This is a genomic window from Nitratidesulfovibrio sp. 1201_IL3209, assembly GCF_036763125.1.
Classification (GTDB): domain Bacteria; phylum Desulfobacterota; class Desulfovibrionia; order Desulfovibrionales; family Desulfovibrionaceae; genus Cupidesulfovibrio.
The window spans coordinates 1-47,963 of the sequence record NZ_JBAIYT010000032.1; the positions used below are offsets into that span (position 1 = coordinate 1).

Consider the following 47,963-nt stretch of genomic DNA (forward strand, 5'->3'; position numbering starts at 1 on the left):
CAAGGGGTAGCCAAAGAGACAAAGGTACTGGCTTGAACGCAGTGAAAGCAGCGTCCTTTAGGCGCAGGCCGGTAAGATGCCCTTATAGGGCAGAGCAAACCACCCGCTATGCGGGTGGTTTTGATTTTGCCAGAGACATGGAAAGCTGCCCCGCGCGGGCGGGGCGCGTTTCAGCGTTTCGCCGCGTCCCGCGATACGGCGGGGATTGGTCTCTTGCGCAGGAGGGGGCGTCGGCGCCTGTCCAGTTCGTCGGTCAGCGCCTGGGTGGGAAAGCAGCGCAGGATGTCCTGCAGGATGGTTCCGGGGGGCGCTTCGACGACCGCCTGTTCCCCGGAGCCAGGGCCGGATGGCGTGTAGCGGGGGCCGATGCCGGTGACGATCCAGTCGGAATTGATGCCCAGCCGCGTCAGCCGGACCAGCCAGTCCGCGGGGATCACCTCGCTTTTCCTGGCCCTGGCCATTGCCGCCAGCGAGATGCCCAGCAGTTCGGCCAGTTCGGTCCGGGAACGGCACCCGGTGGCCTCAAGGATGCGGGCCAACTGTACCTTGGCGTCTGGCCCGTAGGGTGCGGGGTGTTCCGACATGACAAGCCCTCCGGCGTTGCGGGTAGGCAACTGCCCGGAGGGAGACACCGGCCGCGCAGATTGCCGGGAGCTCACAACCGCCACAGGACGGCGGGATTATTCCCCCTTGCGGGGTATTGTATTCTCCGCACTCCCGACACGTACGCGCGAGAAGACGGTCGTGCCTGCAACGCAAGCACAACCCCGCTGTGTCGGCGGCGGTCCGCCTGTGGAAAAGGTGTTGTGAGCACCTGGGGGCACTATGCCGTAACCGCTTGGAATGCGTCAAGGTGAAGGAAGGGGGCGCGAAAGGAGTCCGCCCGTCCGGAGCAGGGTGGGGTGGGGGTGGGGGTAGGCGGGAAAGCGCATCCGGGGCGGGAACGGGCATGGGAAACGCCCCGGCGCTTTCGGGCAGCCGGGGCGTGGAGCATCAACGGGAATTCTCTGGTTGTTTGTCCGTGTCCCCGGCTACGCCGGATCGCGGGGTCGCCGGACTGGCGGATCGGCGGATAGGCGGATAGGGGAGCAGGCTGCGCGTCAGCGCAGCACCAGCCGCACGCCGCCGGGAAGAGCTTCGAGCACTTCTCCCACGGGATAGGCCGGGTCGCCGGATTCGGCCAGCAGGGCCACGGCCCGGTCCACCAGTTCCGGCTGCACGGCCAGCACCATGCCGCCCGAGGTCTGGGCGTCGAAGGCCACGTCGGCCAGCACGGGGCTGACGCCGGGCTCGGTGCGCACGTGCTTGTGGCAGTAGGCGCGGTTGGCGTGGCTGCCTTCCGGAACCAGGCCCATGCCCGCCAGTTCCGCCACGCCGGGCAGCACGGGCAGGGCGGCGGTGTCCAGGGCCACGGTGACCTCGGAGGCGTTGGCCATCTCCAGGCAGTGCCCGCCAAGGCCGAAGCCGGTCACGTCGGTGGCGGCCTTCAGGCCCAGTTCGCGGATGACCCGGCCTGCGCCCTTGTTCAGGCGCGAGGCCCAGCGGAACAGTTCTTCCTCGTACTCCTCCCACCCCGGCCAACTGGCCTTGACCGCCGTGGCCAGGATGCCGGTGCCCAGCGGCTTGGTGAGCAGCAGCCGGTCGCCGGGGCGCAGGCCCGCGTTGGAGGCCACCTTGTCCGGGTCGATGAGCCCGGTGACGGACAGGCCGTACTTGATTTCGTCGTCCTCCACGCTGTGGCCGCCCACCAGCGCCGCGCCCGCCTCGCGCAGGGCGTCGGACCCGCCGCGCAGGATGTCGGCCAGGATGGTTTCCGGCAGCCGCTTTACCGGAAAGCAGACGATGTTCATGGCGCACCACGGCTCGCCGCCCATGGCGTAGACGTCGGACAGGGCGTTGGCCGCGGCGATGCGCCCGAAGCGGTACGGGTCGTTGACGATGGGCGTGAAGAAGTCCAGCGTCTGCACGATGGCGCGTCCATCGGGCAGGCGCACCACGGCCGCGTCCTCGTTGTGGCGCGTGCCCACGATGACCCTGTCCTCAACGGCGGGGTCGCGCGGAAGGCCCGCCAGGATGCGCTCCAGGTCCCCCGGAGCCACCTTGGCGGCTCAACCGGCGGCCTTGACCGAATCGACAAGCCGAATGCGGCTCATGCCTTGTCCTTGTCGCGGCCCTTGCCGCCGTTCGCCGCGTCCGCGTCCCTGCCGTTGCGCAGGTGGCGGGTGTGCTCGCCGAGGTAGGCGGCAAAGGCCGCCGCCGCCGGAAAACGGTGCCGCCGGGCATGGCGCACCGAGTGGAACTGGCGCGCGGGGCGGCAGTCGTCAAGCTGCAACTCCACCAGTTCGCCCCGGGCGATGCTTTCGGCCACGGCCAGGCGCGAGGTGGCGCTGACCCCAAGGCCCGCGCGCACGTACTGCACCACGGCCTGGGTGCTGTCCACCACCAGGGCCACCGGCAACCGCCGCACGTCCATGCCCGCCGAGGCCAGCGCTTCGGCAAAGGTGCGCCGCGTGCCGGACCCGGCCTCGCGCATGATCCACGGCCATTGGGCCAATTCCTCGACCTGCACGTGGCGCCTGCCGCCCGCCAGTTCCGGCGTGGCCACCACCACCAGCTCGTCGTCCACCAACGGCTCGAACACCAGGTCGGGGTGCGGCTCCACCGCGCCCACCAGGCCCAGCATCAGTTCGCCGTCGCTGACGCGCTGCACGATGTCCGCCGTGTCGCCCACGCGCAGGTGCACGCGCACCGCAGGATAGGTGCGCACGAACCCGGCGATGACCTCCGGCAGGACATGATGCGCGGGTATGGTGCTGCCGCCCACCACCAGGTCGCCGCTGACCTCGTCGCGCAACTGGCCGATTTCGGCCTCTGCGGCGGCAAGGCTGGCGAACGCCTCTGACGCGCGCCGGTAGAGCACCTCTCCGGCGGGCGTGGGCAGCACCTGCCGGCCCATGCGGTCCAGCAGGCGGACGCCCAGTTCCTTTTCCAGTGCAAGGACGTGCGCGCTGATGGTGGGCTGGGAGAGGAACAGGTCCGCCCCGGCCCGCGAAAAACTGCGCAGTTCGTAGACCTTGCAGAACGCTTCGAGTCTTCTGAAATCCAGCATTTCGATTGTGTATATTGATGGAAATGATACGTCAAGAAAGCTGGCGGGTTGGAGGCCATCTTTCTCATGCGCGCATATTGCGCGTATTGGCGCGTACCGGCGTGCGCAGGGCGGCCGCCGGGGCCGGGCGGGCAGGGCGGGGGAAGGACGGGGAGCGCCATGATGCCGCGAACCATCCGGTAAGGCTGGCGGGGCAGGGGGGGAGGACCGCCGTGCCGCATGCCGCGCGCACCCCGCCGGGGCGCGGCTTCCGCCATGACGCGGGCTTGCGCTCCGCTGTCACAAATGGTAAAGGAGCGGGCTTTCCGAAGCGTCGCCGAACCGTCGCCGGAGCGTCCCGAGCCTTGCGGCGCCTGCCGCACGGGGCACCGCCGGGCTGGCGGCACGGGAACGCGCCGTCGCACTGCCGGGGTGGCGGAACTGGTATACGCGCTGGTCTTAGAAGCCAGTGGTTCACACCATGCGGGTTCAATCCCCGCCCCCGGCACCAGCGCACCGCGCCCCGCCAGCCATGGCGCGGCAGGGGCGCCGGGCACGAACAGACTTTCACAAGGAGCGTTGCACCATGGAATATACCGTCGAAGATCTTTCCCCGGTCAAGAAAAAGGTCAACATCACGGTGCCGGTCGAAGAGGTGGAGGCCGCCCTGTCCGCCGCCATCGCCATGTACCGCACCAACATGACCCTTGACGGGTTCCGCAAGGGCAAGGTGCCCGCGAACCTGGTCGAAAGCCGCTTCCGCAAGGAAATCTACAACGAGGCCACCCAGGACCTCGTCAACGTGCATATCAACGAAGTGATGACCGCGCTGGACGCCAACCCCATCTCGCGCATCGACTTCGACGGCGGGCAGCTGGAGCGCGGCACCCCCTTCGAGTACAGCATTTCCTTTGAAGTGCTGCCCGAATTCGACCTGCCCGACTACGACGGCTTTGCCGTGGAGCAGGAAAAGGCCGTGGTGGACGAGAAGGAAGTGGACGAGGTCATCACCCGCATCCGCACCAACATGGCCGAACTGGTTCCCGTGGCCGAGTCGCGCCCCGGCCGTGACGGCGACGTGGTGGTGCTGGACTTCGCCGCGTTCGAGAACGGCGAGCCGGTGGAAGGCATCAGCGCCGAGAACTTCCAGATGAACCTTGGCGACCGCCAGGCCCTGGAAGACTTCGAAAACCTGGTGAAGACCCTGGCCCCCGGCGAAGAGGGCGAAGGCCCCCTGAACTTCCCGGCCGACTTCATCAACCCCGATTTCGCGGGCAAGAGCCTGACCGTGAAGGTCAAGGTGCACGCCGTGAAGGAACGCCGCCTGCCCGAGGCCAACGACGACCTGGCCCAGAAAGCCGGGGGCTTCGAGTCCATGGACAAGATGCGCGAGGCGGTCACCTCTTCCTACATGCAGAGCCGCACCCAGCTTGTGAAGGCCACCGCCCAGAAGACCATGCTGGACAAGCTGCTGAAGATGGTGGACTTCCCCCTGCCCGAGTCCATGGTGGACATGTACGTGGGCCATCTGCTGGACGACATGCGCTCCAAGCTGGAACGCCAGGGCAAGAGCATGGAATCCCTGGGCAAGAAGCCCGAGGAATTGCGCGCCGAAGTGCGCCCCGAAGCCGAGCAGGTGACCCGCACCCAGATCTTCCTGCTGCGCGCCGCCCGCAAGGAAAGCGTGGAAGTGACCGAGCAGGAGATCGACACCCAGATCCAGCAGATCGCCATGCGTTCCGGCCAGGACTACAACGCCCTGAAGGACTACTACATCAAGAACAACCAGATATTCTCGCTGCGCGACCGCATGCTGGCCGACAAGGCCATGGACGCCATCTACGAGAAGGCCACGGTGACCGAAGTGGAGCCCGCCGCGAAATAGCGGCCGCTTCGCCCGCGCGACCTGCGCACTCGAACCGGCCCGCCCGGTTCCTGGATGCATGTTCGGGGCAGGGGGGTGCACCCGCACCTTCCTGCCCCTTGTTTTCGTCGGGGGATTCGTAAAGGAACGCCGTTTCCGGCCGACAAGACGGATGGGCGGCTCGCCGCGCCGGGCGCTCCGGCCGGCGGCAGGAGGGGGTGTCCCTCCGCCGGATGTGGCTGCTCGCGCCCGGCGGCACCGGCCCCGATTCAGCCCGGCCCAGCCCCGCCTGCCGCCGGTGGCGCGGGCAGCCGGAGCGCCACGCGCGCCTTGTGGTGCGGGGCGGTCTTCTGCTATCCTTGAGGCAACGAGTCAGTTTCGCACCGGCCCCGTGACCGCGCATTCCGCATGCGCAGGGTGCGGGCGCCCGCCCGGTAGACGGCCTTCATGGCCGGGGCCGGACACGTCCCCTTCACCGGCCGGATCATCCGGCGCCGCGTGCGCCGTCGCCCTGATCATACAGGACCGCACAGGACCGCGCAGACCGCACGCGACCGCACACGGGTTCCATACGGGCCGCATACGGCCGACACACGCAGGAGAGGCACATGCCAGTTCCCATAGTCATCGAGACCACGGGCCGTTCCGAACGCGCCTACGACATCTATTCGCGCCTGCTGAAGGACCGCATCATCCTGCTGGGCACCCCCATCGACGACCAGATCGCCGCGCTCATCTGCGCGCAGCTGCTGTTCCTCGAATCGGAAAACCCCGAGAAGGAAATCTACCTGTACATCAACTCGCCGGGCGGCTCGGTGACGGCGGGCATGGCCATCTACGACACCATGCAGTACATCACCTCGCCCGTGGCCACCCTGTGCCTGGGCCAGGCCGCCAGCATGGGCGCGCTGCTGCTGGCCTCCGGCGCTCCCGGCATGCGCCACGCGCTGCCCAACAGCCGCATCATGATCCACCAGCCCTCGGGCGGCTTCCACGGCCAGGCCAGCGACATCGACATCCACGCCCGCGAAGTGCTGCGCATGAAGGCCAACCTGAACGAAATCATGGCCCGCCACACCGGCCAGCCCGTGGAGCGGGTTGCCGACGACACCGAGCGTGATTACTTCATGGGACCCGCCGAGGCCAAGGAATACGGCATCATCGACAGCATCCTCACCTCGCGGCGGGATGCCACGCAGAACCAAGCGAAGTAGGTACATCATGGCCAATACCAAGGGCGGCTCGGACCGCGAGCTGCGTTGTTCCTTCTGCGGCAAGGGGCAGGACGCCGTGCAGCGCCTCATTGCCGGGCCCGGCGTCTACATCTGCGACGAATGCGTCTCGCTGTGCAACGAGATCATCGCGCAGGAGCACATCACCGAGACGGTGGAGGAGGGCAAGCTGCTCACCCCCGCCGAGATCAAGGCCAAGCTCGACGAATACGTGATCGGCCAGCACCAGGCCAAGAAGATCCTGTCCGTGGCGGTGCACAACCACTACAAGCGGGTCTTCTTCGCCGGCGCACTGGGCGGCGAGGTGGAACTGGAGAAGAGCAACATCCTGCTCATCGGGCCTTCCGGCAGCGGCAAGACCCTGCTGGCCAAGACCCTGGCCCGCGTGCTCAAGGTGCCCTTCGCCATCGCCGACGCCACCACCCTGACCGAGGCGGGCTACGTGGGCGAGGACGTGGAGAACATCCTGGTCCAGCTGCTCCAGAACGCCGACTACGACATCGAGGCGGCGTCCAAGGGCATCATCTACATCGACGAGATCGACAAGATCTCCCGCAAGGGCGACGGCCCCTCCATCACCCGCGACGTGTCGGGCGAAGGGGTGCAGCAGGCCCTGCTGAAGATCATCGAAGGCACCGAGGCCAACATCCCGCCCAAGGGCGGGCGCAAGCACCCGCAGCAGGAATTCATCAGGATGGACACCTCGAACATCCTGTTCATCCTCGGCGGGGCGTTCATCGGGCTGGACAAGCTCATCGAGCAGCGCATCGGCGGCGGGGCCATGGGCTTCGGCGCCAAGGTGGCCAGCCGCAAGGACGTCCCCTTCGGCGAACTGCTGGGCCAGGTGCACCCCAACGACCTCGTGAGGTTCGGCCTGATCCCCGAATTCGTGGGCCGCATCCCCGTGGTCACCCACGTGGAGGAATTGAGCGAGGACGACCTGGTGCGCATCCTCACCGAGCCCAAGAACGCGCTGGTGCGCCAGTATCAGAAGCTGTTCGAACTGGACAAGGTGAACCTGCGTTTCACCTCCAACGCGCTGAAGAGCATCGCCACCCAGGCCATCGAGCGCAAGACCGGCGCGCGCGGCCTGCGCAACGTCATGGAATCGGTGATGCTGGACATCATGTACAACCTGCCCTCGCAGCAGGACATCAAGGAGTGCGTCATCAACCGCGCCGTGGTGGAGAAAAGCCGCGAGCCGGTGATGATCTACCACACCGAGGCCAAGACCGGCTCCTAGCCACTGCAACGGCGCGGTCCGCAAGGGCCGCGCCGTATGGTTTCGTCCCGCGCGCCGTGCGGGCGCGGCCCCGCCGGAGCCTCCGTCGGCCTTCCCGCAAGCGCCCGCATGCGTTCCCCGTACCCCACGGGGCGCCCCATGCCCGGCGTTGACAACGGGAATCGGGTCACTAGTTTGTGTGCATTGTGCCCCGTCTCGCACGCGGGGCTCCCGCGCCCCCTTCCGGCGCGCGGGCACCCGGCGGCCCCTGCCGCCGTTCTGGAGGAATGAATGAGCGATTTCGACGTTGATGGCGAAAAGGCCCGTCCAGTCCTGGACCTGCCGCTGATGTCGCTGCGCGAGGTGGTGATGTTCCCGCGCTCCATCGTGCCCCTGTTCGTGGGGCGCGAGGCGTCCATCCGGGCCATCGAGAACGCCATCTCCGATTACGGCAAGAAGATATTCCTGGTGGCCCAGCGTGAGCCCGAAGTGGAAAAGCCCGGCGCCGAGGACCTCTTCGAGGTCGGCACCGTCAGCAAGATCCTGCAACTGCTGCGCCTGCCCGACGGCACCATCAAGGTGCTGTTCGAAGGGCTGTACCGCGCCCGGTGGGAAGCGCTGGGCGAAGAAGGCGGCGAGGGCGACTTTCCCCGCGCCTCCATCCTGCCCCTGCGCGAATCCGACGCCCTGACCGCCGAGTCCGAGGCCCTGGTGCGCGCCACGCAGGAAGCCCTGGAGGAATACAGCAAGATCAACAAGAAGCTGGCGCAGGAAACCCTGTTGGCCATCACCGCCATCAATACGGCGGGGCGTCTCGCCGACGCCGTGATGCCCCATTTGAAGGTGGACTACCGCAAGAAGCAGGAAGCGCTGGAACTGGAAGACCCGGTGGTGCGCCTGGAAAAGGTGTACGAGCTGCTCCAGGGCGAGATCGCCATCTCGTCCATGGAAAAGCGCATCAAGAACCGCGTCAAGAACCAGATGGAGCGCAACCAGCGCGAGTACTACCTGAACGAGCAGATCAAGGCCATCCACAAGGAGATGGGCCGCGAGGAAGACCCGCAGGCAGAGGTCAACGAACTGGAACAGCGCCTGGCGGAAAAGAACATGCCCGACGAGGCGCGCGAGAAGGCCCTGCGCGAGATGAAGAAGCTGCGCCAGATGCCGCCCTCGTCCGCCGAGTACACCGTGGTGCGCAACTACGTGGACTGGATTCTCGACCTGCCGTGGAACACCCTGAAGGAAACCGAGATCGACATCGAGAAGGCTCGCGCCGTGCTCGACGCCGACCACTACGGCCTGGAAAAGCCCAAGGAGCGCATCCTTGAATATCTGGCCGTCCAGAAGCTGGTGAACCGCCTGAAGGGTCCCATCCTGTGCCTCGTCGGTCCCCCCGGCGTGGGCAAGACCTCGCTGGCGAAATCGGTGGCCAGGGCCACCGGGCGCGAGTTCGTGCGCCTTTCGCTTGGCGGCGTGCGCGACGAGGCCGAAATCCGCGGCCACCGGCGCACCTACGTGGGCGCGCTGCCCGGCAAGATCATCCAGTCGCTGAAGCGGGTGAAGTTCAACAACCCCCTGTTCTGCCTGGACGAAATCGACAAGATGAGCATGGACTTCCGGGGCGACCCCTCGGCCGCCCTGCTGGAAGTGCTGGATCCCGAGCAGAACAACACCTTCAACGACCACTACCTGGACATGGACTACGACCTGTCGCAGGTGTTCTTCATCACCACGGCCAACAGCCTGCACTCCATCCCCCTGCCGTTGCAGGACCGCATGGAGATCATCCGGCTGCCCGGCTACCTGGAGACGGAAAAGCGCCGCATCGCGCGCGAATTCCTGCTGCCCAAGCAGATCGAGGCGCACGGCATCAAGCCCGAGAACGTGAGGATGTCGGACAACGCCGTGCTGGAGATGATCCGCACCTACACCCGCGAGGCGGGCGTGCGCAATCTGGAGCGCGAACTGGCGGGCGTGTGCCGCAAGGCGGCCATGCAGATCGTGGAGGCCGACGACCTGGACAAGGTGGTCACCGTCACCCGGCAGAACCTGCCCCAGTTCCTGGGCGTGAAGAAGTTCCGCTACGGCGAGCGCGAGGCCAACCCGCAGGTGGGCGTGACCACCGGCCTTGCCTGGACCGAGCTTGGCGGCGAACTGCTGATGGTGGAAACCGCCCTCATGCCCGGCACCGGCAAGGTGGTCATCACCGGCAAGCTCGGCGAGGTCATGACCGAATCGGCCAAGGCCGCGTTGTCCTACGTGCGCTCGCGGTCCAACATGTTCGGCCTGCGCAGCGACTTCCACAAGGACATCGACATCCATGTGCACGTGCCCGAAGGCGCCACCCCCAAGGACGGCCCCTCGGCCGGCATCACCCTGGCCACCTCGCTGGTCTCGGCGCTGCTGGGCGTGCCCGTGCGCAACGACGTGGCCATGACCGGCGAGATCACCCTGCGCGGCCGCGTGCTGCCCATCGGCGGCCTGCGCGAAAAGCTGCTGGCCGCCCATCGTGGACTGATCACCAAGGTGCTCGTGCCGCGCGACAACAAGAAGGACCTCAAGGAAGTGCCCGACGAAATCCTGAAGGACCTCACCATCACCTTCGTGGACCACGTGGACGAAGTGCTGCCCCTGGCCCTGGAAAGCGAGGCCGAAGCCATCTTCTCCGGTCGCGCCGACGAAGGTCTGCCGCTGTTCCGCACCCTGCGCGAAGGCGCGGGCTGCGACGTGGCCCCGCCCGTGCCCACCGCGCATTAGCGGGAACGTGGAAAAGGTTTGATGCAAGAATAACCGGGGGAAGGAACCTTTTGGAAAAGGTTCCTTCCCCCGGACCCCCATCCTCCCAAACTTTTCAATTGGTCCGATGAGCCCCCGTTGCGGAGACGCGACGGGGGTTCTTTTTGGGGATGGAAGGAAAAGAGCGGGGCGCGTGATGCCCATTTGCCGTGTTCGCGGCTCGACAAAAGGAGCCGCCCCGTCCTGAACGGCAGGGCGGGGCGGTCCGTATCCTGGGCGTGGTGCCCGTGCCCTGGCCCCCCTGGCGCGGGGGGCGGGGCGTCGGAAGCGTGGTGTCAGCGCAGGCTGGTGCCCACACTGGGCCGGATGGGTCCCCGGGTGCGCGAGGCGTCCACCAGCAACGGCCGTAGTTCCTCGGAAACCGGCACCGTGGCCGTGCCCATGGCCAGCACTTCGTTGGACGGGGTGTGGATGAGCCGCATGTTGAAGCGCACGGCCTTGGGGGTGATGGTGTAGGTGCCCGCCAGGATGGCCACGCTGGACACGTCCCGGGTGCCCAGCAGTTCCGTCTTGCGGGTCAGCAGCAGTTCGCCCGTTTCCGGCTGGAACAGGATGGTGCGGCCCTTGCGGATTTCCTGCACCCTGTAGCCCGCCTGCACGAACCAGCGGGACATCTCCTCGGCCATCTGGCGGGCCAGTCCGTTAGCCCCTTCCAGGTCGCCCAGGTCCACCGGAGTGGTGACCATGATGCTGATGCCCTTGGCGGGCGGGGCTTCCTGCCCCAGTTTGCGGGCCATCTGGACGTCCATGGCCGAGGCCATGGCGTCGGCGGCCTCGGGCACGCTGGCGGCGGCCGCCGCCAGTGGCAGCAGCAGGCCGATGGTCAGCACGAGCAGGGCGAGTATGCGTTTCATGGGGGTCTCCCGGAATCGCCGCGTCAGCGCAGCGTCTTGATCTGACGGTCCACCACGTCCACTTCGCGGGTCAGGGCGTCGCGCACGTCGTCCGAGCGCGCGGCGGCCAGCGCCAGCAGGTAGTGTTCGCGGGCCAGTTCGTAGCGGCCTTGGGCCTGATAGGTGCGGCCCTGGTGCCAATTGTGCAGCGCCTCGTCGCTTTCGGGCACCGAGGCCACCTGTCTGCCGCATCCCGCAAGGGCGGGAAGGGCAAGGCAGGCCAGCAGCAGAAGGGCGGGAATGCGCATGATGTGCCTCGTTGTATCCGGTTGCGCCTACTTGCGCGTGGTCCGGTCGAAATCGCCGATGTTCATGGAGCCGCCGCTCAGCTTGCGGCCGGTGTTGGCCAGCATGCGGCCCAGAAGGCCGTTGGCGGGCATCACCAGTTCCGCCGTACGCAGCACCAGGCCGTCCGCCGCGCGGATCAGCCGGGCGTTGATGAACACGCTGTACTTGTCGCGGTAGTAGGTGCCCGCCACGAACACGGCCCACCCCTCGCGCGCGGGCAGCACGCCCACGTTGCGCGAAAGCAGGAATTCGCCCTCGCCCTCGCGCGGGCGCAGGGTGCCGGGCAGGCGGTATTCGCGCACCGGAAAGCCGCGCTGGTTGAATTCGTAGAACAGTTGTTCGGCGATGTACCGCCCCAGCGACGACGACTCGTCGAAGTCGTCCTGGTTCACGAACGACGTAGGCAGGGCGATGTACCCCATCAGCGCGTCGTTGGGCACCGTGGACAGCAACTGGTCCACCAGTTCGCGCACCTTCAGCTTCAGTTCGCGGGCCTCCATGTGGTTGGGGTCCGCCTGGGGGCGCGGCACGCCCTTGCTCCAGAACATGCCGCCCTGATTGTCGGGCACCATGAAGCCGTTGTCGTGGGTGACCACCGTGGAAAGGGGCGTGGTCTGCCCGTTCACGTTGGCCTCGCCCGATTCCCTGGCCTCCAGCGGCGCGCCGGGGTCCGCGCCGAGGCGCGGGGGCTGCGGCGCCATGGAGGCGGGCTGCGGCGGGGAAGCCTGCGACTGGCGCATCTCGGCCCCGGCGGGCGTGCCGCCGGGGGGCAGCAGCGGCAGGGCGGCAAGCGCCAGTCCGGTCAGGAGCAGCCCGGCTGAAACCAGCCGAATCAGGACGGGGCCGGTGCGGCCCCGCGCGGCCACGCCCGCGCGGGGCGTGCGGGGGACGCGGGATGGCCGGATGCCGGAACCGGGGCGTTTGCCCTGCCCGGTGTCCGCGCCGCCGTGTCCGGCGGCGGGATCATTCTGCGGAATATGCGACTCGCGGGGTACGCGGGATTCACGGGACATGGGTTGCCTCCGGTGGACTTCGCGCGGCGTCGGGCCGCGCCCCGCATGCCGGGGACACGGGCCGGTACGGATGTGCGGACCGGGCGCGTCCCTGCGGGATGCTTCGTTGCTCGTCCTATCGGCACAAATGCGAAAAGCTTGAGGTTGCCCCCCATGGTGGTGCGGTGCCCGTCATGCCGGAGGCAGAACGACGGCAAGGCGTTGCGCGGGCGGTAAAACGCCGGCGCAACGCACTGGGGCACAGGGCGTGGGATGCACCACCGTCCATGCGGTTTATATTATTTGATTGAACAACTTGGAGCGTTGGCATTGATGAAAGCTATTTTCATGATTGATTTCGTGTCGAGAATATGTGGCACGAAATTGACATAGGTAACACATAAGGGTAATCGCAATAAAAAACATAACACCAGAGCTCGCCGGGCACGCCGTAACACGACGTGCGGCGGACACGGCGGCCTCGCGTGCGGAAAGGCCGCGCGGCGCGGGCGATGGAGCCCGGTTGGCGGTGGCGTGCGACCTGTGCGTTCCGTGCGCCGCAAGCCGCCGCGTGTCACGGGCTGGGGTGTGGGGCCGGGGAGGCCGGACAGGGATGCAAGCCAACGGACAATGCAAGCGCGTGGGCGTGGTGGCGCTGCTGGTGAGCAACCGCGAAGCCTGCGCGGACAAGGTCAATGCCGTGATCAGCGAGTTCGCTTCGTTGGTCATCGGACGCATGGGGGTGCCGTATCGCGAGCGCGGAGTGGGCGTCATTTCGCTGATCGTGGACGGCACCACCGACGAACTGGGGGCGATGACGGGCAGGCTGGGGGCCATCCCCGGCGTGCGCATCAAGACGCTTCTGCTTACCGACGCGGCGTGAGCCGCGCCGCCATACCGGGGAAGGAGCAGGACCATGGGCAAGGCAACGGATGCCGACAGGGACGTTTCGTGGCTTGACGACGGCTTCATCGCGGATACGCTGGCCCGCAACGCCGCCGAAGATGCGGGGAAGATACGCGAGGTTCTTGCAAAGGCCCGCGAACTGGAAGGGCTGGACCACGACGACGTGGCCGCGCTGATGCACGTGAAAAGCCCCGGCCTGATGGACGACCTGTTCGACACGGCCCGCCGGGTCAAGGAAGAGATCTACGGCAACCGGCTGGTCATGTTCGCGCCGCTGTACATCTCCAACCTGTGCGCCAACGAATGTCTGTACTGTGCGTTCCGCGCCACCAACAAGGAACTGGACCGCCGCGCCCTGTCCATGGACGAGGTGGCCGCCGAAACCCGCGTGCTGGTGGGCCAGGGCCACAAGCGGGTGCTGCTGGTGGCGGGTGAATCCTACCCCGGCGAGGGCTTCGAGTACGTGCTGAAGGCCATCGACGCCGTGTACTCGGTGCGCGAGGAAAGCGGCGAGATCCGGCGGGTCAACGTCAACGTGGCCCCGCTGACGGTGGAGGACTTCACCCGCCTGAAGGAACGCGGCATCGGCACCTACCAGTTGTTCCAGGAAACCTACCACCGGCCCACCTACGCCCGCGTGCACGTGGGCGGCCTGAAGCGCGACTTCGACTGGCGCGCCTCGGCCATGGACCGGGCCATGCGCGCGGGCATCGACGACGTGGGCCTGGGCGTGCTGTACGGGCTGGCCGACTGGAGGTTCGACACCCTGGCGCTCATGAGCCACATCCGTCATCTGGAAGACCGCTTCGGGGTGGGGTGCCACACCATCAGCGTGCCGCGCATCGAGCCCGCCATGGGCTCCGAGATGGCCAACTGTCCGCCCAGGGCCGTGACCGACGACGATTTCCGCAAGCTGGTGGCCATCCTGCGGCTGGCCGTGCCCTACACCGGCCTGATCATGTCCACGCGCGAGAACGCCGAGGTGCGTCGTTCCACCTTTGCCCTTGGGGTGTCGCAGATATCGGCGGGCAGCCGCACCAACCCCGGCGGCTACACCGAGGCCGAGAAGTTCGAATCCAGCCAGTTCCAGCTCGGCGATCACCGCAGCCTTTCGGAGGTGGTGGCCGACATCGGGCGGCTGGGTTACATCCCCTCGTTCTGTACCGCCTGCTACCGCCTGGGCCGCACCGGGCAGGACTTCATGGACCTGGCCAAGCCCGGCCTGATCAAGGAGAAGTGCGCCCCCAACGCCCTGTCCACCTTCCTCGAATACCTCATCGACTACGGCACTCCCACCGAGCGCGAGGTGGGGCAGGGCGTCATCGCCGCCGAACTGGGCTGCATGGACGCCCGCATCCGCCGCGTGGCCGAGCGCATGCTGGACAAGGTGCAGGAAGGGCGCAGGGATGTCTTCTGCTGAACCTGTCGAATATGCGGGGCAGGGCATGGCGGCCGTTCCGTCCTTGATGGACGCGGCCGCCGTCCCGCCGGCCACTGCCGATACGGTCGGCGTGGCCGACGGGGGTGGCATGCCCTCGAACAGCTGCGGGCCGCATGCCCGCGCGGCGTACGCACCCGCCCGCGCGGAACGCGACCTGCTGGGCGAGATGCCCGTGCCCGCGGATGCCTATCACGGCATCCACACCCTGCGGGCGCTGGACAATTTCGCCCTTACCGGGCGGTGCCTCCATCCGGGACTGGTGGAGGCGCTCGCCCTGGTCAAGAAGGCCTGCGCCCGCGCCAACGCCGAACTGGGCCACCTGGAGCCGCGCGTGGCCGACGCCGTGTGCGCCGCCTGCGACGAGATGTTGCACGGCGGCCTTGGCGCGCACGTGCTGGTCGATGCGTTGCAGGGCGGCGCGGGCACCTCGGCCAACATGAACGTCAACGAGGTGTTGGCCAACCGGGCGGAAGAATTCATGGGCGGCACGCGGGGCGCGTACCGGCTGGTGCGTCCGCTGGACCACGTCAACCTGCACCAGTCCACCAACGACGTCTTTCCCACGGCGCTGCGCGTGGCGGCCATGCGCGGCCTGCGCGAACTGGAGCGGGCCGTGTCGGCCCTGCAACGCGCCTTCCAGGACCGCGAGCGCGACTTCGCCGGGGTGGTCAAGCTGGGCCGCACCCAGTTGCAGGACGCCGTGCCCATGACCCTGGGGGCGGAATGTTCCGCCTGGGCGGAGGCCCTTTCGCGCGACCGCTGGCGCATCTTCAAGTGCGAGGAACGACTGCGCGTGGTCAACCTGGGCGGCACGGCGGTGGGCACGGGCATCACCGCCCCGCGCGACTACATCTTCCTGGTGGTGGAACGGCTGCGCGAGGTGACGGGGCTCGGCCTGGCCCGCGCCGAAAACCTGGTGGACGCCACCCAGAACGCCGACGTGTTCGTGGAGGTTTCCGGCATCCTCAAGGCGCATGCCGTGAACCTGCTGAAGATTTCCGCCGACCTGCGGCTGCTGGCCTCCGGCCCGCGCGGGGGGCTGGGCGAACTGGCGCTGCCCGCCGTGCAGGCCGGGTCCAGCCTGATGCCCGGCAAGGTCAACCCGGTGATCTGCGAGGCCGTGGCCCAGGCGGCCATGCGCGCCCTGGGCAACGACGCGGCCCTGACCATGGCCGCACAGGCCGGGCAACTGGAATTGAACGCCTTCATGCCGCTGGTGGCCGACGCGCTGCTGGACACCATTTCCATCCTCACCCGCGCCTGCGTCATGTTCCGCACCCTCTGCGTGGAAGGCATGCGGGCGGAGGCGGCGGCCTGTGCGCGTCACGTGGACGCCTCGTGGGGCACGGTGACCGCGTTGGTGCCGGTGCTGGGCTACGAGGGGGCCACGCGGTTGGTGGAAACCATGCGGGCGGAAGGCTGCGGGGTGCGCGAGGCGGCCCGGCGCACCGGCCTGCTGGACGACGCCACGCTGGACGGGCTGCTCGCTCCGGAGGCCATGGCCCGGCTGGGGCGCGCGGGTGACGGCGACGACCGGCGCAACGGGCGGGGGCGGCCATAATGCACCGCGACGAGATTCTCGGCCTGCTGTTCGAAATGCCCTTCGGGCAGCTTGCGGCCCACGCCGACGCGGTGCGCCGCGCCGCCAAGGGCGATGTGGTGCACGTGCGCGGCATCGTGGAATTCTCCAATCATTGCATCCGGAATTGCGCCTACTGCGGGCTGCGCCGCGACAACGGGCAGGTGCGCCGCTACCGGCTGTCCCTGCCCGAGGTGATGGCCGCCGCGCGCGAGGCCGCCGAGGCCGGGGCGGATACCGTGGTGCTGCAATCGGGCGACGATTACGGCCTGCCTTCGCGCGACCTGGCGGCCATGGTCGAGGCGGTGAAGACGAAACTCGGCCTGGCCGTCACCCTGAGCGTGGGCGAACGGCCCGCGAAGGACTACGCCCTGTGGCGCTCGGCCGGGGCGGACCGCTTTCTGATGAAGCACGAGACGGCCGACGCCCGCCTGTACGCCCGCCTGCACCCCGGCAAGACCCTGGCCCAGCGGATCGCGGCCCTGCGCCGCCTGCGCGACGCAGGCTACGAGGTGGGCAGCGGGTTCATCGTGGGGCTGCCGGGCCAGCGGCCGGAGAGCCTTGCCGACGACGTGCTGCTGGTGTGCGAGCTGGCGGCGGACATGTGCGGCGCCGGTCCCTTCGTGCCCAATGGCGCGACGCCCCTGGCGGGGTCGGCGCACGGCCCGGTGGAACTGACCCTGCGCTGCATGGCGGCGCTGCGCATCGCCCGGCCCGGCCTGAACCTGCCCGCCACCACCGCCCTGGCCACCCTGGCCCCGGAAGACGGGCAACTGGCCGGGCTGCGCGCGGGCGGCAACGTGCTGATGCCCGGCTTCACCCCGGCCGCCCGCCGGGCGGACTATCACATCTATGACCACAAGCGGCGCGTTGACATGGACGACGCGCTGGACACCATCCGCCGGGCCGGGCGCGTGCCCGCGCCGGCGCAAGGAGCAAGGGCATGCAGGATACCCCCAGGGGACTGCGGCTGCACATCGGCATCTACGGCCGCCGCAACGTCGGCAAGTCGTCGCTGCTGAACGGTCTGGTGGGGCAGGGCGCGTCCATCGTTTCGGACACGCCGGGCACCACCACCGACCCCGTGGAAAAGACGCTGGAACTGGACCCGGTCGGCCCCGTGGTGTTTATCGACACGGCGGGCATCGACGACGAGGGCGCGCTGGGCGCGCTGCGCCGCGAACGCTCGGAACGGGCGCTGGACCGCACCGACGTGGCCCTGCTGGTCACCGACGGCGCGTGGGGCAGGGACGAGGAAGCGCTGGCGGATGCGTTTACGGCCCGCAAGCTGCCGTACTTCGTGGTGGCCAACAAGGCGGACCTTGGTGCGGATGGTGCGGACGGAGCCCCCTGTGGCGCGCTGCCCGGCCACGTCAGGGAAACCCTGTCCGGGTGCGGGGTGGTCGTGGTGGCGGCCTCGGCCCTGCTGGGCCACGGGCTGGACGCGGTGCGCGAGAGCATCGCCATGCTGGCCCCGGAGCACGCCATCGCCCAGCCGCACATGCTGTCCGACCTGGTGCCGCCGGGGGGGCTTGCGGTGCTGGTGGTGCCCATCGACCTCGGCGCGCCCAGGGGGCGGCTGATCCTGCCGCAGGTGCAGGCCATCCGCGACCTGCTGGACGGCGACCAGATGTGCCTGGTGGTCAAGGAGCGCGAACTGCGCGCCGCGCTGGACCGTCTTGCCGCGCCGCCGGACCTTGTGGTGTGCGACTCGCAGGTGGTGCTGAAGGCCGCGGCGGACACCCCGCCCGGCGTGCCCCTGACCACCTTTTCCATCCTCATGGCCCGGCTGAAGGGCGACCTGGTGGAACTGGCGCGCGGGGCGGCGGCCATCCAACGGCTGGGACCCGGCGACCGGGTGCTGATAGCGGAAGCCTGCACCCACCACCCCCTGGCCGACGACATCGGCCGGGTCAAGATTCCCCGCTGGCTGCGCCAGTATGCGGGCGGCGACATCGAAATCGACGTCGCCGCGGGCAAGGAGCTTTCCGAGGACATGGCCGCCTATGCGCTGGTGGTGCATTGCGGCGGCTGCGTCATCAACCGGGGCAACATGCTGGCCCGGCTGCGCGCGGCGCGGCGGGCGGGGGTGCCCATGACCAACTACGGGCTGGCCATTTCGCTGACGCAAGGGGTGCTGCCCCGCGCACTGGGACCGTTCCCGGCGGCGCTGGACGCCTTCCGCGCGGCGGCGGGGGGCGCGTGAACGACACCACGGCGGCGCGGTACAAGGAGGTGTTCGGACGGCGTCGCGGGTGCCAACGACGTGATCGCAACCTTCAACCACAGGAGACGTGCAGATGAGCCGTATCGAAATGGAGAAGATCTTCTACGAAGATCACGCTCCGGACCCCAAGGCCGATCCCGACAAGCTCTTCTTCATCCAGATCGATGAAGAAAAGTGCATCGGGTGCGACACCTGCCAGCAGTACTGCCCCACGGGCGCCATCTTCGGCGAGACGGGCGACCCGCACAAGATTCCCCACGAGGAACTGTGCATCAACTGCGGCCAGTGTCTGACCCACTGCCCCGTGGGCGCCATTTACGAATCGCAGTCGTGGGTGAACGAGATCGACAAGCAGCTCAAGGCCAAGGACGTCAAGGTCATCGCCATGCCCGCCCCCGCCGTGCGCTACGCCCTTGGCGACGCCTTCGGCCTGCCCGTGGGCGCCGTGACCACCGGCAAGATGTTCTCGGCGCTCAAGGAACTGGGCTTCGACCACTGCTGGGACAACGAATTCACCGCCGACGTGACCATCTGGGAAGAAGGCACCGAATTCGTGCAGCGCCTGACCAAGAAGATCGACAAGCCGCTGCCCCAGTTCACCTCGTGCTGCCCCGGCTGGCACAAGTACGTGGAATCGCTGTATCCGGAACTGTTCCCGCACATGTCGTCGTGCAAGTCGCCCATCGGCATGCTGGGCACGCTGGCCAAGACCTACGGCGCCGACCGCATGAAGTACGACCGGGCCAAGGTGTACACGGTGTCCATCATGCCGTGCACCGCCAAGAAGTACGAAGGCATGCGCCCGCAGTTGTGGGACAGCGGCCACAAGGACATCGACGCCACCATCGACACCCGCGAACTGGCGTACATGATCAAGAAGGCCAAGATCGACTTCACCAAGCTGCCCGACGGCAAACGCGACACGCTGATGGGCGAATCCACCGGCGGCGCGACCTTGTTCGGCGTCACCGGCGGCGTCATGGAAGCGGCCCTGCGCTACGCCTATCAGGCCGTCACCGGCAAGAAGCCGGAAAGCATGGACTTCAAGGGCGTGCGCGGGTTGCAGGGCGTGAAGGAAGCCACGGTGAACGTGGGCGGCGTGGACGTGAAGGTGGCCGTGGTGCACGGGGCCAAGCGCTTCCACGACGTGTGCGAACTGGTGAAGGCGGGCAAGGCCCCGTGGCACTTCATCGAGTTCATGGCCTGCCCCGGCGGTTGCGTGTGCGGCGGCGGCCAGCCGGTGATGCCCGGCGTGCTCGAAGCGGCCGACCGCAGGGTGACGCAGATGTACGCGGGCCTCAAGAAGCGCCTGGCCATGGCCAGCGCCAGCCGGGCATAGGAGGAACCACCATGCAGATCGTCAACATCACCCGGCGCGGCTTCCTGAAGGCCGCCTGCGTCGTCACCGGCGGCGCGCTGATCAGCATCCGCATGACCGGCAAGGCCGTGGCCGCCGCCAGGCAGCTCAAGGACTACATGATGGACCGCATCAACGCGGTGTACGGGGCGGACGCCAAGTTCCCGGTGCGCGCCTCGCAGGACAACGCGCAGGTCCAGAAGCTGTACAAGGACTTCCTGGGCGAACCCATGGGCCACAAGGCCGAGCAGTTGCTGCACACCCACTGGGTGGATCGCTCCAAGGCCATCGAGCGCATGAAGGCCGAGGGGGCCTACCCCAACCCGCGCGCCAAGGAATTCGAGGGCAACACCTACCCCTACGAATAACGGTGGAGCGGCCGCGCTGGCGCGGCACCCTGAAGCGGGCCGAGGCCCGCCCCGTACATGATTCGACGGCCCGCCTGCGACGAGGGGAGGAACCCCCTGACACCAAGGGCGAGGTCACGGGTCGACGGAATGCGGCGAGGGCACATGACGGCGCAAGGGCCGGACATCCGGAAGACATCGGATGCCCGGCCCTTGCGCCGTGTGGTGGTGGGGGGGAGAGAGGGCGGGTAGTGGGGAAGGTGATGGTGTCCGCCGGAAGGTCTGCCTTGAGCAGGCTTGCTGGCAATGGCCTGCCGGAAGCGGGCAGGCGGCAAAGGTGCCGGGAACGGAATCAGCCCTGGCGGCAGCGCCCGCACACCCCGTCCAGGCGTACTTCCACGTGCTCCACGGTGACCCCGGCGGGCAGCAGGGCGGCGGCGTCCAGGGCCGTGGGCAGCGGGGGCAGGCAGGTCATCACCCCGCAGCGGGTGCATTGGAAATGGCCGTGCGTGGCGTTTTCCCCCGCCGGGGCCATACAGTGCCGGAACGCGCCGTCGGCCCCGGTGTGACGTTGCAGGATGTCCGCCTCCACCAGCAGGTCCAGGGTGCGGTACAGGGTCACCTTGTCCATGCGGGTGGTGCGGCGCACGGCGTCCAGCAGTTCCTGCGCGGCCGGGGCGTGGGGCAGGGCGGCCAGCGCCTCCAGCACGGCCACCCGGCGGGGGGTGGCCTCCAGCCCGGCCTGTTCCAGCCGGGCGCGGGCATCTGTCATGGGATCGGTCATGGCGTGTTCCGATGGGGGATGATGGGGCTGGACTGCTGAGGTGTACCCTGTCACAGCCCCTGTACGTATCACCCCGTGTCGGTGTCCACGAAGTGGGCACAGACACGGCAAAAGGGGTCAAGGGGCGGCAGCCGTTACGTGAGCGCGTAGCGCGAACGTTACGGACGCCGACAGCAGAGATGGCGCGGCCCCCTTGCGGGGGGACGGGGCGGAGCCCCCGACTTATATTGCGCCGCGCTTCACCACGGCCCGGCGCAGCGCGCCCGCACCGGACACGGCCATGAACCCGGCCGAGGCCACGGCGATGATGGCCGCGCCCGAGGTCACGTCCCAGCGGTAGGCCAGGGCCAGCCCGCCCACGCAGAACGCGGTGCTCCACGCCGTGGCGGCGGCCATCATGGACGGCAGCGAACGGGCCGAGCGCGCCGCGATGAACGGCGGGATGGTCAGCAGGGCCATGACCAGCACAAGCCCCACCACGCGGATCAGCATCACCACGCCCACCGCCGTCATGCCCACCACCAGGTAGTGCGCGGTGCGCACCGGCAGGCCGCGCGCCTCCGCGAATTCGCGGTCGAACGAGGTCACCAGCAGGGTCTGGTGGCACAGGGCCACCACGGCCAGCAGCGCCGCATCCAGCGCGGCCATCAGGTACAGGTCGGTGACCGGCACGGCCAGGATGGACCCGAACAGGAAGCTCATCAGGTCGGCCTTGTAGCCGGGGGTAAGGTCGATGAGGATGATGCCGAAGGCCATGCCCGCCGCCCATAGCACGCCGATGGCCGTGTCGGCCTTTTCCGGCCGTTTCAGGGCCACCCCGGCCATGAGCATGGACGAGGCCACGGAAAAGCCGATGGCGCTGGGCAGCACCGGCCAGCCGTAGTGGAAGGCCAGCCCCACGCCGCCGTAGGCCGCGTGCGACACCCCGCCCGCCAGGAACACCAGCCGGTTCACCACCACCAGGGTGCCGATGACCCCGCAGGCGATGCTGGCCAGCAGCGACGCGGCCAGGGCCTGCTGCATGAAGTCGTAGGAGAGCGCGTGGAGCATCAGGCGTCCTTTGCGGCCGGGCGGGTGGAGGCGGCCGGGGGGGCCGGGGCGTCCGGAGGGGCGGGGGGCGTGGCGGCGGCGGAAGGCGGCAGATCGTCCATGCGCGGCAGCACCGGGAACAGCCCGGAGACGGAAGAGATGAACGCCCCCATGGGGCAGGTCTTTTCGTGGTGGCCGTAGAGCATGGCCAGCATGTCCGGGGTCAGGCCGGCGCCGCGGCTGTGCACCAGGGTGCGGTTGACGAAGGCCACGTTGGAGAAGGTGGACGTGGCGATGGACAGGTCGTGGCTGACCACCACCAGGGTGTGCGGGCCGCGCAGGGTACCCAGGAATTCGAAGAAGCAGAACGAACCCTGCGGGTCGATGGAGGCGGTGGGCTCGTCCAGTAGCAGCAGTTCCGGCTGGGCCATCAGGGCGCGGGCCACCACGGCCCGCTGGCGCTGGCCGCCGGAAAGCTCGCCCACCATGCGCCGTTCCATGCCGGAAAGGCCCACCTGGTCCAGCGCTTCCCGCGCGCGGTCCACGGATACGGCGTCGCGCGACCAGTGACGGCCGAAGAGACCGCGCCGGGTGCCCGCAAGGCCCATCAGCACCACGTCCAGCACGGTGACGGGAAAGTCCAGCCGGGCCGTGGAATACTGCGGCACGTAGCCGATGCGCGGCAGCGCCGCCCGCGGCGGACCGCCGAAGACCTCCACGCTGCCGGAACGCGGCGCCAGCAGCCCCAGCAGCAGCTTGAGCAGGGTGGTCTTGCCGCCGCCGTTGGGGCCGAGCACGGCCAGGAATTCGCCGCGCTCCACCGTAAGATCCACGTGGTCCAGCACCGGGTCGTCGCCGTAGGCGAAGCACAGGCCGCGCACGGTGATGACCGGTTCGTGTCCTGTCTGCGGCGCGGTCCCCGGTGAGGGGCCGGACGATGCGTCCGGTGATGCGTTCGGGGTACCGGGCGCGCTGGCGGGCATGTGCATGCGTGTCTACTTGCTCAGGGTGTTGGCCATGGCCTCGGCCACGCGGCGGATGTTGGCGGCCCAGTCCTCGGCCAGCGGGTCGGCTTCGATGAGCGTGGCTCCCACGTTGCGGGCGATGGTTTCCGCGCCGCGCTTCGAGAATTGCGGCTGGACGAAGATGGCTTCGATCTTTTCCTTCTTGGCGAACTCCACGATGCGGGTCAACTGCTTCGGCCCCGGTTCGCGGCCTTCCACCTCTATGGCGATTTCGCGCAGGTTGTAGTTGTGGGCGAAGTAGCTCCACGCCGGGTGAAAGACCATGAAGCGGCGACGGTTTTCGGGCACGTTCTCGAACAGGCCGTTGATGTGCAGGTCCAGTTCGTCCAGTTCGCGCACGAAGGCGTCGTGGTTGGCGCGGTACAGGGGGGCGTGGGCCGGGTCGGCCTTGACCAGCGCGGCCTTGATGGAGCCGGCCATCATCTTCACCAGCGCCGGGGACAGCCAGATGTGCGGGTCGCCGCCATCGTGGTCGTGGTGGTGGCCTTCGGCGGCTTCGGCGTGGTGGCCGTCCTTGTGCCCGTTTTCCTTGTGGCCCGGCTTGGCGTGGTCGGCGTCGTGGCCGTGGTCTTCATCCAGGAAGTGCTCGTCCTGCGGCAGGAGGTCGATGCCCTTTTCCAGGCGCACCATGGTCATGTCCTTGCCGCCCGCCGCCGTGATGCGTTCCAGCCAGGCCTTTTCGAAGGGCACGCCGATGGTCATGTACAGTTTGGCCCCGGCAAGCCCGCGCATCTGGCTGGGCTTGGGCTCGTAGGTGTGCGGGTCCGCGCCGGGGGGCACCATCACCGTGACCTCGGCCAGGTCGCCCGCGATGCGCTGGACGAAATATTTCTGCGGCAGGATGCTGACCGCCACCTGCACGGCGGCAGCGGCATTGGCGGGCGCAACGGCGGGGGAGCCGGGCGCGGCAAGCAGGCAGGACAGCGAGAGCAGGGCGAACAACTGCGCGATGGCTTTCGGAAGGGCGAAGCGGATGGTCATGGCGCCTCCGGAGATATGAACGGGGCTGAAGGGTTGAAAATGCAACTCGGTTGCATTTGATCGTGTAGCCCTCTGGCCGCGCGCTGTCAACGCGGGGAGCAGAAGAAGGCTGCCTGGCGGCGCACGAGCCACCGTATCGACCTGGCCGCATCGACCTGGCCGCATCCGGGGCGCGCGCCCGTCCCGGCGGCCGGAGCGCCCTTGGCGAGCAGGGGGAAATGCAGTATGAACCGTCAATTCGGCCTGCGCCCTCCGGGGGGCCGCCGGGCCGTCCATCTTCGGGGACCATTCATGACCATCGAACGCAGGCGGACCCGCGAGGTCCGCATCGGCGACGTGCGCATCGGGGGGGGCAACCCCGTTGTCGTGCAGAGCATGACCAATACCGACACCCGCGACGTGGACGCCACCGTGGCGCAAATTCGCGCGCTGGCCGCCGTGGGCTGCGAGGTGGTGCGCCTGGCCGTGCTGAACGAGGCGGCGGCCGCCGCCATCGGCCCCATCCGCGCGGCCTCGCCCGTGCCGCTGGTGGCGGACATCCACTTCGACCACCGCCTGGCCGTGGCCGCGCTGGAGGCGGGCGTGGACGCCCTGCGCATCAACCCCGGCAACATCGGGGGCGAGGCCAACGTGGCCCGCGTAGTGGACGCCGCCCGCGCGCGCGGCGCGTGCATCCGGGTGGGGGTCAACTCCGGCTCGGTGGAAAGGCACCTGCTGGAACGCTTCGGCGGGCCCACGCCGGAAGCCATGGTGGAAAGCGCCCTCGGCCACGTGCGCATGCTGGAGGACCGGGGTTTCGGCGACATCAAGATATCGCTCAAGTCCTCGTCGGTGCTGCACACCATCGACGCCTACCGCGTGCTGGCCGAGCGCTGCGACTATCCCCTGCACATCGGCGTGACCGAGGCGGGCACCATGCTGCGCGGGTCCGTCAAGTCGTCGGTGGGCCTGGGTGTGCTGCTGTGGCTGGGCATCGGCGACACGCTGCGCGTCTCGCTGACCAGCGACCCGGTGGAGGAACTGCCCGTGGCGTGGGAAATCCTGCGCTCGCTGGGGCTGCGCCACCGGGGGCCGGAAATCATCTCCTGTCCGACATGCGGACGAACCGAAATAGGGCTGATCACCCTCGCCCAGGAGGTGGAGCGCCGCCTGGCGGGCGAGACGGAAAACTTCAGGGTGGCCGTCATGGGCTGCGCCGTCAACGGCCCCGGAGAGGCGCGCGAGGCCGACATCGGCATCGCGGGCGGGCGCGACAAGGGCATCATCTTCCGCAAGGGAGAGATCATACGGACCGTCAAGGGTGGCGCGAACCTGCTCGCCGCCTTCATGGAAGAACTCGATACGTTCCTTGCCGAACGCAAGGCAGCCAGAAAGGACAGCTGATGCGCTGGAGCAATTGCTACATCCCCACCCTGAAGGAAGCCCCGGCCGACGCCGAGGTGGTCAGCCACAAGCTGCTCACCCGCGCGGGCATGATCCGCAAGCTCACCTCGGGCATCTACATCTACATGCCGCTGGGCCTGCGGGCCATCGAGAAGACCGCCGCCATCGTGCGCGAGGAAATGAACCGCGCGGGCGCGCTGGAACTTTCCATGCCCATGGTGCAGCCCGCCGACCTGTGGCAGGAATCGGGCCGCTGGGAATTCTATGGCAAGGAACTGCTGCGCTTCCAGGACCGCAACGGCCGCGACTACTGCCTCGGCCCCACGCACGAGGAGGTCATCACCGACCTCGTGCGCGGCGAGGTGCGCTCGTATCGCCAACTGCCGCTGAACCTGTACCAGATCCAGACCAAGTTCCGCGACGAGATCCGCCCCCGCTTCGGCCTGATGCGCGGCCGCGAGTTCATCATGAAGGACGCCTACTCCTTCGACCGTGACGAGGCGGGCGCCGACAAGAGCTATTGGGCCATGTACGAGGCCTACCAGCAGGTGTTCAAGCGCCTGGGCCTGCGCTTCCGCGCCGTGGAGGCGGATTCCGGCTCCATCGGCGGCAGCTTCTCGCATGAATTCATGGTGCTGGCCGACACCGGCGAGGACACCATCGCCGCCTGCACCGCCTGTGTGTACGCCGCCAACGTGGAACGCGCCGAGGTGGCCGCCCCTGTCGTGCCCGCGTCGCTGCCCGCCGTGGGCAGCATCGAGGAAGTGGCCACCCCCGGCAAGCACACCGTGGAAGAGGTGTGCGCCTTCCTGGGCGTGCCGCCGGCCGCGCTGGTCAAGACGCTGATCCTGGTGGCCGACGGCAAGCCCGTGGCCGCCCTGGTGCGCGGCGACCGCGAACTGAACGACGTGAAGCTGAAGAACCTGCTGGGGTGCGACGAACTGGACCTGGCCGCGCCCGAACTGGTGCAGCAGGTCACCGGCGCGCCCGTGGGCTTTGCCGGACCCGTGGGGCTGAACGTGGAGCGCGTCTTCGCCGACCACGAACTGCTGGCCTCCGACGGCTGGATCACCGGCGCCAACAAGGGCGACACCCATCTGCGCAACGTCAGCCTGGGCCGCGACGCCAGGATCGAGCGCTACGCCGACCTGCGCGTGATCACCCCCGCCGACGTCTGCCCGCGCTGCGGCGGGGCCATCGAGCTGACGCGCGGCATCGAGGTGGGCCATGTCTTCAAGCTGGGCACCAAGTACAGCGACCCGCTGAAGTGCACCTTCCTGGACGAGGACGGCAAGGAAAAGGTCATGATCATGGGCTGCTACGGCATCGGCGTGTCGCGCGTGGTGGCCTCGTGCATCGAGCAGAACCACGACGCCGACGGCATCGTCTTTCCGCCGCCCATCGCCCCGTACGAAGCCGTGCTGTGCTGTCTGGACCCCAAGAACGGCGACACCCTGGGCAAGGCAGAGGAATTCTACGCCGAACTCAAGGCCCAAGGCGTGGACGTCATCCTCGACGACCGCGACGAACGCCCCGGCGTCAAGTTCAAGGACGCCGACCTCGTGGGCATGCCCCTGCAACTGGTGGTGGGCGGCAAGGGCCTGGCCCGAGGCATCGTGGAAGCCAAGGACCGCCGCACCGGCGAGAAGACCGAACTGCCCGTGGACGGCTTCGCCGAAGCCTTCCGCGCTTGGCGCGCCGCCGTGCGCGCGGGCTGGGGGTTGTAAGGAAAACAGGCTATGAAGAATTTCCGGGGAGGGGACCTTTTGCGGCAGCCGTTGATGAGCGCGAAGCGCGAATCTTACGGATGGCGACCGCAGAGCGAAAAAGGGTCTCCCTCCCCGGACCCCTCCTCCCCAAATTTTTCAATTGACCTATCGCACCCGAAAAAGGGGGTGCAGGGGGCATGGCCCCCTGCCCGCCGGAGGCGCAAAAAAACTCGCCTGTCATGAGCACCATCTACACCGTGGGTGAATTGACCCGAGCCATCCGGGCCGCCGTGGAGGGCGGGTTTCCCTTCGTGTGGGTGCGCGGGCAGGTGAGCAACCTGTCGCGCCCGTCCTCGGGGCATTGCTATTTCGCGCTCAAGGACGAGGACGCGGTGCTGAACTGCGTGTGGTTCCGGGGCAACCAGCGCGACGCGGAACACTTCGACCCCATGACCGGCGAGGTGTTCGAGGACGGGCCGCGCCCCGGCCTTGCGCGCACCATGGCCAACGGGCAGGAACTGCTCTGCGCGGGGCGGCTGACGGTGTACCCGCCGCGCGGCGGGTACCAACTGGTGGTCGAGATGGCCCAGGACGCGGGCCTGGGGCGGTTGCACGCGCAGTTCGAGGCATTGAAGGCTCGCCTTGCGGAGCGGGGATATTTCGACGCGGCGCGCAAGCGGCCGCTGCCGCGTCACCCGAAACGGGTGGCGGTGGTCACGGCTCCGACCGGGGCGGCCATCCGCGACTTCCTGCGCATGGCGGAGGAGCGCGGCTGGGGCTGCCAGATACGGATTCATCCCGTGCCGGTGCAGGGCGACGAGGCTCCGCCGCGCATCGAGGCCGCGCTGGCCGACGTGGCGGCGCAGGGCTGGGCGCAGGTGGCGGTGCTGATCCGGGGCGGCGGCTCGCTGGAAGACCTGTGGGCCTTCAATGACGAGCGGGTGGCCACGGCGGTGTTCGCCAGCCCCTTGCCGGTGCTGGGGGGCATCGGCCACGAGGTGGACCACACCATGGCCGACATGACCGCCGACGTGCGCGCGGCCACACCCACCCACGCGGCGCAACTGCTGTGGCCGGAACGGCGCGAACTGGCCCAGCGCGTGGACGAACTGGAAATGGCCCTGACGCGGGGCATGGAGCGCCGCTTTGCCCGGCTGGACGAACAGTTGGGCGGACTGATGCGCGGTCTGGCCTGGCTTTCGCCGGAGCGGGCGCTGGCCCGGCTGGACGAGCGCTTCGCCGACGCGGTGGCCCGTCTGGGCCGGGCGTGGGATGCGCTGGCGCAGCGCAATGCGGCGCGGCTGGCCGCTGCGGACGCGGCCCTGGCCCGCGTGCTGGGGCCGGAGGCGTGGGACAGGCGGGAGCGCGCCGTGGATGCGCTGGAATCGCGCTTGCGTTGGGCGGGCGATCGCGCGGTGACCGCACGCGAGCATGAGCTTGAGCGCTGCGCCCTGCGGCTGGATGCGCTGGATCCGTTGCGTCCGCTGGAACGCGGGTACAGCCTGGTGCGCCGGGCCGACGGCGGCTTTCTGCGCAGCGTGGCCGAGGCCGCGCCCGGCGATGCGCTGGCCGTGCTGGTGCGCGACGGCGAGGTGGACGTGACCGTGCGCGGCGCGCGCGCCGGCGGGATGGAAGGACAGGATGGCGCGGCCGGAGATGGCTGCACCGTCGAATCCGGCGGCAACGCCGGAACGGGCGCCACGGAGCGGCCCGCCGGAGAGATTTCGTGATGCAGTGGGGTTTTCGTGCCGGTCATGCCGGACAGGGAGGCGCGGGGGCCGTGCGCCTGTTGTCGATGCTGACGGCCTGCTGGTGTCTTGCCGTGGGGCTGGCCGTGGTTGCCGTGCCCGCACCCGCGCATGCGGCGGTGCTGTCCCTGGACGCGCCGGAAGCCACGGGCGACGGCAAGCCCTTCGTGGTCACGGTGACGGCGGACGGACCGGGCGACGTGGTGCTGGACTGGCGCGGCCAGGCCGTGACCGTGCCCGTGGCGGCCGGTGCCTCCGGCTCCACCGGGGCCTCCACATGGACCGGGCAGGCCATCCTGGCCGTGCCGCTGGATGCGAAGCCGGGCAGGGAAACGCTGCGCGCCCGCGCCGCCGGGCAGCCCAAGGCCGTGCCTGCCGTTACGCGCACCGTCGCCGTGGTCCGCGCCGCCTACCCGGAACAGCGCCTGACCGTGGAGGGCAAGTACGTCAATCCGGACAAGGCCGCGCTGGACCGGCACGAGGCGGAGCGCGCCAGGATCAAGGCCGCCCTGGCCCTGCGCACCCCGGAGCGGTTGTGGGCGCTGCCCATGGCGCGGCCCGTGCCGGGCGGCGTGTCCAGCCTGTTCGGCCTGCGCCGGGTGTTCAACGGCGAACCGCGCGCGCCGCATCGCGGGCTGGACCTGCGCGGCGAGGCGGGCGAGCCGGTGGCGGCCTGCGCGTCCGGGCGGGTGGTGCTGGCCGAGAATCACTATTTCGCGGGCAATTCCGTGTACATCGACCACGGCATGGGCGTCGTCAGCATGTATTTTCACCTTTCGGCCATGGATGTGGCCCCCGGCCAGACGGTGGCGCGGGGCCAGATCATCGGCCGGGTGGGCAGCACGGGCCGGGTCACCGGGCCGCACCTGCATTTCGGCATGGCGGTGCTTGGCGACATGGTGGACCCTCAGGTATTGCTGGAGAACGCGCCCGGCAGCACGGGCGCGACCACACGGGAGTAACGCATGGCCGCGCGCGCACGGAAGAATGCGGGGGGCGACGCCCCCGGCAGCGTCAAGGAACTCGGGGAACAGGTGGACTACGAGGCCGCCATGGCCCGCCTGCAGGAAGTGGTGGCCGCGCTGGAAGCGGGCGACCTGCCGCTGGAGCGCGGCGTGGCCCTGTACAAGGAAGGGCTGGGCCTGGCCCGCGCCTGCCGCGAACGGCTGCGCACGGCCCGCAACGAGATACGCCTGTTCACCGAAGGCGGCCAGGGTGGCCAGGGTGAGCTGACGGATTTTGAAGAGGTGGGGGACGATGCTGACGCCGAGTGAGATCAAGGCCCGGCTGCGCGCCGAAGCGGCCGGGGTGGAACGCTACCTGGCCGCGTGTCTGGCCGACCGGGGCATTCCCGCACGGTTGTGCGCGGCCATGGAATACAGCCTGAACGCGGGCGGCAAGCGGGTACGCCCGGTGCTGTGCCTGACCACCTCCGCGCTGTTCGGCCTGCCCGCACACCGGGTGATGCCCTTTGCCGCCGCCATCGAGATGATCCACACCTACTCGCTCATCCACGACGACCTGCCCGCCATGGACGACGACGACCTGCGGCGCGGCAAGCCCTCGAACCACAAGATGTTCGACGAGGCCACGGCCATCTTGGCCGGTGACGGCCTGCTCACCGACGCCTTCGATTTCATGGCGGGAGCCGGGGCCAGCGCTGGGGCGGATGCCGGTGACGAGGGCGGCGGCAATGCCGCCATCCCGACCGCCGCCATTCCGGCCGCCAACGTGCTGGCCGCCCTGCGCGTGGTGGCCCGCGCCGCCGGCGCCCCCGGCATGGTGGGCGGGCAGGCTTTGGACATGGAGTACACCGGCCGCGCGGGCGTGACCCTGGAGGAAATGGCCGCCATGCACGCCATGAAGACCGGGGCGCTGCTGCGCGCCTCGTGCCTGTCCGGAGCGCTGCTGGCGGGCGCCGACGCCGACGCCCAGGCCCGCATCGCCGACTACGGCGCGCACATCGGCGCGGCCTTCCAGATCGTGGACGACATCCTCGACGAGGTGGGCGACGAGGCGGAAATCGGCAAGCCCGTGGGCAGCGACGCGGAGCAGGGCAAGACCACCTATCCCTTGCTGCTGGGCATCGAGCGCAGCCGCGCCCTGGCCCGCCAACGGGCGGACGCGGCCATCGAACGGCTGGCCCCCTTCAGCGGGCCGGATGCCGATTTCCTGCGCAGCCTGGCCAGCTACATCGTGGACCGCGCCTCCTAGCGTCCGCCCACAACGCACAGCATCACCGGACGCGCCCCGCGCGGCCCGATAACGGATACCCACGCATGACCGAGCAGCTACCGCCCTCGCTTTCTCTCCAAGGGCAGCTTGTTGGCACGCCCCTTCTGGATTCCATCGCCAGCCCGCGCGACGTGGCCGGACTGGCGCCCGAAAAGGTGCAGCAACTGGCCGACGAACTGCGCCAGCGCATCATCGCCACCGTGTCCCGCAACGGCGGACACCTTGCGCCCTCGCTGGGGGTGGTGGAACTGACCATCGCCCTGCTGACCTCGTTCGACGCCGACCGCGATAAGGTCATCTGGGACGTGGGGCACCAAGCCTACGCCTGGAAGCTGCTGACGGGCCGGGCCGACGCGTTCCATACCCTGCGGCGCATGGGGGGCGTCAGCGGTTTTCCCAAGATGGCGGAAAGCCCCTACGACCATTTCGGGGTGGGGCATTCCTCCACGTCCATCTCCGCCGCGCTGGGCATGGCCATGGCCCGCGACCTGGCCGGGGGCGACCACAACGTGGTGGCCGTCATCGGCGACGGCTCCATGACCGCCGGCCTTGCCTTCGAAGGCTTGAACCAGGCCGGGGCCATGGACCGCAAGCTCATCGTCGTGCTGAACGACAACGAGATGTCCATCTCCAAGAACGTGGGGGCGCTGTCGCTGTTCCTCAGCCGCAACCTGTCCAAGCGCTGGGTGCGCCGCATGAAGAAGGACATGGAAACCTTCATGCGTTCCATCCCCGGCATCGGCGAGGACATGCTGGCCTACGCCAAGCGCAGCGAGCACAGCCTGAAGGGCTTCTTCACGCCGGGCATGCTGTTCGAGGCGTTCGGGTTCAACTACATCGGCCCGGTGAACGGGCATGACGTCAAGGCGCTGACCCGCACCTTCGACATGGCCCGCACCCTGGACGAGCCGGTGCTGCTGCACGTGCTGACCCGCAAGGGCAAGGGCTACGCCCCGGCGGAGACCAACCCCACCCACTTCCACGGGGTGGGCCGCTTCGAGCCGGAAACGGGCAAGGCCGCCAAGCTGGCCGACGCCCCGGCGCTGCCCAGCTTCACCGACGTGTTCGGCGAAACCCTGTGCATGCTGGCCGACGAGGATGCGCGGGTCATGGCCATCACCGCCGCCATGCCCGAAGGCACCGGCACCAGCTGTTTCTGTACGCGCCATCCCGAGCGGTTCGTGGACGTGGGCATCTGCGAGCAGCACGCGGTGACCTTTGCCGCGGGGCTGGCCACGCAGGGGCTGCGGCCGTTCGTGGCCATCTATTCCACGTTCCTGCAACGTTCGTACGACCAGGTGGTGCACGACGTGTGCATCCAGAACCTGCCGGTGGTCTTCTGCGTGGACCGCGCCGGGCTGGTGGGCGAGGACGGCCCCACCCACCACGGGGTGTTCGACGTGTCGTACCTGCGGCATATCCCCAACATGCACATTCTGGCCCCGCGCGACGAGGCGCAACTGCGCCACGCCATGCGCACCGCCCTGGCCCTGGATGGGCCGGTGGCCGTGCGCTATCCGCGCGGCGTGGGCACGGGGGTCGCGTTGCCCCCGCGCGGCGAGGTGTTGCCCCTTGGCCGTGGCGAGGTGCTGAAGAAAGGCGAAGGGCTTGCCGTCATCGCCTGCGGCACCCGTGTGGCCCCGGCGCTGGAGGCGGCGGAGCGAGTGGCGGAAGAGTCCGGCCGCCAGGTCACGGTGTTCGACGCGGTGTGGGCCAAGCCCCTTCCTGCGGACCAGCTGCTGGAACTGGCCGCCACTCACGACGCGCTGCTGCTCGTCGAGGAGAACGCCCTGGCGGGCGGCTTCACCTCCGCCGTGCTGGAATGTCTGGCCGACCGGGGGGCGCTGCGGGGCCAGGTCATCCGCAGGCTGGGCGTGCCCGACCATTTCGTGGAGCATGGCAGCCAGAAGGAACTGCGGGCGAAGCTGGGCCTGTGTGTGGACGGCATCGAGGAATCCCTGCGGGACATGCTGGGAGAAGTTTAGGAGTAGTCTGATGGAACAAAGAAAAAGCGGGATACAAGACGTTGCCGCATTAGCTCTTGTTGTTTCAATGTATTATTTATTGATTCGTAAGGCTTGTATCTTGGGAGGGGTTGCGAGTGCCCCGCACTTTTTAAGAGGATTAGTGTCATCTGATGACGCTGCATGGTTTGCAGACCAATTTAGTCTGGTTGTCTTTTTAGTTTGCATTGTTTTCTCAATAATTATGTATTTATTTGCATATATGATCATAGGTGATGTACTAAAGAGAGTCAATAGGCTTGATTCAAGACGAACTTTTTGTGTGAAATGCAAAAATTATTTTAAGTGTTATTGGTGGTATATTGTTTTCGTTGCTTTTTTTTGTATTTTTGCGATCTTTATTGTGTGGTATGGTCGTTTTGTCGTAGAATCTTATGGGTATCTTATGCTTATATGCTTTATTTCTGTTTCTGTTGTAGTGTGTTGCGGAAAGTTTGATATTTTTGGAGGTTTTTTGCTTTCTCTTGGTATTGTGATTGTTTTTTATTCATTTTTTAATATTGCTCGCTTGAGTGGTAAAAATGTTTCTGGGATCAAAAATGCTTCAGTTGTTGTATATTCCGATGTTAAAGAGTTTGATGGGGTTTTAGCTGATTCTGTGGAAAGAATTGGTGACGTTGCCTATATTGTGCGAGGGAATTCCACAGTGGCCATCCCATGGTCGAGACTCCGTATGATTGAGCAGTAATGTTTTTATTTTTTGTAACTAATATTTATTTTTGAGGAAAATAGGGCGCGCAGACTGCTGTCTGCGTGCCCTATACGTTACCGCTGTGTCGTTGCGTAAGCGGTGGTAGATTTAAAAGAGTGTCACCGCTACGCCCGCATCTCCGTGATGATCCCCTTCAGTTCCACGGCCAGCCGGGCCAGTTCGGTCACGGCCTGCGAGGACTGGCCCATGGCCTCCGCCGTTTCCGAGGCGATGCGGTTGATGTCCTCGGTGCCGCGCCCGATTTCCTCACTGGCGGCGGACTGCTGCTCGCTGGCCGCCGCGATGGTCCGCACGTTGTCCGAGGTGTGTTCCACCAGGCCCACGATGCTGCGCAGCGAATCGCCGGAAAGATTGGCGGTGCGCGTGCAGTCCACGATGGCGGCGGTGGTGTCCTCGGTGCTCTGGATATTGGCCCGCGCGCTCTGCTGCACCGAGCGGATGTAGTTGCCCACCTCGTTGGTGGCGGTCATGGTCTTTTCGGCCAGCTTGCGCACCTCGTCGGCCACCACGGCGAAGCCGCGCCCGGCGTCCCCGGCGCGGGCCGCCTCGATGGCGGCATTCAGGGCCAGCAGGTTGGTCTGGTCGGCGATGTCGGCGATGACGTTCATGATCTGGCCGATGCCGTCGGCCTGCCTGCCCAGTTCGGTCATGTCGGCCTTGAGCGTCTCGGCCTTGCCGTTGATGGCGTTGATGGTGTCCACCACCGTGCCCACCAGCCGTGCGCCCTCCTGGGCCTGCGAGCGGGCGGAATCGGCAAGTTCGGCGGTTTCCGTGGCGTTGCGCGCCACGCTGACGGCGGCGGCGTTCATTTCCTCCACGGCGGCGGCCGCTTCGGCCGTGCGGCTGCGTTGCTCGTCGCTGCCGCGCGCGGACTGCTCGATCTGCGCGGCCAGCTGTTCCGAGGCCGAGGCCAGCATGTTGGCCACCTCGTCGGCCTTCACCGCGGCGCGGGCGATGCGCTCGTTCTGCTCCTCGATGCGGGCGTGCTGGGTCTTGATGTCCGTCTGGTCGGCAACCAGGGCGAATCCGGCGATGAGCGTGCCGTCCAGGTCGTACATGGGCGCGGCGTCCACGCTGGCGTACAGCCTGGCGCCCTTGCGGCCCGCCAGTTCCACCTGCACGCCGCGATGGGCGCGTCGTTCGGTCATGCAGGTGCCGATGACCGTGGGGTGGTTGTCGTCGGCGTGGAAGATGCGCCCCACCGGCACGCCCGTGAAGGATTGCGGGTCGCCCTCGATCTGCATGTAGTCGAGGGTGGCGCGGTTGACGAACAGCACCCGCTGGTCGGGCCCGGCCACCACGCAGGGCAGGGTGATGCCGTCCAGCAGCCCCTGGGCGAAGCCCAGCTTGTTCTTGAGTTCGCCCACCATGGTGCGCACGTTGTCGCCCAGGCTGCGGAATTCGTACTTGAAGCCATCGTGCAGCACGGTCTTCAGGTCGCCGCCCGCCACGGCGCGGGTGTAGGCTTCCATGTCCGCCACCGGGCGGGCCACCAGCCGCCGCACCAGCAGCGATATCACCCCCGCCAGCACCAGCAGCGCCGCCGCGCCGATGCCCAGCAGGGTGTTGCGCTGGGCGATGGCCGTGCCCGCCAGTTCGTCGGTATAGGCGCTCATGCACACCAGCCAGCCGGTGACGGGTTCGGTGGTGACGGTCAGGTACTTGCGTTCGCCCTTCCAGTCGTAGAACGCGTTGCCGTTCTTCATGGACAGGGCGGTGCGCGCGAATTCGTGCTCGGTCAGGTCCTTGAGCATCATCTCCTTGTCGGGGTGGGCGATGAGGCGCCCGCTGCCGTCCAGCATGAAGCCGTACCCGCGCTGCCCGAAGCGCAGCCCGCTGACGAAGACGGAGGTGAAGTTTTCCCAGCGGGGGAAGATGCCCACCCCGCCGATGACCTTGCCGCTCACGTCGCGGATGGCCTTCACCGCCACGAAGATGAACATGTTGCCGCCGCCGGACCTGGCGGTGATGATGGACTTGCCGATGAAGGTGTCCTGCCCGGCCATGACCGCCTTGAAGTAGTCGCGGTCGCCGCGCTTGCCGCCGGTCAGGTCTTCCATGTCGGCATTGATGCCCGCACGGATGATGCCCTGGTCGTCGAACACGAGAACCGACCAGATGTTGCGGTCGCCGCGCACCACGTCCTTCAGCCGGTTCTGGGCGGTGGCGGCGTCGCCGGTCAGCGCTTCCAGCACCAGGCGCTGCTTGGAGAGCTGGTTGATGGTGCCGGTGAAGTTCTGCACGTACAGCGAAAGCGCATCGCGCGCACCTTCTCCTGCCTGCTCCATGGCGTGCTGTTCAAGCTCCAGCGACATACGGTACGAGGAACTCGTCACGTAGTATATGATGGTGGCGAATGCCGCGATGACGGCCAGCATGACCGAGATGATGAACACCGGAGCGACGCTTTTCGCGTTCATGATTCCTCCCTGCGATGCAATATTTCCATCTTGTACAAGATGTAGGCCCATGTCGTGCGGTGTGTCAAGAAATGCGGGTACTACCTGGGATATGGGGGAAAACAGAAGTGGCGCACTCGTGAACAGGGTGCGCCACATACAGAAAGGGCGAAAGTACTACGGTGATCTTGTAATGACGTTACAATGACGTTACGAACAGCCGTATCCCGTTTTCCAGCATCTGCACCGCCATCAGGATGAGCACAAGGCCCATCAGCCGTTCCATGGCCCGCATGGTGCGTGCCCCCAGCAGGCGCGCGATGTCGGGCGTGAAGGCCATGATGGCGGCGGTGCCCGCCCAGGCCATCAGGACACCCGCCAGGACGTTGACCTGGGCCATCATGCCGCCCTGGGCCTGCCGGGCAAAGACCATCACCGCCGCCAGCAGCGACGGCCCGGCGATGAGCGGCACGGCGATGGGCACGATGAACGGATCGTGGGCCACGGCCTCGGTGTCGCCTTCCTGCGGGGGAAAGACCATCTTCATGGCGATGATGAACAGGATGAGCCCGCCGGACAGGCGCAGGGTGGACTGTTCGATCTCCAGCATGCCGAGCAGCGCGTCGCCCAGCGCGTGGAAGCCCAGGATGACGCCGAGCGCGAACAGCAGTTCGCGCCGCAGGATGGCGCGCTGCCGCGCCTCGCTGTGTTCGCGCAGCATGCCGATGCACATGGCGGCGTTGCCCACCGGGTCCATGATCAGGAACAGCGGCAGGGCGATTTCGAAGGCGGTGCGGAAGTCGAAGGCGTCGAACATGGGCATATCCGATTCAGGGGGGTGGACGCATGCGGCGCATGGGCTGTGGGGGAAGGGGTGGGGCCGATGGGGAATCCCCCATGGGGCATGGGCGTCATTCCGCATATCCGGGGCACACCGGCACGCGCACGGGGCGGGGCCGGGCGCGCGCCGCCTGTTCGCACTGTTCGCACCGTTCGCACCGTTCGCATGGACACGGGCGGCACGCCGTGCCGGGCGGCTATTCCTCGATTTCCATGTAGGTGGCCGACTGGGCGGCCTTTTCCGACACGGTGACGGCGTGCAGCCGCACCCCGTGCGGCCCAAGGCGCGGGGCCAGCTGCTGCCAGATGTGCCGCGCAAGGTTCTCCGACGAGGGGTTCACGGTGTCGAACGGGGCCACCTCGTTGAGGTTCTTGTGGTCCAGGGTGTCGAGCACCACGTTCAGTTCGCGCTTCAGCACCTTGAAGTCGAGCACGATCTCGGTGTCGCCGGTCAGGCGGTCGCCCTCGGCCACCATTTCCACGGCGAAGTTGTGGCCGTGCATGGATTCGCATTTGCCTTCGTAATGGCGCAGCGCGTGCGAGGCGCAGAATTCCGAGCGCACGGTCAGCCGCCAGATGGATTTCTTCACGGTGTGTCTCCTGGGGCAAGCCCCGCAAGGCGGTGAGGCCGGAAAACGTAAGGAACAGGTCTTGCCAGGGGCTGTTTCTGAGCGGAAACGGTCCTACTCGGGGCCCTCGGTCCAGTGGGCGATATCGGTCTCGAAGGCGGGGCCGGGCTGCACCATCCACTGCGGGCCGAACTGCAACAGGCATTCGGCTTCGTCCACCACCAGGCGCACGTTGACCGGCACCGGGCCGCGATGCCGCTCCAGGATGGCGCGCAGGGCGGCCAGGCTGGCGGGTTCCACGCGGAGCAGGGGCATGTCGATGGTCACGGGCTGGTCGCTGGCGCCGCAGGCGCGGGCCAGCGGCATGACCTTTTCGCCCATCAGCTTGATTTCGCGCGGGGTGTCGTCGTCCTCGTCCGACATGCCGGGCAAGCCGGACATGCCGTCGCCGCCCCCGTTGCCGTTCCTGCCGCCGTCGTCGTTCTGCTGCTTGCTGATGGTGGCCTCCAGCAGCAGCGGCTGGTCGGACTTCAGCAGTTCGCGAAATTCGGCGTAGGCTTCGGGAAAGAACACGCACTCGCCCGAGGCGGTCAGGTCTTCCACCTGCAGGAAGGCCATGCGCGCGCCCTTCTTGGTCATGTGCTCCTTGATGCCGGTGACCAGCACGGCGGTCTTCAGCGACATGCCGGGGGCCATGTCCCGCGTCTCGTCCAGCGGGGTCAGGCGCAGGCGGAACAATTCCTTGCGGTAGGGCTGGAGCGGGTGGCTGGTCAGGAAGAAGCCCAGCGCCTCCTTCTCGAAGCGCAGTTTCTGGTCGTCGTCCCATTCCTGGGCCTGCTGCTCCTCGCAGTCGAAGCCGATGCCGGGGCACACGGCGGGCTCTTCCGGCACCATGGTGAACAGGGATACCTGGTTGGATTCCTTGTCCTTCAACCGTTTCTGGGCCTTGCTGACCACGTTGTCCAGGGCGGCCAGCATGCCCGCTCGGGTGCAGCCAAGGCAATCGCACGCGCCGCCCTTGATCAGGCTTTCCAGCACGCGCTTGGTCACCTTGCGCAGGTTCACGCGCACGCACAGGTCCAGCAGCGAGGCGAACACCCCGCCCTGCTCGCGGGCGTCCACGATTTCGCGGATGGCTTCGTCGCCCACGTTCTTGATGCCGCCAAGGCCGAAGACGATGGCCCCCTCGTGCACGGTGAACTCGCGGCGGCTGGCCTGCACGTTGGGTTGCAGCACGGCGATGCCCATGTCCTTGCACGCGGCCACGTATTTCAGCAGCTTGTCCTGGTTGCCCATTTCCGAGGTGAGCAGGGCGGCCATGAATTCCGTGGAAAAGTGCACCTTGAGGAACGCGGTGTAGTACGAGATCAGGGCATAGGCGGCGCTGTGCGACTTGTTGAAACCGTACTCCGCGAACTTTTCCATCAGGTCGAAGATTTCGTCGGCCTTGGCCTTGGGCACGCCGTTCTTCTGCGCGCCCTCCACGAACATGACGCGCTGCTGGGCCATCTCGTCGGCGTTCTTCTTGCCCATGGCCCGGCGCAAGAGGTCCGCGCCGCCAAGGGTGTAGCCCGCCGCGATCTGGGCGATCTGCATCACCTGTTCCTGGTACACGATGACGCCGTAGGTATCGCGCAGGCAGTCTTCCAACTGGGGCAGGGGGTAGGTGACCGGCAGTTCGCCGTGCTTGCGCTTGATGAATTCGTCCACCATGCCCGAGCCCAGCGGGCCGGGCCGGTACAGGGCCAGCATGGCGATGACGTCGTCGAAGCAGGATGGCTTCAGCATGCGCAGGTACTGGCGCATGCCCGAACTTTCCACCTGGAAGATGCCGTCGGTGTCGCCGCGCGAGTACAGTTCGTAGGTCTCGGCGTCGTCCAGGGCCAGGTTGTCGAGGTCGGGCGGGGTCTTGCCCTGCCGGGCGATCTCGTCCAGCGAATCCTGCACCAGGGTCATGGTGCGCAGGCCCAGGAAGTCGAACTTCACCAGCCCGACCTTCTCGACCATCTTCATGTCGAACTGGGTGACTATTTCACCCTTCTTTCCCCGGTACAGCGGCAGGTATTCGCGCATGGGCCTGTCCGACACCACAACCCCCGCCGCGTGGGTGGAGGCGTGGCGCGACAGCCCTTCCAGCCGCATGGAAACGTCCAGCAGCTTGCGGATCTGCGGGTCGGTCTTGTACAGCGCGGCCAGGTCCGGTTCCGCGTCGATGGCCTTCTTGACCGTCATCTTCAGGTCTTCGGGCACCAGCTTGGCGATGCGGTCGGTCTCGGCAAAGGTCATGCCCAGGGCGCGGCCCACGTCGCGCACCACCGCTTTCGCCTTCATCTTCCCGAAGGTGGTGATCTGCGCCACCATGTCCTCGCCGTACTTCTCGCCCACGTACCTGATGACCTCGCCCCGGCGGCGTTCGCAGAAGTCCACGTCGATATCGGGCATGGACACGCGCTCGATGTTCAGGAAGCGCTCGAACAGCAGGTTGTACGGGATGGGGTCGAGGTTGGTGATGCGCAGCGACCACGCCACCAGCGAACCGGCGGCGGAACCGCGCCCCGGACCCACGGGAATGCCGTTGTCCTTGGCCCAGTTGATGAAGTCCTGCACGATGAGGAAGTAGCCCGGAAAGCCCATCTGGCCGATGACGTCCAGTTCCAGTTCCAGGCGCTTCCAGTACAGGTCGTGGTCGAGGGTGTCGCGGTTGGGGTGGCGTTCCAGGCGGCGCTTCAGCCCTTCGCGCGAGAGGCGGCGGAACTCGTCCTCCAGGGTCATGCCCTCGGGCAGGGCGTACACGGGGAAGACGTACTTGCCGAACTCGAACTTCAGTTCGCACTCGGCGGCGATGCGCCCGGCGTTGGCTACGGCGTCGGGCACGCGGGCGAACGCCTTTTCCATTTCCTCCGGCGACTTGTAGTACAGTTCCTTGGTCTCGAAGCGCATCCGGCGCTCGTCGTCCACCTTGGCCTGGGTCTGGATGCACAGCAGCACGTCGTGGGCTTCCACGTCGCCGGCTTCCAGGTAGTGGCAGTCGTTGGTGGCGACGAGGGGCAGCCCGGTGTGGTGGGCGAGTTCGAGCAGCTTTTCGTTCAGCTCGTCCTGTTCCTTCAGGCCGTTGGACTGCAATTCCAGGTAGTAGTGGCCAGGGTAGATGGCCTCGTACTCGCGGGCGATGCGGATGGCATCGTCCATGGTGCCGCGCATGAGCGCGCGCGGCACCTGCCCGGCCAGGCAGGCGGACAGGGCGGTGATGCCGCCCGAATACTGGCGCAGCAGGTCCATGTCCACGCGCGGCTTGTAGTGGAAGCCGTGCAGGAAGCCGTGGGTCACCAGCTTGACCAGGTTGTGGTAGCCTTCGGTGGTGCGCGCCAGCAGCACCAGATGGTGGCGCACCCGGGCCAGTTCCGAGGTCTTGTCCGTGTGGTCGTTGGCCACGTAGACCTCGCAGCCGATGACCGGCTTTATGCCGAACTGCTTGCAGGTGTTGTAGAAGTAGACCGCGCCGTAGAGGTTGCCGTGGTCGGTGATGGCGGCGGCGGGCATGCCGAAGTCCACCGCCTTGGCGCAGAGGTCCTTCAGGCGGATGGCCCCGTCGAGCAGGCTGTATTCGGTATGGCAATGCAGATGGACGAAATCGGACATGGGGATTGGGCGTGTTCCCGACAGGGCGGCGCAGGCCGGGCCGCGCGGGCGCGATGGCTGGCCGTCTGTCTGTTCGCGTGTGAATACGGATGGTTGCCGCGTCCGTTTCAGAGGGAAAGGACGGCGGCGGTGCCGTGACGGGGATGACACACCCTAGCAGAAGGGGGGCGCACTCACAACGGCGGAGTGGGGGACCGGACGCGCGGGCCGGGGAGCGGGCCGGGGAGCGGGCCAGGGAGCGGCGGGGGATGGATGCCGCCGCCGCACGCGGCGCGGCTTGCCCGGCCGGGAGGGAATGCGTACAACCACGGCTGCCGCCGCAGCCAGCGGGCGGCACAGGAGGTTGGCGTGTTCGACGTGACCATGGCCCATGCGGCCACAGCGGCCACCGCAGCGACCACCGCAGCGATGGACGCGGGCGGGCTGGGGGCGCTGTTTCTGGACAAGGCGGGGCAGTACGTCCTGATCATCGGCTTTTTCGGGGCCATCATCTGGTTCCTGCGCTTTTTGTACGGGCCGAAGGGGATGTTCCGCGACCCGGCCTGGGACCGCTGGAACGACGAGGCCCGGCGCGAGGAAGCCCGGCGCGCCGAAGAGTTGTCGGCGCAGGCCGTCGGGGCGGACAGGACGGACAGGACGGACGCGGCGCGGTCGGTGCCGGACTCGGCGGTATCCGCGTCCCCCGACGGGGACCGGCGGTGAGCATGGACGCCGCACGCGACATTTCCCGGCACGAGGCGTGGTTCGGCCAGTACGTGGACCGCTTCCTGACCGGCGACGCGGACAACGACTCGCACATCGAACTCAAGCGCGAGCATTCCCTGCTGGTGCTGGCGGGCGCCCGGACCATCGTGGCCGAGGCCGCGGCGGAAGGCGCCATGGACGTGGTCAGTGCCCGCGCGGCGCTGCTGGGCGCGCTGTACCACGATATCGGGCGGTTTCCGCAGTACCGGCGCTGGCACACCTTCAGCGACGCGCGTTCGGCCAACCACGGCCTGCTGGGCGGCCGGGTGCTGCACGAGGAACGCCCCCTGGCCGACGAGTCCCCGGCCGTGCGCCGTCTGGCCGCCTGCGCCGTGGTGCTGCACAACCGCTTCGCCATTCCGGCCGGGGTTTCGCCGCGCGTCCGGCAGGTGACCCGGGTGGTGCGCGACGCCGACAAGCTGGACATCTTCCGGGTGCTGGCCGCGCACATGCAGCCCGGCGGCCCCCGCGACGAAGTGGTGGTGCTGCACCTGCCGGAAACGGAAGGAGCATGGACCCCCGCCGTGCTGGACGCGGTGCGTTCGGGGCGTCTTGCCAGCTACGCGGACATGCGCTGCATGAACGATTTCCGCATCCTGCTGTGCGGCTGGAGCTTCGACCTGGGCTTTGCCGCCTCGCGCAGGCTGCTGCGGGAATCCGGCCGGGTGGAGCGGTTGCTGGCGTGGCTGCCGTCTCCCGAAATGGTGCCGGAAATGGCCGAACTGCGCTGCCGGGTGCTGGCCGCCCTGCACGACGACCGGGACGCGGCGGACTGCCGCCCCGGCATGGCGGCCGATAAGCCGGAAACGCCGAAGCCCGTAGCCCCGTAACGCGCCGGGCGGCCCGGCGCGAGTTCCCGCGCGCCCTGTCGCTTCCGGGAGCCTGCCCCGCTCTCCCCCCGAACCCTTCGGAGCCCTCATGACCGCCGATCCCTACGCCCGCATCGCGGAATGGTACGACCTGCTGCTGAACCCCGCGCTGGACGGGGTTCGCCGGACCGTTGCCCATGTCTGCCGCGCCGAAGGGCTGCTGCGGGTGCTGGACGCCTGCTGCGGCACCGGGCGGCAGTGCGCGGTGCTGCGCGGCGCGGGCCTGGCCTGCGTGGGCGCGGACCTTTCCCCGGCCATGCTGGGCGCGGCGCGGGCCGCCACCCGCGTGGCCCGGCCGTGCGAGAGGGCTGCGTCCAGTGGTGGCGGACCGCGCGGCGGGGGCGGTTGCCCGCCGGTGGAACCCTCCCATGCGTCTCCCCACCGTCTTCCCCTGCTGCGCGCCGACGCGCGCGCGCTGCCCTTCGCGGACGGCAGCTTCGACGCGGTGGTGCTGTCGCTGGCCCTGCACGAAATGCCCGAGGCCACCGGCAACGCGGCCCTGGCCGAAGCCCTGCGTGTGGCCCCGCGCGTGCTGCTGGCCGACTACCGGCTGGCGGAGCGCAACCTGGACCTGCCCGCCGTCCTGTTCGTGCACCTGCCGGAACGGCTGGCCGGGGCGGAGCACTATCGCAACTTCCGGGGGTTCATGGCCCGTGGGGGTGTGGAAGGGCTGGCGCACCGGGCCGGGCTGACGGTCATCCGGCGGGAGCGGTTGCTGGGCGGCGCCGGGGCGCTGCTGCTGGCGGAGCGGAACAGCCGGGCAGGGTGACGGCACGCGGGCTGACAGGCACGCCGCGCAGATTCCCTTTTCCTCCACGCACAACGCACGACGCCCGGCCGAAGCCGGGCGTTTCGCGTTGCAGGGGAAATGCGTCGGCGGGCGTCACGCCGTCGTCTGCCCGCCCATCTTCATTGCTTCGCCGTGCCCTCTCCGGTGGCGGAGGCGGGTACGGCGGCCACCAGGTCCAGCGTTGGCTGGGTCACCCGGCCTTCGGCCAGCAGGCGCTGGCGGGCGTCGGCTACGCGCAGGATGGACAGCGGCGTTGCCAGCAGCGGCACCAGGCCGGAGGTCAGGGCGTCGCGGTAGTAGGCGGTGTCCTCGTGCTTGCCCAGGAATTCGCGCAGGGTGGCGTCGAGGGAGTAGCCCTCTTCGGTGAAGGCGTCGTCGAAGGCGCGGTACATGTCCAGCCGCACCCCCTCGCCGGTGAATTTCGGTCCCGTGGCCGTGCCGGTCAGCACGCCCAGCAGGCCCTGCACCACGGCCTGCTGCCCGGCGCTGACGGCCTTGTTCTGGACCCGTTCGAACACCGGCTTGGTGCAGCTTTCGCGCGGGGGGCAGGCCCGCCCGGCGCATGCGGCGCACAGGGCGGCAAGGAGCAGCAGCGCAAGGACGGCGGTTTTCGGAAGCGCGGCGCGGGTGGCGGAAATGCCGGAGGGCGTGACGGTCATGGCGTGGTCTCCTGCGGATCGTTGCGGCCGGGGCCGGATGTTCCATCTTAGGCCGCCCCGCGGGACAGCGCAACGAGGTGTGCTGGTGCGAGGGGTCGGATGACGGGGCGCGGGCCGGACGCGCGTCCCGCTGGCTGTATCCCCTATTCCTGCCCGTCCGGCTCCGCTCCCGCCAGCCCAATCCCCGTCAGACCAGTCCCCGCCAGGCCCAGTCCGGCCATCAGTTCCCCGCAGTCCGCAGCCACCACGTGCGCCCCGGCGTCGTGCAGCGCCCGGGCCGGGCTTTCGCCGCTGGCAACCCCGGCGGTCAGGGTGCCCGCGCGGTGCCCGGTCACGATGTCCATGGGGTGGTCGCCCACCATCAGGGCTTCGCCGGGCGCGCGGCCCAGCATGCCCAGCGCGCGCAGCAGATGGTCCGGGTCGGGCTTGACGCTGGGCACGTCGTCGCGGGTGAGCAGGCAGGGGCACAGCGCGTCCACGTCGGGGAACACGGCCCGCACCGCTTCGGGGCAGTTGCGGGTCACGATGGCCACGGGCACGCCCATGGCGGCCAGCCCGGCCAGCATGGGGCGGGTGAACGGGAACAGGCTGCCCCGCGCGGCGGCCTCCACCTCCACGCGGCGGATGGCGGCGTGGGCGTCGGCGTGCAGGGCTGCGGCGTCGGCGCGGCGGCCGTGGAGTTCCAGCAGGGCCGTCACGTGGCCGATCCACTCCATTGCCGGCAGGTCCATCACCGGCAGGTCCGGCAGACTCGGCAGGTTCGGCAGGTTCGGGCGCTGCGACGGCTCCAGATGCCTCCGCATGGCCTCGGCCACGGCGCGGCGCATGACGCCGAAGTCCAGTGTGGGCGCGGCCAGGGTGCCGTCGAAGTCGAACACCACGGCCCGCACGGCCACGCCCGCGCAGCGCAGCGAGCCGGGCGCGCTCATTGGAACGGGGCCAGCCCCGGCACGTCCAGCCGGGGCTTGGGCTGCGCGGGCCACGCATCCGCGCCCGGCACGATGAGGGTGGCGGGGTGGAAGGCGGACCAGGCGAACCACATGGCGTTCACGGCCACCACCTCGTTCAGCACGGCGCCTTTCATGGGCCCGGACTCGGCCTTGCCGTCCATGGACCATTCGCTGCCGCTCTCGGCGTCCACCAGGCGGTTGGGGTTGCCCTTCCCGAGCGCGAAGGTGGCGGGCTTGCCCCACACCATGCGGTCGTACACCCGGATCACGTCCAGCCGCCGGTCCACCACGGCCAGCAGCGGGGTGGGACCCTGCTCGATGTTGGCGATGCCGTCCTTGCGCACGGCGGCGGTGTCGATGGCCACCTGCTGGCCCTGCATGTCCACGCCGAGGATGGGCGTCTTGGGCTTCATGCGGCGGTCCAGCCTGGGCACGGGGTGCAGGATGCGCTCGTCCTCGTAGTAGGTGCCGGGCAGCAGGTACGAGCCGTAGGGGTCCTTGCCGTACGAGCGGCGGATGCCGGTGGGGGTGGCCAGCACCCTGGCGTCGGGCAGGGCGGCGCGGGCCATGCCCCAGGTGGTCCACCACGCGGGGACGCGTTGCAGCACCTTGCCGCGCAGGGGGCCGTCGATGGAAATGCCCAGCAGCTGCGACCACAGGCTGCCGGTGGCCCTGTCGAACAGCACGGTGTTGTTGTACAGCAGGCGGCCGTCCACGCCGAAGGTGGTCATGAACCTGCCTGCCTGCCCCCTGTAGGCGGCCACCACCCCGGTCAGCGGACTGTAGGTGATGCAGTAGGTGGCGTCGCCCACCACCTCGTTCACCGCCTCGTGCCAGACCATGATGCGCTGGGGGTAGATGCGCGGGCCGTCGGGCAGGTTCACCACGAAGACCGGTTCCGGGTCTTCCAGGCTGAGGGCCGCGCTGATGGTGGTGGTGTATTCCGGGCGGTACAGGGCGGGGATGGCGTCGGGCTTGACCCCGGTTTCCAGCAACTGGTCGACCAGTTGCTTCAGGTCGTCGTCGGTGCGCGGCCCGGCCGTGGCGGGGGCGGACGCCGACAGGAACAGCAGCGCGGCCAGGCAGGCCAGGGCAAGTCCGGCCAGCGCGCGGCGGCCCGGTCCAATGGGCCGGGTGCGCCGGGCAGGCCGGGCAGGCCGGACGGGGGCCTGCGCCGCAGGCGCGGCGCGGCAGGGCGGAAAGATGGCGCCGTGTGGTTGCATCCGTTGCCGCATGTGTTAGGTTCTCCTTGGCTGACGGCATGTTGCGCGGGCGTTGCGCCCCCGGCATGCGTCGCGTGCGCGCCGCCGTTCCGCCAGTGCAGCGCATGCCCGCGGGCGGTGGCGCTGGCGGGATGCGCGCGCGTGGCCGGTGCGTCGGCATCGGGACAAGAATAGAGAAAACGGCGGCATGGGGCAAGGATGCCCCGTTCCGGCCACGGAGCGGCCTTCCGGGGCGCTCCAGGAGGAACCATGGGCGAAACACCCATCTGCAACGTGCTTGTCTGCGGCGGTGCGGGCTACATCGGCTCGCACATGGTGCGGGCGCTGGTGGCGCGCGGCTGCACGCCCGTGATCTTCGACAACCTTTCCACCGGCCACGCCGACGCCGTGGACGCCGCCGCCCCGGACTGCGACCTGGTGCGCGGCGACCTGCTGGACCTCCAGGCCCTGCGCCGGGTGTTCGCGGAACACAGCTTCGACGCGGTGATGCACTTTTCGGCCCGCAGCCTGGTGGGCGAATCGGTGCGCGACCCCGCGCCGTACTACGCCAACAACGTCACCGGCACCCTGAACCTGCTGGACGCCATGCGCGAGGCGGGCGTGCTGCGGCTGGTGTTCTCGTCCACGGCGGCGGTGTACGGCAACCCGGTCACCGAGCGCATCGCCGAGACGCATCCGCTGGCCCCGGTGAACCCCTACGGCGCGTCCAAGCTGATGGTGGAGCGCATGCTGGCGGACCACGCCACGGCCTACGGGCTGCGCTCGGCGGCGCTGCGCTATTTCAACGCCGCCGGGGCGGACCGGGCGGGCGGCATCGGCGAATCGCATTCGCCGGAAACGCACCTCATTCCCAACATCCTGCGCGCGGTGCTGGGCACCGGCCCCGCGCTCACCGTGTTCGGCAGCGACTACGACACCCCGGACGGCACCTGCGTGCGCGACTACATCCACGTCAACGACCTGTGCGACGCGCACCTGGCCGCGCTGGACAGGCTGCTGGCGGCCCCTGTGGGCACGACGGCCCTGAAGGACGGGCTGACGGCGGAACCAGGCGAGAAGGTCGCGTTGCACTGCAACCTCGGCAACGGGCAGGGGTTCACCGTGCGCCAGGTCATCGACGCGGCGGCACGGGTGACCGGGCGCGAGGTGCCCTTCACCGTGGGGCCGCGCCGCGAAGGCGACCCGGCCCGGCTGGTGGCCGACAGCACGCTGGCGGGCAGGGAACTGGGCTGGACCCCCAGGATCACCGACATCCGCGAGATCATCGAGACCGCCTGGGCCTGGCACCGCGACCAGAAGTACTGAGCGGGAAATATCCGGGGGAAGGGGGTTGGCCCCCTTGGGCCGTCCCGATATAGCCAATTGAAAAGTTTTGGTGGAGGAGGGAGGGGGTCCGGGGGAGGGAGGAACCACCTTTTA

General features: G+C 68.3%; 40 protein-coding genes and 1 tRNA gene. 24 read left to right on the forward strand and 17 right to left on the reverse strand.

The genetic code is table 11. The annotated features are described in order from the left end of the window. Nucleotides 1-170: 170 nt before the first annotated feature. The 3 genes from V6B97_RS13640 to V6B97_RS13650 form a co-directional block, all read right to left on the reverse strand. Nucleotides 171-584 (reverse strand): helix-turn-helix domain-containing protein, encoded by a 414-nt coding sequence (locus V6B97_RS13640; protein WP_333507054.1) that lies wholly within the window; start codon nt 582-584, stop codon nt 171-173. A 516-nt stretch (nt 585-1,100) separates the two neighbouring features. Continuing rightward, complete coding sequence (gene selD, locus V6B97_RS13645) at nt 1,101-2,153, reverse strand: selenide, water dikinase SelD (protein ID WP_333507055.1); 1,053 nt, start codon at nt 2,151-2,153, stop codon at nt 1,101-1,103. Then, nucleotides 2,150-3,109, reverse strand: coding sequence for a selenium metabolism-associated LysR family transcriptional regulator (locus V6B97_RS13650; protein WP_333507056.1), 960 nt, complete (start codon nt 3,107-3,109; stop codon nt 2,150-2,152). Before V6B97_RS13650 ends, selD begins: the two co-directional genes overlap by 4 nt. 405 nt (nt 3,110-3,514) lie before the next feature. Between V6B97_RS13650 and V6B97_RS13655 the strand changes: the two genes are divergently transcribed. The 5 genes from V6B97_RS13655 to lon all read left to right on the forward strand — a co-directional run bounded on the left by V6B97_RS13655 (nt 3,515) and on the right by lon (nt 10,163). Then, nucleotides 3,515-3,599 (forward strand) — tRNA-Leu (locus V6B97_RS13655). 75 nt (nt 3,600-3,674) lie between these two features. Further along, nucleotides 3,675-4,973 carry a trigger factor gene (gene tig / locus V6B97_RS13660; RefSeq protein WP_333507057.1) on the forward strand — a complete coding sequence of 433 codons (1,299 nt, stop codon included), beginning with the start codon at nt 3,675-3,677 and terminating at the stop codon, nt 4,971-4,973. Between the two features lie 548 nt (nt 4,974-5,521). Beyond that, nucleotides 5,522-6,166, forward strand: coding sequence for an ATP-dependent Clp endopeptidase proteolytic subunit ClpP (gene clpP, locus V6B97_RS13665; protein WP_333507095.1), 645 nt, complete (start codon nt 5,522-5,524; stop codon nt 6,164-6,166). 7 nt (nt 6,167-6,173) lie between these two features. Beyond that, nucleotides 6,174-7,427 carry an ATP-dependent Clp protease ATP-binding subunit ClpX gene (clpX, locus tag V6B97_RS13670; protein WP_333507059.1) on the forward strand — a complete coding sequence of 418 codons (1,254 nt, stop codon included), beginning with the start codon at nt 6,174-6,176 and terminating at the stop codon, nt 7,425-7,427. 270 nt (nt 7,428-7,697) lie between these two features. After that, nucleotides 7,698-10,163, forward strand: coding sequence for an endopeptidase La (lon, locus tag V6B97_RS13675; protein ID WP_333507060.1), 2,466 nt, complete (start codon nt 7,698-7,700; stop codon nt 10,161-10,163). 314 nt (nt 10,164-10,477) lie between these two features. Here the strand turns inward: lon and V6B97_RS13680 are convergent, their stop codons facing one another. The 3 genes from V6B97_RS13680 to V6B97_RS13690 are packed head-to-tail and all read right to left on the reverse strand — an operon-like array spanning nt 10,478 to nt 12,396. Further along, complete coding sequence (locus tag V6B97_RS13680) at nt 10,478-11,056, reverse strand: FlgO family outer membrane protein (RefSeq protein ID WP_333507061.1); 579 nt, start codon at nt 11,054-11,056, stop codon at nt 10,478-10,480. 23 nt (nt 11,057-11,079) lie between these two features. Continuing rightward, entirely contained in the window at nt 11,080-11,343 is a 264-nt protein-coding gene (locus tag V6B97_RS13685) for a hypothetical protein (RefSeq protein ID WP_333507062.1), read from the reverse strand. A gap of 27 nt (nt 11,344-11,370) precedes the next feature. Further along, a complete protein-coding gene (locus tag V6B97_RS13690) occupies nt 11,371-12,396 on the reverse strand; it encodes a FlgO family outer membrane protein (RefSeq protein WP_333507064.1) in 1,026 nt (341 codons plus the stop codon). A gap of 592 nt (nt 12,397-12,988) precedes the next feature. On the opposite strand from V6B97_RS13690, the gene V6B97_RS13695 reads away from it, so the two are divergent. The 7 genes from V6B97_RS13695 to V6B97_RS13725 all read left to right on the forward strand — a co-directional run bounded on the left by V6B97_RS13695 (nt 12,989) and on the right by V6B97_RS13725 (nt 20,253). Further along, nucleotides 12,989-13,258: a TM1266 family iron-only hydrogenase system putative regulator gene (locus tag V6B97_RS13695; RefSeq protein WP_333507065.1), complete on the forward strand. Its 270-nt coding sequence runs from the start codon at nt 12,989-12,991 to the stop codon at nt 13,256-13,258. 33 nt (nt 13,259-13,291) lie between these two features. Beyond that, nucleotides 13,292-14,701: a [FeFe] hydrogenase H-cluster radical SAM maturase HydG gene (gene hydG, locus V6B97_RS13700; protein WP_333507066.1), complete on the forward strand. Its 1,410-nt coding sequence runs from the start codon at nt 13,292-13,294 to the stop codon at nt 14,699-14,701. Nucleotides 14,702-14,810: 109 nt separating this feature from the next. Beyond that, nucleotides 14,811-16,283 carry an aspartate ammonia-lyase gene (locus V6B97_RS13705; protein ID WP_333507067.1) on the forward strand — a complete coding sequence of 491 codons (1,473 nt, stop codon included), beginning with the start codon at nt 14,811-14,813 and terminating at the stop codon, nt 16,281-16,283. Next, on the forward strand, nt 16,283-17,323 hold the full coding sequence (hydE, locus tag V6B97_RS13710) for a [FeFe] hydrogenase H-cluster radical SAM maturase HydE (protein WP_333507068.1): 1,041 nt from the start codon (nt 16,283-16,285) through the stop codon (nt 17,321-17,323). Before V6B97_RS13705 ends, hydE begins: the two co-directional genes overlap by 1 nt. Further along, nucleotides 17,245-18,507, forward strand: a complete 1,263-nt coding sequence (hydF, locus tag V6B97_RS13715; RefSeq protein ID WP_333507069.1) for a [FeFe] hydrogenase H-cluster maturation GTPase HydF — start codon at nt 17,245-17,247, stop codon at nt 18,505-18,507. The genes hydE and hydF overlap by 79 nt, the downstream gene beginning before the upstream one ends. 94 nt (nt 18,508-18,601) lie before the next feature. Further along, on the forward strand, nt 18,602-19,867 hold the full coding sequence (locus V6B97_RS13720; protein WP_333507070.1) for a [FeFe] hydrogenase, group A: 1,266 nt from the start codon (nt 18,602-18,604) through the stop codon (nt 19,865-19,867). An 11-nt stretch (nt 19,868-19,878) separates the two neighbouring features. Further along, a complete protein-coding gene (locus V6B97_RS13725; RefSeq protein ID WP_333507071.1) occupies nt 19,879-20,253 on the forward strand; it encodes an iron hydrogenase small subunit in 375 nt (124 codons plus the stop codon). A gap of 331 nt (nt 20,254-20,584) precedes the next feature. On the opposite strand, the gene V6B97_RS13730 is transcribed toward V6B97_RS13725, so the two are convergent. From V6B97_RS13730 to V6B97_RS13745, 4 genes are all read right to left on the reverse strand, one after another. Further along, entirely contained in the window at nt 20,585-21,016 is a 432-nt protein-coding gene (locus tag V6B97_RS13730) for a Fur family transcriptional regulator (protein WP_333507072.1), read from the reverse strand. Nucleotides 21,017-21,238: 222 nt separating this feature from the next. After that, nucleotides 21,239-22,066: a metal ABC transporter permease gene (locus V6B97_RS13735; protein WP_333507073.1), complete on the reverse strand. Its 828-nt coding sequence runs from the start codon at nt 22,064-22,066 to the stop codon at nt 21,239-21,241. Next, complete coding sequence (locus tag V6B97_RS13740) at nt 22,066-23,034, reverse strand: metal ABC transporter ATP-binding protein (RefSeq protein ID WP_333507074.1); 969 nt, start codon at nt 23,032-23,034, stop codon at nt 22,066-22,068. The genes V6B97_RS13735 and V6B97_RS13740 overlap by 1 nt, the downstream gene beginning before the upstream one ends. A gap of 6 nt (nt 23,035-23,040) precedes the next feature. After that, nucleotides 23,041-24,051 (reverse strand): metal ABC transporter solute-binding protein, Zn/Mn family, encoded by a 1,011-nt coding sequence (locus V6B97_RS13745; RefSeq protein ID WP_333507075.1) that lies wholly within the window; start codon nt 24,049-24,051, stop codon nt 23,041-23,043. 291 nt (nt 24,052-24,342) lie between these two features. Between V6B97_RS13745 and ispG the strand changes: the two genes are divergently transcribed. The 8 genes from ispG (at nt 24,343) to V6B97_RS13785 (ending at nt 33,838) form a co-directional block, all read left to right on the forward strand. Continuing rightward, complete coding sequence (ispG, locus tag V6B97_RS13750; RefSeq protein ID WP_333507076.1) at nt 24,343-25,434, forward strand: flavodoxin-dependent (E)-4-hydroxy-3-methylbut-2-enyl-diphosphate synthase; 1,092 nt, start codon at nt 24,343-24,345, stop codon at nt 25,432-25,434. Further along, nucleotides 25,434-27,161 carry a proline--tRNA ligase gene (locus V6B97_RS13755; protein ID WP_333507077.1) on the forward strand — a complete coding sequence of 576 codons (1,728 nt, stop codon included), beginning with the start codon at nt 25,434-25,436 and terminating at the stop codon, nt 27,159-27,161. Before ispG ends, V6B97_RS13755 begins: the two co-directional genes overlap by 1 nt. Nucleotides 27,162-27,382: 221 nt before the next feature. Continuing rightward, a complete protein-coding gene (xseA, locus tag V6B97_RS13760) occupies nt 27,383-28,873 on the forward strand; it encodes an exodeoxyribonuclease VII large subunit (RefSeq protein ID WP_333507078.1) in 1,491 nt (496 codons plus the stop codon). Nucleotides 28,874-28,923: 50 nt separating this feature from the next. Further along, a complete protein-coding gene (locus V6B97_RS13765) occupies nt 28,924-29,853 on the forward strand; it encodes a M23 family metallopeptidase (protein WP_333507079.1) in 930 nt (309 codons plus the stop codon). Between the two features lie 3 nt (nt 29,854-29,856). Next, nucleotides 29,857-30,165 carry an exodeoxyribonuclease VII small subunit gene (locus tag V6B97_RS13770; RefSeq protein ID WP_333507080.1) on the forward strand — a complete coding sequence of 103 codons (309 nt, stop codon included), beginning with the start codon at nt 29,857-29,859 and terminating at the stop codon, nt 30,163-30,165. Next, nucleotides 30,149-31,105 carry a polyprenyl synthetase family protein gene (locus tag V6B97_RS13775; protein WP_333507081.1) on the forward strand — a complete coding sequence of 319 codons (957 nt, stop codon included), beginning with the start codon at nt 30,149-30,151 and terminating at the stop codon, nt 31,103-31,105. The genes V6B97_RS13770 and V6B97_RS13775 overlap by 17 nt, the downstream gene beginning before the upstream one ends. A 65-nt stretch (nt 31,106-31,170) precedes the next feature. Next, nucleotides 31,171-33,111: a 1-deoxy-D-xylulose-5-phosphate synthase gene (dxs, locus tag V6B97_RS13780; RefSeq protein ID WP_333507082.1), complete on the forward strand. Its 1,941-nt coding sequence runs from the start codon at nt 31,171-31,173 to the stop codon at nt 33,109-33,111. Between the two features lie 10 nt (nt 33,112-33,121). Beyond that, the gene (locus V6B97_RS13785; protein ID WP_333507083.1) at nt 33,122-33,838 is read left to right on the forward strand and encodes a hypothetical protein; all 717 of its coding nucleotides are present in this window, start codon (nt 33,122-33,124) and stop codon (nt 33,836-33,838) included. A gap of 128 nt (nt 33,839-33,966) precedes the next feature. Here the strand turns inward: V6B97_RS13785 and V6B97_RS13790 are convergent, their stop codons facing one another. The 4 genes from V6B97_RS13790 to dnaE all read right to left on the reverse strand — a co-directional run bounded on the left by V6B97_RS13790 (nt 33,967) and on the right by dnaE (nt 41,309). Further along, a complete protein-coding gene (locus tag V6B97_RS13790; protein ID WP_333507084.1) occupies nt 33,967-36,282 on the reverse strand; it encodes a methyl-accepting chemotaxis protein in 2,316 nt (771 codons plus the stop codon). Between the two features lie 178 nt (nt 36,283-36,460). After that, nucleotides 36,461-37,078, reverse strand: a complete 618-nt coding sequence (locus V6B97_RS13795) for a MarC family protein (protein ID WP_333507085.1) — start codon at nt 37,076-37,078, stop codon at nt 36,461-36,463. A gap of 220 nt (nt 37,079-37,298) precedes the next feature. Continuing rightward, nucleotides 37,299-37,691, reverse strand: a complete 393-nt coding sequence (gene queD, locus V6B97_RS13800; protein WP_333507086.1) for a 6-carboxytetrahydropterin synthase QueD — start codon at nt 37,689-37,691, stop codon at nt 37,299-37,301. A gap of 93 nt (nt 37,692-37,784) precedes the next feature. Then, the gene (gene dnaE / locus V6B97_RS13805) at nt 37,785-41,309 is read right to left on the reverse strand and encodes a DNA polymerase III subunit alpha (protein WP_333507087.1); all 3,525 of its coding nucleotides are present in this window, start codon (nt 41,307-41,309) and stop codon (nt 37,785-37,787) included. A 348-nt stretch (nt 41,310-41,657) separates the two neighbouring features. On the opposite strand from dnaE, the gene V6B97_RS13810 reads away from it, so the two are divergent. The 3 genes from V6B97_RS13810 (at nt 41,658) to V6B97_RS13820 (ending at nt 43,691) form a co-directional block, all read left to right on the forward strand. Then, nucleotides 41,658-42,011, forward strand: coding sequence for a hypothetical protein (locus V6B97_RS13810; protein ID WP_333507088.1), 354 nt, complete (start codon nt 41,658-41,660; stop codon nt 42,009-42,011). A 2-nt stretch (nt 42,012-42,013) separates the two neighbouring features. After that, nucleotides 42,014-42,883: an HD domain-containing protein gene (locus V6B97_RS13815; protein ID WP_333507089.1), complete on the forward strand. Its 870-nt coding sequence runs from the start codon at nt 42,014-42,016 to the stop codon at nt 42,881-42,883. An 88-nt stretch (nt 42,884-42,971) separates the two neighbouring features. After that, a complete protein-coding gene (locus V6B97_RS13820) occupies nt 42,972-43,691 on the forward strand; it encodes a class I SAM-dependent methyltransferase (protein WP_333507090.1) in 720 nt (239 codons plus the stop codon). A gap of 140 nt (nt 43,692-43,831) precedes the next feature. Here the strand turns inward: V6B97_RS13820 and V6B97_RS13825 are convergent, their stop codons facing one another. From V6B97_RS13825 to V6B97_RS13835, 3 genes are all read right to left on the reverse strand, one after another. Then, nucleotides 43,832-44,371 (reverse strand): hypothetical protein, encoded by a 540-nt coding sequence (locus V6B97_RS13825; RefSeq protein WP_333507091.1) that lies wholly within the window; start codon nt 44,369-44,371, stop codon nt 43,832-43,834. A gap of 143 nt (nt 44,372-44,514) precedes the next feature. Beyond that, on the reverse strand, nt 44,515-45,300 hold the full coding sequence (locus V6B97_RS13830; RefSeq protein ID WP_333507092.1) for an HAD family hydrolase: 786 nt from the start codon (nt 45,298-45,300) through the stop codon (nt 44,515-44,517). Beyond that, entirely contained in the window at nt 45,297-46,556 is a 1,260-nt protein-coding gene (locus V6B97_RS13835) for a DUF3179 domain-containing protein (protein WP_333507093.1), read from the reverse strand. The genes V6B97_RS13830 and V6B97_RS13835 overlap by 4 nt, the downstream gene beginning before the upstream one ends. 237 nt (nt 46,557-46,793) lie before the next feature. Between V6B97_RS13835 and galE the strand changes: the two genes are divergently transcribed. After that, nucleotides 46,794-47,849, forward strand: coding sequence for a UDP-glucose 4-epimerase GalE (gene galE / locus V6B97_RS13840; protein WP_333507094.1), 1,056 nt, complete (start codon nt 46,794-46,796; stop codon nt 47,847-47,849). Nucleotides 47,850-47,963 lie beyond the last annotated feature (114 nt).

What these genes read in the sequence shown, in the direction of transcription:
- V6B97_RS13640 (WP_333507054.1), bottom strand. Translation starts at nt 584, where the DNA reads ATGTCGGAACACCCCGCACCCTACGGGCCAGACGCCAAGGTACAGTTG.
- V6B97_RS13650 (WP_333507056.1), bottom strand. Translation starts at nt 3,109, where the DNA reads ATGCTGGATTTCAGAAGACTCGAAGCGTTCTGCAAGGTCTACGAACTG.
- tig (WP_333507057.1), top strand. Translation starts at nt 3,675, where the DNA reads ATGGAATATACCGTCGAAGATCTTTCCCCGGTCAAGAAAAAGGTCAAC.
- clpX (WP_333507059.1), top strand. Translation starts at nt 6,174, where the DNA reads ATGGCCAATACCAAGGGCGGCTCGGACCGCGAGCTGCGTTGTTCCTTC.
- lon (WP_333507060.1), top strand. Translation starts at nt 7,698, where the DNA reads ATGAGCGATTTCGACGTTGATGGCGAAAAGGCCCGTCCAGTCCTGGAC.
- V6B97_RS13680 (WP_333507061.1), bottom strand. Translation starts at nt 11,056, where the DNA reads ATGAAACGCATACTCGCCCTGCTCGTGCTGACCATCGGCCTGCTGCTG.
- V6B97_RS13685 (WP_333507062.1), bottom strand. Translation starts at nt 11,343, where the DNA reads ATGCGCATTCCCGCCCTTCTGCTGCTGGCCTGCCTTGCCCTTCCCGCC.
- V6B97_RS13690 (WP_333507064.1), bottom strand. Translation starts at nt 12,396, where the DNA reads ATGTCCCGTGAATCCCGCGTACCCCGCGAGTCGCATATTCCGCAGAAT.
- V6B97_RS13695 (WP_333507065.1), top strand. Translation starts at nt 12,989, where the DNA reads ATGCAAGCCAACGGACAATGCAAGCGCGTGGGCGTGGTGGCGCTGCTG.
- hydG (WP_333507066.1), top strand. Translation starts at nt 13,292, where the DNA reads ATGGGCAAGGCAACGGATGCCGACAGGGACGTTTCGTGGCTTGACGAC.
- V6B97_RS13705 (WP_333507067.1), top strand. Translation starts at nt 14,811, where the DNA reads ATGCCCTCGAACAGCTGCGGGCCGCATGCCCGCGCGGCGTACGCACCC.
- hydE (WP_333507068.1), top strand. Translation starts at nt 16,283, where the DNA reads ATGCACCGCGACGAGATTCTCGGCCTGCTGTTCGAAATGCCCTTCGGG.
- hydF (WP_333507069.1), top strand. Translation starts at nt 17,245, where the DNA reads ATGCAGGATACCCCCAGGGGACTGCGGCTGCACATCGGCATCTACGGC.
- V6B97_RS13720 (WP_333507070.1), top strand. Translation starts at nt 18,602, where the DNA reads ATGAGCCGTATCGAAATGGAGAAGATCTTCTACGAAGATCACGCTCCG.
- V6B97_RS13725 (WP_333507071.1), top strand. Translation starts at nt 19,879, where the DNA reads ATGCAGATCGTCAACATCACCCGGCGCGGCTTCCTGAAGGCCGCCTGC.
- V6B97_RS13730 (WP_333507072.1), bottom strand. Translation starts at nt 21,016, where the DNA reads ATGACCGATCCCATGACAGATGCCCGCGCCCGGCTGGAACAGGCCGGG.
- V6B97_RS13735 (WP_333507073.1), bottom strand. Translation starts at nt 22,066, where the DNA reads ATGCTCCACGCGCTCTCCTACGACTTCATGCAGCAGGCCCTGGCCGCG.
- V6B97_RS13740 (WP_333507074.1), bottom strand. Translation starts at nt 23,034, where the DNA reads ATGCACATGCCCGCCAGCGCGCCCGGTACCCCGAACGCATCACCGGAC.
- V6B97_RS13745 (WP_333507075.1), bottom strand. Translation starts at nt 24,051, where the DNA reads ATGACCATCCGCTTCGCCCTTCCGAAAGCCATCGCGCAGTTGTTCGCC.
- ispG (WP_333507076.1), top strand. Translation starts at nt 24,343, where the DNA reads ATGACCATCGAACGCAGGCGGACCCGCGAGGTCCGCATCGGCGACGTG.
- V6B97_RS13755 (WP_333507077.1), top strand. Translation starts at nt 25,434, where the DNA reads ATGCGCTGGAGCAATTGCTACATCCCCACCCTGAAGGAAGCCCCGGCC.
- xseA (WP_333507078.1), top strand. Translation starts at nt 27,383, where the DNA reads ATGAGCACCATCTACACCGTGGGTGAATTGACCCGAGCCATCCGGGCC.
- V6B97_RS13770 (WP_333507080.1), top strand. Translation starts at nt 29,857, where the DNA reads ATGGCCGCGCGCGCACGGAAGAATGCGGGGGGCGACGCCCCCGGCAGC.
- V6B97_RS13775 (WP_333507081.1), top strand. Translation starts at nt 30,149, where the DNA reads ATGCTGACGCCGAGTGAGATCAAGGCCCGGCTGCGCGCCGAAGCGGCC.
- dxs (WP_333507082.1), top strand. Translation starts at nt 31,171, where the DNA reads ATGACCGAGCAGCTACCGCCCTCGCTTTCTCTCCAAGGGCAGCTTGTT.
- V6B97_RS13785 (WP_333507083.1), top strand. Translation starts at nt 33,122, where the DNA reads ATGGAACAAAGAAAAAGCGGGATACAAGACGTTGCCGCATTAGCTCTT.
- V6B97_RS13790 (WP_333507084.1), bottom strand. Translation starts at nt 36,282, where the DNA reads ATGAACGCGAAAAGCGTCGCTCCGGTGTTCATCATCTCGGTCATGCTG.
- V6B97_RS13795 (WP_333507085.1), bottom strand. Translation starts at nt 37,078, where the DNA reads ATGTTCGACGCCTTCGACTTCCGCACCGCCTTCGAAATCGCCCTGCCG.
- dnaE (WP_333507087.1), bottom strand. Translation starts at nt 41,309, where the DNA reads ATGTCCGATTTCGTCCATCTGCATTGCCATACCGAATACAGCCTGCTC.
- V6B97_RS13815 (WP_333507089.1), top strand. Translation starts at nt 42,014, where the DNA reads ATGGACGCCGCACGCGACATTTCCCGGCACGAGGCGTGGTTCGGCCAG.
- V6B97_RS13820 (WP_333507090.1), top strand. Translation starts at nt 42,972, where the DNA reads ATGACCGCCGATCCCTACGCCCGCATCGCGGAATGGTACGACCTGCTG.
- V6B97_RS13825 (WP_333507091.1), bottom strand. Translation starts at nt 44,371, where the DNA reads ATGACCGTCACGCCCTCCGGCATTTCCGCCACCCGCGCCGCGCTTCCG.
- V6B97_RS13830 (WP_333507092.1), bottom strand. Translation starts at nt 45,300, where the DNA reads ATGAGCGCGCCCGGCTCGCTGCGCTGCGCGGGCGTGGCCGTGCGGGCC.
- V6B97_RS13835 (WP_333507093.1), bottom strand. Translation starts at nt 46,556, where the DNA reads ATGCGGCAACGGATGCAACCACACGGCGCCATCTTTCCGCCCTGCCGC.
- galE (WP_333507094.1), top strand. Translation starts at nt 46,794, where the DNA reads ATGGGCGAAACACCCATCTGCAACGTGCTTGTCTGCGGCGGTGCGGGC.